This is a genomic window from Microbacterium sp. NPDC089696 (genome assembly GCF_044749125.1).
GTDB lineage: Bacteria > Actinomycetota > Actinomycetes > Actinomycetales > Microbacteriaceae > Microbacterium.
In genome coordinates this window covers 1-54,740 of record NZ_JBIVHF010000002.1, presented here as the reverse complement: position 1 = coordinate 54,740, position 54,740 = coordinate 1, and the positions used below count along the sequence as shown (strand labels likewise).

58 protein-coding genes, 1 tRNA gene and 1 riboswitch (1 of these 60 running past the window's edge) are annotated in these 54,740 nt (G+C 70.9%); of the genes, 46 read left to right on the top strand and 13 right to left on the bottom strand.

Annotated features, from left to right (window positions below):
- Positions 1-12 (bottom strand) — tRNA-Leu (locus ACIPY8_RS10590) (it extends 70 nt beyond the left edge of the window).
- A 120-nt stretch (positions 13-132) separates the two neighbouring features.
- On the opposite strand from ACIPY8_RS10590, the gene ACIPY8_RS10585 reads away from it, so the two are divergent.
- Genes ACIPY8_RS10585 through ACIPY8_RS10555 form a run of 7 tightly spaced genes read left to right on the top strand, consistent with a single transcriptional unit; the run spans position 133 to position 4,538 of the window.
- Positions 133-1,278: a CpaF family protein gene (locus tag ACIPY8_RS10585; protein ID WP_400817827.1), complete on the top strand. Its 1,146-nt coding sequence runs from the start codon at positions 133-135 to the stop codon at positions 1,276-1,278.
- The gene (locus tag ACIPY8_RS10580) at positions 1,275-2,132 is read left to right on the top strand and encodes a type II secretion system F family protein (RefSeq protein WP_400817825.1); all 858 of its coding nucleotides are present in this window, start codon (positions 1,275-1,277) and stop codon (positions 2,130-2,132) included. The genes ACIPY8_RS10585 and ACIPY8_RS10580 overlap by 4 nt, the downstream gene beginning before the upstream one ends.
- On the top strand, positions 2,129-3,067 hold the full coding sequence (locus ACIPY8_RS10575) for a type II secretion system F family protein (RefSeq protein WP_400817824.1): 939 nt from the start codon (positions 2,129-2,131) through the stop codon (positions 3,065-3,067). The genes ACIPY8_RS10580 and ACIPY8_RS10575 overlap by 4 nt, the downstream gene beginning before the upstream one ends.
- Before the next feature lie 22 nt (positions 3,068-3,089).
- Complete coding sequence (locus ACIPY8_RS10570; RefSeq protein ID WP_400817822.1) at positions 3,090-3,287, top strand: hypothetical protein; 198 nt, start codon at positions 3,090-3,092, stop codon at positions 3,285-3,287.
- A gap of 3 nt (positions 3,288-3,290) precedes the next feature.
- Positions 3,291-3,692: a TadE/TadG family type IV pilus assembly protein gene (locus ACIPY8_RS10565; RefSeq protein WP_400817820.1), complete on the top strand. Its 402-nt coding sequence runs from the start codon at positions 3,291-3,293 to the stop codon at positions 3,690-3,692.
- A complete protein-coding gene (locus ACIPY8_RS10560; RefSeq protein ID WP_400817818.1) occupies positions 3,661-4,116 on the top strand; it encodes a TadE family protein in 456 nt (151 codons plus the stop codon). Before ACIPY8_RS10565 ends, ACIPY8_RS10560 begins: the two co-directional genes overlap by 32 nt.
- Positions 4,117-4,124: 8 nt before the next feature.
- The gene (locus tag ACIPY8_RS10555) at positions 4,125-4,538 is read left to right on the top strand and encodes a hypothetical protein (protein ID WP_400817816.1); all 414 of its coding nucleotides are present in this window, start codon (positions 4,125-4,127) and stop codon (positions 4,536-4,538) included.
- 41 nt (positions 4,539-4,579) lie between these two features.
- On the opposite strand, the gene ACIPY8_RS10550 is transcribed toward ACIPY8_RS10555, so the two are convergent.
- The 4 genes from ACIPY8_RS10550 to ACIPY8_RS10535 are packed head-to-tail and all read right to left on the bottom strand — an operon-like array spanning position 4,580 to position 7,247.
- The gene (locus ACIPY8_RS10550; protein WP_400817814.1) at positions 4,580-4,705 is read right to left on the bottom strand and encodes a hypothetical protein; all 126 of its coding nucleotides are present in this window, start codon (positions 4,703-4,705) and stop codon (positions 4,580-4,582) included.
- Between the two features lie 52 nt (positions 4,706-4,757).
- Positions 4,758-5,420 (bottom strand): hypothetical protein, encoded by a 663-nt coding sequence (locus ACIPY8_RS10545; protein ID WP_400817812.1) that lies wholly within the window; start codon positions 5,418-5,420, stop codon positions 4,758-4,760.
- 31 nt (positions 5,421-5,451) lie between these two features.
- Complete coding sequence (locus tag ACIPY8_RS10540) at positions 5,452-6,003, bottom strand: NUDIX hydrolase (RefSeq protein ID WP_400817810.1); 552 nt, start codon at positions 6,001-6,003, stop codon at positions 5,452-5,454.
- Positions 6,000-7,247 carry an MFS transporter gene (locus tag ACIPY8_RS10535; RefSeq protein WP_400820315.1) on the bottom strand — a complete coding sequence of 416 codons (1,248 nt, stop codon included), beginning with the start codon at positions 7,245-7,247 and terminating at the stop codon, positions 6,000-6,002. Before ACIPY8_RS10535 ends, ACIPY8_RS10540 begins: the two co-directional genes overlap by 4 nt.
- Before the next feature lie 108 nt (positions 7,248-7,355).
- Here ACIPY8_RS10535 and prfB point away from each other — a divergent pair, with 108 nt between their 5' ends.
- Complete coding sequence (gene prfB / locus ACIPY8_RS10530) at positions 7,356-8,465, top strand: peptide chain release factor 2 (protein WP_400817808.1); 1,110 nt, start codon at positions 7,356-7,358, stop codon at positions 8,463-8,465.
- 63 nt (positions 8,466-8,528) lie between these two features.
- On the opposite strand, the gene ACIPY8_RS10525 is transcribed toward prfB, so the two are convergent.
- Positions 8,529-9,725: a septum formation family protein gene (locus ACIPY8_RS10525; protein ID WP_400817806.1), complete on the bottom strand. Its 1,197-nt coding sequence runs from the start codon at positions 9,723-9,725 to the stop codon at positions 8,529-8,531.
- Between the two features lie 22 nt (positions 9,726-9,747).
- Positions 9,748-11,067 (bottom strand): DUF2510 domain-containing protein, encoded by a 1,320-nt coding sequence (locus tag ACIPY8_RS10520; RefSeq protein ID WP_400817804.1) that lies wholly within the window; start codon positions 11,065-11,067, stop codon positions 9,748-9,750.
- Between the two features lie 140 nt (positions 11,068-11,207).
- Here ACIPY8_RS10520 and ftsE point away from each other — a divergent pair, with 140 nt between their 5' ends.
- The 3 genes from ftsE to smpB all read left to right on the top strand — a co-directional run bounded on the left by ftsE (position 11,208) and on the right by smpB (position 13,739).
- The gene (ftsE, locus tag ACIPY8_RS10515; protein WP_400817802.1) at positions 11,208-12,266 is read left to right on the top strand and encodes a cell division ATP-binding protein FtsE; all 1,059 of its coding nucleotides are present in this window, start codon (positions 11,208-11,210) and stop codon (positions 12,264-12,266) included.
- Complete coding sequence (gene ftsX, locus ACIPY8_RS10510) at positions 12,263-13,177, top strand: permease-like cell division protein FtsX (protein ID WP_400817800.1); 915 nt, start codon at positions 12,263-12,265, stop codon at positions 13,175-13,177. The genes ftsE and ftsX overlap by 4 nt, the downstream gene beginning before the upstream one ends.
- A gap of 85 nt (positions 13,178-13,262) precedes the next feature.
- Complete coding sequence (gene smpB / locus ACIPY8_RS10505; RefSeq protein ID WP_400817798.1) at positions 13,263-13,739, top strand: SsrA-binding protein SmpB; 477 nt, start codon at positions 13,263-13,265, stop codon at positions 13,737-13,739.
- Positions 13,740-13,745: 6 nt separating this feature from the next.
- Here the strand turns inward: smpB and ACIPY8_RS10500 are convergent, their stop codons facing one another.
- On the bottom strand, positions 13,746-15,608 hold the full coding sequence (locus ACIPY8_RS10500) for a prolyl oligopeptidase family serine peptidase (protein WP_400817796.1): 1,863 nt from the start codon (positions 15,606-15,608) through the stop codon (positions 13,746-13,748).
- A 45-nt stretch (positions 15,609-15,653) separates the two neighbouring features.
- A complete protein-coding gene (gene lexA, locus ACIPY8_RS10495) occupies positions 15,654-16,340 on the bottom strand; it encodes a transcriptional repressor LexA (RefSeq protein ID WP_400817794.1) in 687 nt (228 codons plus the stop codon).
- Between the two features lie 279 nt (positions 16,341-16,619).
- Between lexA and ACIPY8_RS10490 the strand changes: the two genes are divergently transcribed.
- The 4 genes from ACIPY8_RS10490 (at position 16,620) to hisH (ending at position 19,455) form a co-directional block, all read left to right on the top strand.
- Positions 16,620-16,982, top strand: a complete 363-nt coding sequence (locus tag ACIPY8_RS10490; protein WP_400817792.1) for a LysM peptidoglycan-binding domain-containing protein — start codon at positions 16,620-16,622, stop codon at positions 16,980-16,982.
- Positions 16,983-17,108: 126 nt separating this feature from the next.
- Positions 17,109-18,203 carry a histidinol-phosphate transaminase gene (locus tag ACIPY8_RS10485; protein WP_400817790.1) on the top strand — a complete coding sequence of 365 codons (1,095 nt, stop codon included), beginning with the start codon at positions 17,109-17,111 and terminating at the stop codon, positions 18,201-18,203.
- On the top strand, positions 18,200-18,817 hold the full coding sequence (gene hisB, locus ACIPY8_RS10480; protein ID WP_400817789.1) for an imidazoleglycerol-phosphate dehydratase HisB: 618 nt from the start codon (positions 18,200-18,202) through the stop codon (positions 18,815-18,817). The genes ACIPY8_RS10485 and hisB overlap by 4 nt, the downstream gene beginning before the upstream one ends.
- Positions 18,814-19,455 (top strand): imidazole glycerol phosphate synthase subunit HisH, encoded by a 642-nt coding sequence (gene hisH, locus ACIPY8_RS10475; RefSeq protein ID WP_400817788.1) that lies wholly within the window; start codon positions 18,814-18,816, stop codon positions 19,453-19,455. Before hisB ends, hisH begins: the two co-directional genes overlap by 4 nt.
- Positions 19,456-19,476: 21 nt before the next feature.
- On the opposite strand, the gene ACIPY8_RS10470 is transcribed toward hisH, so the two are convergent.
- Complete coding sequence (locus ACIPY8_RS10470; RefSeq protein ID WP_400817786.1) at positions 19,477-21,171, bottom strand: AAA family ATPase; 1,695 nt, start codon at positions 21,169-21,171, stop codon at positions 19,477-19,479.
- Between the two features lie 155 nt (positions 21,172-21,326).
- On the opposite strand from ACIPY8_RS10470, the gene priA reads away from it, so the two are divergent.
- The 3 genes from priA (at position 21,327) to ACIPY8_RS10455 (ending at position 23,391) form a co-directional block, all read left to right on the top strand.
- Positions 21,327-22,073 (top strand): bifunctional 1-(5-phosphoribosyl)-5-((5-phosphoribosylamino)methylideneamino)imidazole-4-carboxamide isomerase/phosphoribosylanthranilate isomerase PriA, encoded by a 747-nt coding sequence (gene priA / locus ACIPY8_RS10465; protein ID WP_400817784.1) that lies wholly within the window; start codon positions 21,327-21,329, stop codon positions 22,071-22,073.
- Positions 22,057-22,869, top strand: coding sequence for an SseB family protein (locus ACIPY8_RS10460; protein ID WP_400817782.1), 813 nt, complete (start codon positions 22,057-22,059; stop codon positions 22,867-22,869). Before priA ends, ACIPY8_RS10460 begins: the two co-directional genes overlap by 17 nt.
- 120 nt (positions 22,870-22,989) lie before the next feature.
- Positions 22,990-23,391 (top strand): hypothetical protein, encoded by a 402-nt coding sequence (locus tag ACIPY8_RS10455; protein WP_400817781.1) that lies wholly within the window; start codon positions 22,990-22,992, stop codon positions 23,389-23,391.
- A 41-nt stretch (positions 23,392-23,432) separates the two neighbouring features.
- Here ACIPY8_RS10455 and ACIPY8_RS10450 read toward each other — a convergent pair whose 3' ends face one another.
- Complete coding sequence (locus ACIPY8_RS10450) at positions 23,433-23,831, bottom strand: DUF1844 domain-containing protein (protein ID WP_400817779.1); 399 nt, start codon at positions 23,829-23,831, stop codon at positions 23,433-23,435.
- Between the two features lie 231 nt (positions 23,832-24,062).
- On the opposite strand from ACIPY8_RS10450, the gene infC reads away from it, so the two are divergent.
- From infC to argH, 24 genes are all read left to right on the top strand, one after another.
- Complete coding sequence (infC, locus tag ACIPY8_RS10445; RefSeq protein ID WP_400820314.1) at positions 24,063-24,701, top strand: translation initiation factor IF-3; 639 nt, start codon at positions 24,063-24,065, stop codon at positions 24,699-24,701.
- A gap of 73 nt (positions 24,702-24,774) precedes the next feature.
- On the top strand, positions 24,775-24,969 hold the full coding sequence (rpmI, locus tag ACIPY8_RS10440) for a 50S ribosomal protein L35 (protein ID WP_060927878.1): 195 nt from the start codon (positions 24,775-24,777) through the stop codon (positions 24,967-24,969).
- Between the two features lie 33 nt (positions 24,970-25,002).
- Entirely contained in the window at positions 25,003-25,389 is a 387-nt protein-coding gene (gene rplT / locus ACIPY8_RS10435; RefSeq protein ID WP_045252681.1) for a 50S ribosomal protein L20, read from the top strand.
- Between the two features lie 103 nt (positions 25,390-25,492).
- Entirely contained in the window at positions 25,493-26,305 is an 813-nt protein-coding gene (locus ACIPY8_RS10430) for a TrmH family RNA methyltransferase (protein ID WP_400817776.1), read from the top strand.
- A gap of 77 nt (positions 26,306-26,382) precedes the next feature.
- Complete coding sequence (locus ACIPY8_RS10425; RefSeq protein ID WP_400817774.1) at positions 26,383-27,051, top strand: response regulator transcription factor; 669 nt, start codon at positions 26,383-26,385, stop codon at positions 27,049-27,051.
- A gap of 7 nt (positions 27,052-27,058) precedes the next feature.
- Positions 27,059-28,435: an ATP-binding protein gene (locus ACIPY8_RS10420; RefSeq protein WP_400817772.1), complete on the top strand. Its 1,377-nt coding sequence runs from the start codon at positions 27,059-27,061 to the stop codon at positions 28,433-28,435.
- A complete protein-coding gene (locus ACIPY8_RS10415) occupies positions 28,432-29,409 on the top strand; it encodes a TAXI family TRAP transporter solute-binding subunit (protein ID WP_400817770.1) in 978 nt (325 codons plus the stop codon). Before ACIPY8_RS10420 ends, ACIPY8_RS10415 begins: the two co-directional genes overlap by 4 nt.
- A gap of 364 nt (positions 29,410-29,773) precedes the next feature.
- Positions 29,774-30,523 carry an amino acid ABC transporter ATP-binding protein gene (locus tag ACIPY8_RS10410; RefSeq protein ID WP_400817768.1) on the top strand — a complete coding sequence of 250 codons (750 nt, stop codon included), beginning with the start codon at positions 29,774-29,776 and terminating at the stop codon, positions 30,521-30,523.
- A 66-nt stretch (positions 30,524-30,589) separates the two neighbouring features.
- Complete coding sequence (locus ACIPY8_RS10405) at positions 30,590-31,498, top strand: glutamate ABC transporter substrate-binding protein (RefSeq protein ID WP_400817766.1); 909 nt, start codon at positions 30,590-30,592, stop codon at positions 31,496-31,498.
- Positions 31,499-31,569: 71 nt separating this feature from the next.
- Positions 31,570-32,217, top strand: a complete 648-nt coding sequence (locus tag ACIPY8_RS10400) for an amino acid ABC transporter permease (protein ID WP_400817764.1) — start codon at positions 31,570-31,572, stop codon at positions 32,215-32,217.
- A complete protein-coding gene (locus ACIPY8_RS10395) occupies positions 32,214-33,149 on the top strand; it encodes an amino acid ABC transporter permease (RefSeq protein ID WP_400817762.1) in 936 nt (311 codons plus the stop codon). Before ACIPY8_RS10400 ends, ACIPY8_RS10395 begins: the two co-directional genes overlap by 4 nt.
- Before the next feature lie 51 nt (positions 33,150-33,200).
- Complete coding sequence (pheS, locus tag ACIPY8_RS10390; protein ID WP_400817760.1) at positions 33,201-34,241, top strand: phenylalanine--tRNA ligase subunit alpha; 1,041 nt, start codon at positions 33,201-33,203, stop codon at positions 34,239-34,241.
- Positions 34,241-36,745, top strand: coding sequence for a phenylalanine--tRNA ligase subunit beta (gene pheT / locus ACIPY8_RS10385; RefSeq protein WP_400817759.1), 2,505 nt, complete (start codon positions 34,241-34,243; stop codon positions 36,743-36,745). The genes pheS and pheT overlap by 1 nt, the downstream gene beginning before the upstream one ends.
- Before the next feature lie 66 nt (positions 36,746-36,811).
- A complete protein-coding gene (locus ACIPY8_RS10380; protein ID WP_400817757.1) occupies positions 36,812-37,045 on the top strand; it encodes a hypothetical protein in 234 nt (77 codons plus the stop codon).
- A complete protein-coding gene (locus ACIPY8_RS10375; RefSeq protein ID WP_400817755.1) occupies positions 36,957-37,370 on the top strand; it encodes a type II toxin-antitoxin system PemK/MazF family toxin in 414 nt (137 codons plus the stop codon). The genes ACIPY8_RS10380 and ACIPY8_RS10375 overlap by 89 nt, the downstream gene beginning before the upstream one ends.
- 68 nt (positions 37,371-37,438) lie before the next feature.
- On the top strand, positions 37,439-38,404 hold the full coding sequence (locus ACIPY8_RS10370; protein ID WP_400817753.1) for an NAD-dependent epimerase/dehydratase family protein: 966 nt from the start codon (positions 37,439-37,441) through the stop codon (positions 38,402-38,404).
- 49 nt (positions 38,405-38,453) lie between these two features.
- Positions 38,454-38,547, top strand: a riboswitch (TPP riboswitch).
- The gene (gene thiM, locus ACIPY8_RS10365; protein WP_400817751.1) at positions 38,538-39,386 is read left to right on the top strand and encodes a hydroxyethylthiazole kinase; all 849 of its coding nucleotides are present in this window, start codon (positions 38,538-38,540) and stop codon (positions 39,384-39,386) included. Its footprint overlaps the riboswitch before it by 10 nt.
- Positions 39,383-41,554, top strand: coding sequence for a bifunctional hydroxymethylpyrimidine kinase/phosphomethylpyrimidine kinase (gene thiD, locus ACIPY8_RS10360; protein WP_400817749.1), 2,172 nt, complete (start codon positions 39,383-39,385; stop codon positions 41,552-41,554). The genes thiM and thiD overlap by 4 nt, the downstream gene beginning before the upstream one ends.
- Positions 41,555-41,796: 242 nt before the next feature.
- Positions 41,797-42,855 (top strand): N-acetyl-gamma-glutamyl-phosphate reductase, encoded by a 1,059-nt coding sequence (gene argC / locus ACIPY8_RS10355; protein ID WP_400817747.1) that lies wholly within the window; start codon positions 41,797-41,799, stop codon positions 42,853-42,855.
- Positions 42,852-44,009, top strand: coding sequence for a bifunctional glutamate N-acetyltransferase/amino-acid acetyltransferase ArgJ (argJ, locus tag ACIPY8_RS10350; protein ID WP_400817745.1), 1,158 nt, complete (start codon positions 42,852-42,854; stop codon positions 44,007-44,009). Before argC ends, argJ begins: the two co-directional genes overlap by 4 nt.
- Positions 44,006-44,923, top strand: coding sequence for an acetylglutamate kinase (gene argB, locus ACIPY8_RS10345; protein ID WP_400817743.1), 918 nt, complete (start codon positions 44,006-44,008; stop codon positions 44,921-44,923). The genes argJ and argB overlap by 4 nt, the downstream gene beginning before the upstream one ends.
- Entirely contained in the window at positions 44,920-46,131 is a 1,212-nt protein-coding gene (locus ACIPY8_RS10340; protein WP_400817741.1) for an acetylornithine transaminase, read from the top strand. The genes argB and ACIPY8_RS10340 overlap by 4 nt, the downstream gene beginning before the upstream one ends.
- Positions 46,128-47,057, top strand: a complete 930-nt coding sequence (gene argF, locus ACIPY8_RS10335; protein WP_400817739.1) for an ornithine carbamoyltransferase — start codon at positions 46,128-46,130, stop codon at positions 47,055-47,057. Before ACIPY8_RS10340 ends, argF begins: the two co-directional genes overlap by 4 nt.
- Positions 47,057-48,487: an argininosuccinate lyase gene (gene argH, locus ACIPY8_RS10330; protein WP_400817737.1), complete on the top strand. Its 1,431-nt coding sequence runs from the start codon at positions 47,057-47,059 to the stop codon at positions 48,485-48,487. The genes argF and argH overlap by 1 nt, the downstream gene beginning before the upstream one ends.
- Positions 48,488-48,604: 117 nt before the next feature.
- On the opposite strand, the gene ACIPY8_RS10325 is transcribed toward argH, so the two are convergent.
- Positions 48,605-49,195 (bottom strand): DUF1349 domain-containing protein, encoded by a 591-nt coding sequence (locus ACIPY8_RS10325; RefSeq protein WP_400817735.1) that lies wholly within the window; start codon positions 49,193-49,195, stop codon positions 48,605-48,607.
- Positions 49,196-49,254: 59 nt separating this feature from the next.
- Between ACIPY8_RS10325 and ACIPY8_RS10320 the strand changes: the two genes are divergently transcribed.
- From ACIPY8_RS10320 to ACIPY8_RS10305, 4 genes are all read left to right on the top strand, one after another.
- Positions 49,255-49,899 (top strand): SatD family protein, encoded by a 645-nt coding sequence (locus tag ACIPY8_RS10320; RefSeq protein ID WP_400817734.1) that lies wholly within the window; start codon positions 49,255-49,257, stop codon positions 49,897-49,899.
- A complete protein-coding gene (locus ACIPY8_RS10315) occupies positions 49,896-50,738 on the top strand; it encodes a hypothetical protein (protein WP_400817732.1) in 843 nt (280 codons plus the stop codon). Before ACIPY8_RS10320 ends, ACIPY8_RS10315 begins: the two co-directional genes overlap by 4 nt.
- A gap of 71 nt (positions 50,739-50,809) precedes the next feature.
- The gene (gene tyrS, locus ACIPY8_RS10310) at positions 50,810-52,111 is read left to right on the top strand and encodes a tyrosine--tRNA ligase (protein WP_400817730.1); all 1,302 of its coding nucleotides are present in this window, start codon (positions 50,810-50,812) and stop codon (positions 52,109-52,111) included.
- Between the two features lie 100 nt (positions 52,112-52,211).
- On the top strand, positions 52,212-53,009 hold the full coding sequence (locus tag ACIPY8_RS10305; RefSeq protein ID WP_400817728.1) for a DUF4184 family protein: 798 nt from the start codon (positions 52,212-52,214) through the stop codon (positions 53,007-53,009).
- Here ACIPY8_RS10305 and ACIPY8_RS10300 read toward each other — a convergent pair.
- Positions 52,994-54,313, bottom strand: a complete 1,320-nt coding sequence (locus ACIPY8_RS10300) for a CoA transferase (RefSeq protein WP_400817726.1) — start codon at positions 54,311-54,313, stop codon at positions 52,994-52,996. The two genes, ACIPY8_RS10305 and ACIPY8_RS10300, sit on opposite strands and share 16 nt — an antisense overlap.
- Positions 54,314-54,740 lie beyond the last annotated feature (427 nt).

Below are 54,740 nucleotides of genomic sequence, written 5' to 3'. Positions count from 1 at the left end.
CACCACTCCCGCGCGGTGGGATAAGTCTACTGACCGGGGCATCCCGCGATGCTGGGGATCCGCCCCGCAGTCGCATGAGGACAGTGTGGATAACTCGTCGGGGTCGAGCCGGATTCTTGCGAGGATGCCCGGGTGACTCAGCCCTCCCTCGTCATCGCCGAGCGCGTGCGGCGACGTCTGCGCGCCGAGGGGATCGAGCCCGCCGTCGACGTGCAGGCCGCACGTGCCATCGCCCAGGCGGAGGTGCGGCGCTTCAACGACACCGCGCTGGCCCGCGGCGAGGAGCTGGCCGACGACGAGGCGCGGTGTGTGAGCGATGTGCTCGCCTCCGTGCACGGCTTCGGTGCGCTGCAGCCGCTCCTCGACGACCCCGACATCGAGGAGATCTGGTTCAACGGCCCGGGGAGCGTGCATGTGGCGAGGGGAGGCGTCGCCGAGCGGATCGACCTGCGGCTCACCGAGGTGCAGCTGCGCGATCTCGTCGAGCGGATGCTCCAGTCCACCGGCAGACGGGTGGATATCGGCCAGCCGTTCGTCGATGCCTCGTTGCCCGACGGCTCTCGTCTGCACGTCGCGATCGCCGACGTCGTGCGCGGCGGCTGGGCCGTGAACATCCGCAAGTTCCTCACCCGGCACAGGAGCCTCGACGCGCTCGTCGCACAGGGTGCGCTGCCGGCCGCGCTCGCCGCCGAGCTGACGGCGGGGCTGCGGGCGGGGCGCAGCGTGATCGTCTCGGGCGCGACGCACGCCGGCAAGACCACCATGCTGGGCGCCCTGCTCGAGAGCGCTGCTGCGGAGCAGCGGATCATCACGGTCGAGGAGACCTTCGAGCTCGCGCTGCAGGGCCCCGACGTCGTCGCGCTGCAGGGACGCCAGGCGAGCCTGGAGGGAGCCGGAGAGATCACGCTGCGCCGGCTCGTGAAAGAGGCGCTGCGCATGCGGCCGGATCGGCTCGTGGTCGGAGAGGTGCGGGACGCCGAGGCGCTCGACCTCGTGCTCGCCCTCAACACCGGCGTGCCGGGCGCCGCCACGGTGCACGCGAACTCGGCCGAGGAGGCGCTCGAGAAGCTCGCCCTCCTCCCGCTGCTCGCCGGCCGCAACATCGACCGCGCGTTCATCGCACCGGCGATCGCCGGATCGGTCGACCTCGTGGTCCACTGCGTCCGCTCCGGCGACGGCGTGCGGCGGGTGCAGGAGGTCGTCGCTCCGACCGGCGCGATCGTGGACGGTCGCATCGAGGTGCGCTCGGTCTTCCGTCGTGACGGGGCCGGCGCATGACCGCGCTGCTCGGTGCGACGCTCGCCGCCGGCATCCTGCTGACGATCTCACCCTGGATGTGGCCCGGCGGCGGCAGCACGGACCGTGCGGTGCGTCGCGGCCTGCTGGCGAGGATGCTGGAAGAGGCGGGGTACGCTGCCGCGGCGCCGCGCATCCTCGTCGTCGTGATCGTCGGCCTCGCGCTCACCGCGGCCTCGGTCGTGTGGCTTCTCGTCGGGATCCCGGTGCTCGCCGTCCTCGCATCGGGCGCCGCGGGCAGCATGCCGATCCTGTTCCTGAGGTCCCGGCGCCTGCGTCTGCGCAAGGTGAGACGCCAGCTGTGGCCCGACGTCTGCGACCTGCTCATCGCCGCGATCCGCGTGGGTCTCTCGCTCCCCGACGCGGTCGCATCACTCGCGGAGTCCGCGCCGCTCATGATGAGGCCGGCGTTCGTCGTGTTCGCTCGCGACCTGCGTGCGACCGGTCGTTTCGAGACCAGCCTCGATCGCCTCAAGACGACGCTCGCCGACCCGATCGCCGACCGCATGATCGAGACGCTGCGCATGGCGCGTCAGGTGGGCGGCACGGAACTCGGCGCGGTGCTGCGAGCGCTGTCGTCGTCGGTGCGAGCGGATGCCGCGCTGCGCGGCGAGGTCGAGGCGCGACAGTCCTGGATCCGCGGGGCGGCCGTGCTCGGCGCCGTCGCGCCGTGGGTGGTCCTCGGCCTGCTCGTGATGCGGCCGGAGGGGGCCGCGGCCTACGGGACGGCCGAGGGCGTCGCCGTGATCTGCATCGGAGCGGCGGTGTCGGTCGTCGCGTACCGGATCATGATCCGGATCGGTCGGCTCCCGGAGCCCGAGCGGTGGTTCGGGTGAACGGGTTCACGGCGGCGGCGGTCGCGGTGCTCTGCGGGGGAGCGCTCGCCGCGGGACTGCTCCTGATGCTCGCGGCGCTTCCCCGGTGGTCGGCCACGCCGCTCTCCGTGCGCATAGCTCCCTACGTGCGCGATGCGGTCCCCGACGATGCGCTCCCCTCCTCGGCGCTCCCTCGCGTCGGCCCCCTGCCCGCGGCGGAGCGTTCGTCGCGAGCGCGGGTGCTCGCGTTCGTCGAGCGGACGCTGGGCGACGGCGATGCGCTGCGGCGACGGCTCGCACAGGCCGGTGTCGACCGGGAGCCCACGAGCTTCCGCAGCAGGCAGCTCGGCTGGACGGTCGTCGGCATCGCGGCCGGTGCGCTCGCGCTCATCGCGGTCGCGGTGGTCGGACGGATGTCTGTCCCGGCGTTGCTGCTGCCGATCCTCGCCGGCGCCGGCGTGGCGATCGGGTACGACATGCAGCTCACGGCACGGGTGACGAGCCGGCGCCGACGACTCACCGACGAGCTGCCCACGACGCTGGAGTTCCTGTCGCTGTGCCTGTCGGCGGGGGAGGGACTCCTCGATTCGCTGCGCCGGGTCGCGCAGGTCGGCACGGGGGAGCTGACCACCGAGTTGCGCGGCGTGGTGCTCGCGGCCGGCACGGGATCACCGCTCGGTGAGGCGCTGCGCGAGATGTCGGCGCGACTGGAGCTCCCGGGGCTCACCCGCGCGGTCGATCAGGTGATCGCCGCGCTCGAACACGGTGCGCCGCTCGCCGGCGTGCTCCAGGCTCAGGCGGGGGATGCGCGCGAGGACGCCAAGCGCGTGCTGATCGAGCAGGCGGGGCGCAAGGAGATCCTCATGCTGCTGCCGCTCGTCTTCCTGATCCTGCCGCTCTCCGTGCTCTTCGCGATCTACCCGGGCCTGTTCATCCTGCGACTCGGCATCGGCTGAGCGCACCAACCGAGAGGACGACATGAACACACTGCGACGCTGGCGGCGGACGACCGCCGAGAGCCTTCGGAACCTGCGTGACGACGACACGGGCGACGTGCCGGGCTGGGTTCTGGTGACGTTGATGACCGCGGGGCTCGTGGTGCTCATCTGGGCGGTCGCCGGGCCGGCGCTCAGCGCCCTGTTCGAGCAGGCGATCCAGCGCGTGTCGGGGCTCTGACGCGTGACGCTCCGGGGCTTCCTGCACGATGAGCGCGGGTCGAGCCCGGTCGAGTTCGTGCTCGTCGGCACGATGCTCACCGCGCTCACGCTCGGCGTGCTGCAGCTCGCGCTCGTCGTCTATGTGCGGAACGTCGTGCACGACGCAGCGGTCGAGGGGGCGTACCACGCGGCGCTGGCGGACGCCGCCCCGGCGGCCGGCGTCGAGCGCGCGGGCGAGGTGATCACGCGGGCGGTCGGCGCCGCCTACGCGGACGACATCACGGTCGGGCGCTCGCACGACGCAGGAAAGGACACCGTCGTGGTGAGGATCCGCACGACGATGCCGATCATCGGCCTGATCGGCATCCCCGCGGGACTGGAGGTGGAGGCTCATGCACCCGCGGAGTCGTTCGACGTCGAGTGAGGACGGCTCGGCGGCGTTGGAGTTCATCGCGGTCGGCGTGCTCCTGCTCGTGCCGCTCGTGTACCTGATCGTGGCGCTCGGCTCGATCCAGGAGCAGTCGCTCGGGGTGGAGGCCGCGGCACGCCATCTGGCGCGTGCGCTGTCGCTCGCACCGGATGCCGAGGCGGGGTCGGCTCGCGGGCAGCGGGTGCTCGACGCTGTCGCCGAGGAGTACGGCATCGATCCGGGGGAGCTGGACGTCGACATGTCCTGTGCACCCGTGTCCTCGCCGTGCCCGGCCGCGGGGACGACCGTCACGGTGGTCGTGAGCACGCGGGTGCGGCTTCCGCTCGTGCCGGCCGTGCTCGGCCTCGACCGCGCGGCCTCGGTGCCGGTCGAGGGGATCGCGGTGCAGAAGGTCTCGCGGGTGTGGGGCGAGTCATGAGGGGCGCGGTGACGGAGGGGGCTGACGACGAGGGGAGCGTGCTCCTCCTCGCCCTCGGCTACGCGGTGCTCGCGATCGCCCTCGTGCTGGTGTGCGTGTGCGCGACCGACCTGTACATCGCGCAGAAGCGCCTCGACGCGCTCGCCGACTCCGCCGCGCTCGCCGGAGCGGACGGCTTCGTCGTCGAGGTCGAGGGCGATGTCGTGCGCGCCGAGCTCACGGATGCGGCGGTGACCGCGGAGGCGGTGGCCCTGCTGCTCGCGAGGCCCGGGGAGGCGACGCTCGTGTCGGCATCCGCTCCCGACGGAGTCTCAGCGCGGGTGACGGTCACGACGGACTGGCAGCCGCCGCTCGTGTCACTGTTCGTCCCCGACGGCGTGCGTCTGGAGGCCACCGCGACGAGTCGGACGGCGCTGCGGTAGCGGGCGCCGGCGACGGCTCACGGGAACAGGTGCCCGAGCACCTACCAGTCGCCGGACCCGAACGCCGCTGCGACGAAGGGGACGACAGCGGGATCGATGTCCGGGGCGAGGCGCGTCCACAGGGCCCGTGCGGCCACGAGGTCGCGATCGCGGACGAACGTGCCCATCTCGTAGATCGCGGTGTTGTACGCGACCCATGCCGCGTGGACAGGTGGTCCGTCAGCGGCGGAACCCGGAGCGGATCCTCGCCCACAGCGGATCGCCCTCGGAGAGCGCCGACACGAGGCGCAGCACGCCGCCGAGCTGCCCGCATCCCGAGATCAGCGCGAGCAGGCCGACGGCTCCGACAGCGGCGGTCACCGAGGTCCATTCCGCCACGATGTCCCGGATCATCAGCGAGACACCGGCGATCCCGAGCAGCAGGGCGAGACTCGCGGTCGTGATCCGTGCGAACACGCGCGGCTCGAAGTTCACGCTCCGCGCCTGTATCCAGCCGGCGGGTCGGCGCTGCCGACCGCCGTGCGTGTACGGCGAACGCAGCCGCGACGACGCCGCGCGCAGTATCCGTCGCCCCGATCGCGACAGGGCGACCAGGACGGCGACGCCTGCTGCTGCGAGGGCCGCGGCGACGACGATGATCACCACGTCCAGCACGCCGGGGACCCCGCCCAGCATGGCGATCGTGCCGATCATCCCCAGGGCGACGAACAGTCCGAGTCCGGCGAGGAGGAAGGCGAGGAGCCCGAGGCCCCACCGCGACCAGCGCTCGTAGTCCGAGCGCAGCAGGGCTGCGCCGCGGTCCGCGTCGACGGGACGCGAGTCCGGCGCGCCCGTCGCGTCGATGTACTCACGGGACGCGGGGAGCACGAACGCGAAGGGCATGAGACCAGGCTACGGGCGACCGAGCCCGGGGTCAGGGCGACAGCCGCGACAGCACGGTCCGGACGCGTCGGTGGAACTGCGGCGGCACGTCGACGGGGAGGTCGTCGAGCGGCCACCAGCGCACGTCCTCGGACTCGGCGCTGACGACAGGCGCCGTGTCGCCGGCGACGACCAGCGCGACGCCGATATCCAGATGCGAGGCACAGCGTCCGAAGGCCGCGGAGAGGGCGTGGCGGTCGAGGTCGTAGGCGTATGGCTCCTCGATCGAACCCGGGGCGACCCCGGTCTCCTCGGCGAGCTCGCGCAGCGCGGCCTCCGCGACGGAGGCGTCCCCCGGCTCGAGGTGCCCGCCGGGCTGCACCCAGAACCGGCCCTTGCCGTGGAACACGAGCAGGATGCGCGTCAGCGACGGATCGAACACGAAAGCGGATGCCGTGGCATGGTGGGGGCCGTCGTCGCGGGCGACCGGACCGTCGTCATCCCCGAAGAACGATGCGAAATCCGTCCGGACGGCGGCGTCGTCCTCCGACGAGACGGGGAACCCCGCCACGAGCCGCCGCACGTCGGCGCCGAGCGCGCTCATCCGGCATCCTCCACGGGTCCCGCGCCCTTCGCGCGAGGCACGAAGCGCGGGATCCAGCGCAGGAACCCGCCCGCCCCGACGAGGCCGATCACGCCGATCACGGCCGCCGCGCTCGGCAGCGATGCCACGGCCGTGATGCCCGAGACGAGCAGCGGGGCGATCGCGCCCCCGGCATCCGTCAGCGTCCGCCATGAGCCGAGGAACGCCGCCGGCTCACGCGCGGGCGCGACGTCGGCGCCGAGCGTGAGCAGGATGCCGCTCGACAGGCCGTTCCCGACACCGAGCACGGCCGCGAACATGCCGAACCACAGCACCGCGGCATCCCCGTCGTGCGTGAACGACAGCGCGAGGAACCCCGCGCCCATCAGCACCATGGCGGGCATCGCGGCCCACAGCCGCCCGAAGCGATCCATGACCTGTCCGCTCGCGTAGAAGAGGGCGAAGTCGATCGCGCCCGAGATGCCGACCACGAGAGCGATGGTCGAGGCGTCGAGTCCGAGCGACAGTCCCCACAGCGGAAGCACGACCTGGCGGGCGGAGCGGACGGCCGACAGGGAGGCGGCGGCGAGACCGAGCCGCCCGAGCACCGAACGCTGCTGCCACATGGTGCGGAGGACACCCGTGCGCGGTGCCGTGGGGATCGACCCGCTCACGGCCTCGCCGGTGTCCGCGGACAGTGGAGCGGTCCGCACGGGCGTCGTGGGCGGGATCGTCTTCTCGGGATCGGGGCCGAACAGCACCAGCACGACCATGACGATCAGGCACCCGAGGAAGAACCAGATCGCGGCGGCCTCGGAGCCGAACAGCTGCAGGAGGCCGGCGGCGACGAACGGCCCGATGAAGATGCCGAGCCGGAAGCTGCCGCCCAGCAGGGAGAGGGCCCTGGCACGGAACGCGATCGGCACGCGGGTCGTCATGAACGCATGCCGAGCGAGGCCGAACGCGGCCGCGCAGAAACCCAGGAGGAACACGGATGCCGCGAGCACGGCCAGCGACGGTGCGAACACCATCCCCACGCCGGCGCCGATCGCGATCGCTCCCGCGATGACCATCGTGAACCGTTCGCCGATGCGCGCGACCGCCCATCCGGCGGGCAGGTTGCCGCACAGCTGACCGACCACGAGCGCGGAGGCGACGAGGGCCGCGAACGCGACGTCCGCGCCCATCGACGCGGCGATCACGGGGATCAGCGGGATGACCGCGCCCTCGCCGAGCGAGAACAGCACGGTGGGGAGGTACACCATGGGCCCGAAACGTCTCAGAACCGTGGATGCGCCGCTCACTCCCTTCACGCTACTCCCGTTCGCGGCGCGTCCCCGCCCGCGCAGGCGGCACGTTAGGCTGGGTGGGCCATGCTCGAACTCGATCTCTCCGCCGACATCCAGGCCCTCCGCGTCACCTACGGTGACATCCGCGAGGTCGTCGATGTCGATGCGCTCCGCTCCGACATCGCCCGACTCAGTGAAGAGGCCGGCGCCCCCGACCTCTGGGACGACACCGAGCGCGCCCAGAAGGTGACCAGCGCCCTCAGCCACGCCCAGTCCGCTCTCGCCCGCGTCGAGGGCATCGGCCGCCGGCTCGACGACCTCGAGGTGCTCGTCGATCTCGCGAACGAGATGGGCGACGAGGACTCGGCCGTCGAGGCGCGCACCGAGCTCGCCGCGCTGACCGAGCTCATCAACCAGCTCGAGGTGCAGACGCTGCTCGACGGCGAGTACGACGAGCGCAGTGCGATCATCACGATCCGCTCCGGCGCCGGCGGCGACGACGCCACCGACTTCGCCGAGATGCTCATGCGCATGTACCTGCGCTGGGCCGAGCAGCACAAGTACCCCGTGAAGGTCATGGACACCTCGTACGCGGAGGGCGCAGGCATCAAGTCCGCGACGTTCGAGGTCGAGGCGCCCTACGCGTTCGGCACGCTGTCGGTCGAGGCCGGCACCCACCGCCTCGCGCGCATCAGCCCGTTCGGCTCGGCCGACAAGCGGCAGACGTCGTTCGCGGCCGTCGAGGTCATCCCGCTCATGGAGGAGGCGACCGAGGTCGACATCCCCGAGGGCGACATCCGTGTCGACGTGTTCCGCTCCTCGGGCCCCGGCGGCCAGTCGGTGAACACGACGGACTCCGCCGTGCGCATCACGCACCTCCCGACCGGCATCGTCGTGTCGATGCAGAACGAGAAGTCGCAGATCCAGAACCGCGCCGTCGCGATGCGCGTGCTCCAGAACCGTTTGCTGCTGCTGCAGCGCGAGGAGGAAGCGGCGAAGAAGAAGGAGCTCGCGGGCAACATCACCGCGAGCTGGGGCGACCAGATGCGCTCGTACTTCCTCTACGGTCAGCAGCTCGTGAAGGATCTCCGCACGGGGCACGAGTCCGGAAACCCGGCCGCCGTGTTCGACGGCGACCTGGACGGGTTCATCTCGGCCGGCATCCGGTGGCGCAAGCGCAAGGACGAGGACTGATCCTCAGAGATCGGCGCCGGCCCGTCGAGCGAGGCTCAGCGGACCGGCATCCGTCCTGTCGGTTCAGCGACCGGCGCCCTTGAGCGTGCCGGTGACGTCGTCGTAGCTGTAGGCGACGCAGAGCACCTCGCGGTCGTCCCAGCGCCACGTGCGCTGCGTCGGCACCGACCAGTAGAAGTCGAGCTCCGACTCGGCGTAGCTGTAGCCGACGAACGTCTCGAACTCGCTGAGGCAGCGCTCCTCGGCGATCCGGTTGAGCTCGTCGTCTCCGGGGAAGTCCCCGTCCTCGACGTCGAACGTGAGATACACCTCGTCGGTGTGGGGCTCGTCGCACGGGACGACAGGCACCTCGTAGAGGTCTTCCTCCCACTCGACGTACGGCATGCACTGACCGACCTCGAGGTCCGACCACGCCACGGTCTCGGCGTTGCTCGGAACCGTGGTGCCTCCGTCGCTCGGGCTCGTCGACGGTGGAGCGACCGGCGTCCCTCCGGTCTCGGGCGTCGTGCTCCCCGTCGATCCGAAGGAGATGAGCACGACGGCGACGGCGAGGAACGCGCCGAGCACGCTCAGGCCCATCCCGGCGATGCCCGGCCACTTCGGCGCGCGCAGGAACAGGGACACGACGCCGAGGAGGAAGCCGAGACCGAGCAGCGCCCAGCCGACGCCCGCGATCGCGGGGACGCACGAGAGCACGGTGCCGAGGACGGCGAGGCCGAGAGCGATCACGCCCAGGACCGGGAAGGGGCGCGGCGCCGACGGTGCGACGACGGGTGCTCCCCAGCCCGGGTGCGCGGCACCGGGGGAGACCCCGGCGGCTCCCCAGCCCGGCTGCGGCACGGGAGGTACGGCACCCGGCGCGACTCCCGCCGCATGCGGTGCGACTCCCGCCGCATGCGGTGCGACTCCCGCCGCATGCGGTGCGACTCCCGCGGATGCGTATCCCGCGGCGGTGGCCTCGGCGACCGGCGTCGGGGCCTGGTCCGCGGCGCCGGTTCCCGGCAGCACCCACGGCGGGGTGAACGCCGCGTCGGCGGTGTCGGCGGTCGGTGCGTCGATCGGGTCCGACTCCGGAGCCTCCGACGTGCGCTCGGCGAGCGCGGGGTCGGGAACGGCACCGTCGAGCGGGATCGTCTCCGCGTCCTCAGGCGTCGCCGTCGCAGGTGCGGGCGCGGCGAGCGTGTGCTGGGTCCAGCCGGAGCCGTCCCACCAGCGCCGCCGTCCGGAGCCGTCGTCGTACCAACCGGCAGGGATCGTCATGCCGTGTCCTCGTCCTTCGTGCTCAGCCGGCGGTCGCGGTGACCGAGATGCGGGCGACTTCCTGCAGGAGCTCGTCGGTCACGATGACGGTGTACGAGGCGCTCTGGGCGACGTCGAAGGTGACCGTGCCGTTGACCGACTCGCCCGCCGCGAGCTCCTCGCTGCCGAACTGACCGTCGGCGAAGAAGTCGTACGTCCCGTCGGTGCCCTCGGCCGTCTCGATGCCGAAGTAGATCGGGTTGACGTAACTGGTGCCGTCGACGCCCGTCCAGGTCACGTCGAGGATCACGAAGCCGCCGTTCGTCGCGGGGATGCTCGAGCCGTCGGACGTCGCCCACGTGGCGGAGTTCACGGTGACCTCGCCCGACCCGGAGAGCTGGGTGACCGTCACGGCCTCGCCCATCGTGCCCTCCACGGCCTCGGGGGAGCCGAGGCCGCCGTCGGTGCCGTCGTCCGTGCCGCTGTCGCTCTCACTCGACGGGGGAGCGGTCGGGTAGTCGCGCACCACTCCCGCGAGGGTGACGAACGTGAAGACGAAGATCATCACGACGCCGATGATCGTGCCGACCACCGACACGATGAGGCCCGTGATGCCCGGCCACTTCCTGCCCTTGAGGAACAGCGAGATCAGCGAGGTGATGAAGCCGGCCGCGAGGAGCACGAAGCCGAACACGTTCGCGATCGGGATGAACGCGAGGATCGTGCCGAGCGCGGCGAGACCGAGACCGACGAGTCCGAGCACCGAGAGGCGCGGCGGAGTGGAGGACACGGAGGCGTACCCTCCCTGGTATCCGCCGACCGGATAGCCCGGAGCGGCTGCCTGGTAGCCGCCGCCGGGGTAGGACGGTGTGGCACCGGGATAGGCCGGCGCCTGCGGCGCTGCTCCGGGATAGGTCGGCGCCTGCGCGGCTGCTCCCGGGTAGGTGGGCGCCGGGGTGCCGTACGGCGGCACGGCGGCGTCGAGGGGCGTCGTCGGGCCGGTGGCACCGGGCGCAGACCAGGTCGGCGCGGCCTCGGGCGGCGTGACCGGGTCGACCTCGGTCTCGGGGAGCGCGGTCTCGGGGAGCGCGGACTCGGCCGCCGAGCCTTCGCCGGCGCTCGCGGCGTTGGCATCCGGAGCCCCGGCGTCTTCCGCCGGAGTGTCGCTGGACGGCGCGGCGGACCAGGACGTCTCGACGGCGGCGGCCGAGGCGATCGTCGCCTCGGTCTCCTCGGCGGCGGGCGTCGCCTCGGCGGGAGCGGCGGGCTCGGCGGCCGGAGCGAAGTGCTCGGTCCACTGAGTGCCGTCCCACCATCGCTGCCGACCGGATCCGTCGTCGTACCAGCCTGCAGGCGTCGTCATGATGTCCCCTCGGAAGTCCTTCGTCCGCGCTGACCGCGCGGATCGACACCTCCATGTATAGCAGTGCCCTCCGACGCGGAGGAGGCCTGCGGGGTGTCGCTCGCGGGCAGACGAATCCGCGCGCTTAGGCTCGAACCGCCATGATTCGGTTCGAGAACGTCACGAAACGCTATCGCGGGACTTCCAGGCCCGCTCTGTCCGGCGTCGACTTCGAGGTGCAGCGCGGGGAGTTCGTCTTCCTCGTGGGTGCGTCGGGGTCGGGGAAGTCGTCATGCCTGCGACTCATCCTCCGCGAGGACGTGCCCACGACAGGTCGCATCGCCGTGCTCGGACGCGACCTGCGCTCGCTCGCGAACCGCAAGGTGCCGTACTTCCGTCGGCACATCGGCTCGGTGTTCCAGGACTTCCGGCTGCTGCCGTCGAAGACCGTCTACCAGAACGTGGCGTTCACGCTCCAGGTCACCGGTTCGTCGCGCGGCTTCATCCAGCAGGCCGTGCCCGAGGCGCTGGCCCTCGTCGGCCTCGACGGCAAGCAGAAGCGGATGCCGCACGAGCTGTCCGGCGGTGAGCAGCAGCGCGTCGCGATCGCTCGCGCGCTCGTCAACCGCCCGCAGGTGCTGCTGGCGGACGAGCCGACCGGAAACCTGGACCCCGCGACCTCCGTCGACATCATGCAGCTCCTCGCGCGCATCAACGCGGGTGGCACGACCGTGCTCATGGCCACGCACGAGGCGGCGTTCGTCGACCAGATGCAGCGGCGCGTGATCGAGCTCCGCGACGGCGAGATGGTGCGCGACGAGGTGCACGGCGGCTACGGCGACACGTCGAACATCCCGCGGCTCGTTCCCGAGGAGGTCCGCGGCGCCGCCGCCGCGGCCGCCCTCACCGCGGTCCAGGAGGTCCAGCGGCAGACCGCCGACCTCTCCGTCGTGCGCGCGGCGCTCGCGGAGGAGCTGCACGTGCAGCGCAAGGCTGCGGCATCCGCCCCCGACGCCGTGCCCACCGCATCCGAGACCCCGGAGGCGCAGGCAGCGCCCATCGAACCGCAGATCGACGAGCAGGCTGTCGAGACGGCCGCGGCCGTGGGGCCGCGCACGCACCCCATCGTGCTGCCGCAGGTCGACGTGGCGGAGCTGGGGGTGGCCGACCGGCTCGGCCTGTCGGACGACGGCGCCGAGGAGGTGGGCCCTACCTCATGAGAATCGGACTCATCCTCACGGAGGCCCTCGGCGGCCTCCGACGCAACATCTCGATGGTGATCTCCGTCGTGCTCGTGACCTTCGTGTCGCTGACCTTCGTCGGCGCCGCGATCCTCATGCAGTCCCAGATCGGCACCATGCGCGGGTACTGGACCGAGCGCGCCCAGGTCGCCGTGTACATGTGCTCGACGATCTCCGAATCGCAGACCTGCGTCGACGGCGGCGCCACCGAGGATCAGGTGGACGCCGTGCGGGCCCAGCTGGACGGGGAGGCGCTCGCTCCGCTCATCCGCGAGGTGACCTTCGACACCAAGGAGGACACGTACGCCAAGCTCGTCGCGCAGCTCGGGGAGGAGCAGGCGAGTGTGATCACGCCCGACCAGGCGTTCGAGGTCTTCTTCGTGACCATGAAGGACCCGGGGCAGTCGCAGGTGATCTCGGAGGCGTTCAACGGCGTCGCCGGCGTGGAGCAGGTGCAGGATCAGCTGCAGTACCTCGAGCCGCTGTTCTCGGCGCTCACGGTCGCGACGTACATCGCCGTCGGCATCGCGGTGCTGATGCTGATCGCCGCGATCCTGTTGATCGGCACGACGATCCGGTTGTCGGCGTACGCCCGGCGCAAGGAGATCGGCATCATGCGCCTCGTCGGAGCGTCGAACCGCTTCATCCAGACGCCGTTCGTGCTGGAGGGCGTGTTCGCCGCATTCCTGGGATCCGTCCTCGCGAGCGCCGCCGTCGTCGCGGGCGTGCACTTCGGCGTCAACGGCTACCTTCGAGGGCGCGTGCCGTTCATCACGACGTGGATCACGATGCAGGACGCGGCACTCGTCGTCCCCGTGCTGATCGGCATCGGCGTGGTGCTCGCCGCGCTGTCCGCCGGGTTCGCGATCCGCCGCTGGCTTCGCACCTGACCGCGTCCGCGGTATAGACTGACAGGCTGCCGTGCGCCCGCCATCGGGCTCCGCACGTCGTCACGGCACGGATCAGGAGAGAATCATGCCCAGGGAACGCGGGGAGAAGGTCATCGCGACCAATCGTCGCGCACGTCACGACTACAACATCGAGAAGTCGTACGAGGCGGGGATGGTGCTCACCGGCACCGAGGTGAAGTCGCTGCGTCAGGGACGCGCCAACCTCAGCGACGGCTACGCCTTCGTGAAGGGGAACGAGGTCTTCCTCGACGCCGTGCACATCCCGGAGTACTCGCAGGGGCACTGGACGAACCACTCGGCGAAGCGCATCCGCAAGCTGCTGCTGCACCGCGAGGAGATCGCGAAGCTCGCGCACGCCGTCTCGGCCGGGGGCTACACGCTGATCCCGCTCAGGCTCTACTTCTCGGACGGGCGCGCGAAGGTCGAGATCGCCCTCGCGAAGGGCAAGCGCGAGTACGACAAGCGCCAGACCCTGCGCGAGCGTCAGGACACGCGCGAGGCCGAACGGGCCATGCGGCTCCGCAACCGCGTCGGGGAGTGACCGCGCTCAGTCCGCGGGCGTGAAGCCGAACACGCGGCCGAGGAAGGCCAGTTCACGCTCGAGCGCGTCGACGATCGTCTCCGCCGCCCGGAAGCCGTGGCCCTCGTCGGGGTACAGCACGTACTCGTGATCGACGCCTCGTGCCTGCAGGGCGTCTCGGATCGCCTCGGACTGCTCGGGCGGCACGACGCGGTCGACGCCGCCCTGCATCAGCAGCACGGGCACGTCGATCCGGTCGGCGTGCGTGAGCGGGGAGCGGTCGACGTACAGCTGCTCGGCGTCCGGGAGCGGCCCCACGAGCCCCTCGATGTAGTGCGCCTCGAAGTCGTGGGAGTGCTCGACGAGCATCCGCAGGTCGGCCACGCCGTAGCGGCTGATCCCGGCGGCGAAGGTCCCGCCTCGCACGAGGGCGGACAGGACGGTCCAGCCGCCGGCTGACCCGCCGCGGATCGCGATGCGCGCGGGGTCCGCCAGTCCGGCGTCGGCCAGCCCCCGGGCGGCGGCGATCACGTCGTCCACGTCGGCGACGCCCCATCGGCCGTCGAGGCGTTCGCGGTAGGCGCGCCCGTATCCCGTCGAGCCGCCGTAGTTGACGTCGAGCACGCCGATGCCCCGGCTCGTATAGAACGCGATCGCCGCCGAAGACGCGCCCGTGACGTGGGCCGTCGGGCCGCCGTGCACGAGCACGACATACGGCGGGAGCTCGTTGTCGGGGGCCGCCTGCTCGGGGTTGCGCGGGTCATACGCGAAGGCGTGCACCGGCCCGTGCGGCCCGTCGACGAGCAGAGCGGATGCCGTGGGCATCCACGCCGGATCGGAGGGCGCCCCTCCCGCGATGCGCTCCACATCTCCGGAGTCGACGTCGACGGCCCAGACACCGGGGGCGGTCGTCGAGCTGCTGCCGGACAGGAGGACGCGGGAGCCGGAGGCATCGTCGACGCTCACGTGGCCGTCGGCGAGGAGGTCGAGAGGACGAGCGCTGCCGTCGCGGGAGACGACCACCACGTCGTCGCGGCCGTTCGTGCGGACCGCTACGACACGGCCGTCGTCGAGCGGCTGGAACCAGCGGTTGCCGAGCACCCAGAGCCCGTAGCCGGTGTCGGCATCCACCTCGGGCGTCGCGGTGCGTGGCGTGCCCGCTGCGCCGTCCCCGTCCAACCGGAGTCGGTGCAGCGCCCAGCGGCCGGAGGGATCGTCGGCGTACACGAGCTCGTCGTCGCCGAGCCACTCGGGCTGCAGGGCCGCGCGGGTCGGAACGACGATGCGACGGTCGCGGCCCGCGATCACGAGCGAGGCCTCCTGCCACGGCATCCGTGGCGCGTGCCACTCGACCCATGCGATCCGTGAGCCGTCCGGGGAGAGCGCCGGATGCGCGTAGAAGCCCTCGCTCTCGACGACCACCGTGAGCGCATGCCCATCGTCGGCGGCCGAGCCGTCGAGGGGGATCTCGACGATGCCGCGACGATGGGGGTCGACGGTGAGGTCCTCCCGCACGGCGAACAGGCGTCCGTGCTGCAGCCGCAGCCCGCCGTAGGCAGGACCGCCCGGGGTGAGAGGCACGGGATCGCCGCCGCGCGGCATCCTGCGCACGCGCTGATCCTTCCCGTCGACGAAGTACAGGGTGCCCTCGCGGTCGGCGGTCCAGGCGCCGCCGCCGTACTCGTGCACGCGTGAGCGCGCGCTCCAGGGAGCGGGGAGGACGAGGTCGCCCGTGGAGCTGCGCACCGCGACGCGACCGCCTTCGGCCGGAACGGACTCGCCCCACCACACCTCGTCGCCCACGAAGCGCGCGCCGTCGATGCGCGGCGATGCCGCGGCGATCGCCGCGGAGGAGAACGGGGAGGACCAGGAGCCGTACGGTGCGCTCATGCTTCGAGCCTAGGCGCGGACGCCCCCGGATACTCGGCGCGGGGGTCAGACGGCCCGGAGGACGGCGACGACCTTGCCGAGGATCACGGCCTCGTCGCCGAGGATCGGCTCGAATGCCGAGTTGCGGGGCAGCAGCCAGGTGTGTCCGTCACGGCGCCGCAGCACCTTGACCGTGGCCTCGCCGTCGAGCATCGCGGCGACGATCTCGCCGTTCTCGGCGGTGCCCTGGGAGCGGACGACGACCCAGTCGCCGTCGCAGATCGCGGCGTCGATCATCGACTCGCCGGAGACCTTGAGCATGAACAGGTCGCCCTTGCCCACGAGCTGGCGCGGCAGGGGGAAGATCTCCTCGACCTGCTGGTCGGCCGTGATCGGGACGCCCGCGGCGATGCGGCCGACCAGAGGGACGAGCGCGGCGTCGCCGACAGGGGTCGCCACGTCGGCGGGGTTCTCGGTGCCGGTGCCGGGGAGGTCGATCAGGACCTCCATCGCCCTGGTCTTGCCCGGGTCGCGACGAAGGTAGCCGCTGAGCTCGAGCTGGCCGAGCTGGTGCGTCACGCTCGACAGCGACTTGAGACCGACCGCGTCGCCGATCTCGCGCATGCTCGGCGGATAGCCGTAGCGGCTGATCGAGGTCTGGATGACCTCGAGGATGGCCATCTGCTTGGGGCTGAGGCTCTTCCGGCGGCGAGTGCGCGGCGCCTCGGACTCGGGGGCGGAGTTCTCGCTCATGGTGCTCCTCGGAGGTGCGGTTTCCGGCGTCCCGATTCGAATGTCGGAGGTCCGTGGTGGGGTGTTCGTATCGAAACCGTATCCGAGAAGCACGCCGATAGGGAATATCTGTTCGAGCGTGTCGCTTGATTCGGAGAGCGGATTTCGAAGAAGTCTTGACAGATGTTCGAATTCGAAGATACCTTCGGAACGTAGCTTCGCATTCCCGGCTCCCGGCCGAGTCGCGGATGCGAACGCTACGCCACCTTCACCGCCCCGCGGTCACCAGAGGAGCACGAGATGAGCACCATCACCTTCAGCAGCGCAGCAGTCGTCCCGGCACGTCCGGCGACTCGCCTCCGGCTGACGGCGCGTGGTCGTCGTGTCGTGCTCGCGATCGCGGCCGTTCCTCTCGCGGCGGGCATCGCGTTCGCGGCCCTGAGCGGCGGCAGCGCCATCGCCTCGAACGAGCACGTCGCGACGGCGTCCTTCGAGACGGTCACGGTGATGCCGGGCGACACGCTCTGGTCGATCGCCGAGGCGGTCGCTCCCGGCGCCGACCCGCGCGAGGTCATCGGCGACATCACGCGCCTCAACGCGCTGCAGGGCGGTGCTCTGCAGATCGGCCAGGAGATCGCGATCCCCGCGGGCTACACGGACTGAGGCGTGACCAGCGCCTCGATCGAGATCAGAGGCGCCGATCCGGATCACAGGGCGCTGACAGTCGGGTGGACACGGATCGTTCATGCAGCGTCACCGGATGACGAGCGGCGTCGAGCTCGCTCTACCATGGGAAGGGTGACTGCTTCGCTCGCCGACCTTCCGCTCCGTGACGATCTCCGAGGGCTCACTCCCTACGGTGCGCCTCAGGCCCCACTGCCCATCGCGCTGAACGTCAACGAGAACACGCATCCCGTGCCCGACGCCGTCGCGAGCGACATCCTCGACGACATCGCCGTGGCTCTGCGCGATGTGAACCGCTACCCGGACCGTGAGTTCACGACCCTGCGAGAAGGATTCGCCGAGTACCTCGGTCACGGCCTGGACCCCGCGCAGATCTGGGCGGGCAACGGGTCCAACGAGGTGCTGCAGCACATCCTGCAGGCGTTCGGAGGCCCGAGTCGCACGGCCTTCAGCTTCGCGCCCACGTACTCGATGTACCCGTTGATCGCGAAAGGCACCGGCGCGACCTGGGTCGCCGGAACGCGACAGCCCGACTACACGATCACCGCAGAAGAGGCGGCCGCGCAGGTCGCCGAGGTAGACCCCGACGTCATCCTGCTCTGCGCGCCCAACAACCCGACGGGAACGCCTCTCGGACTCGACGTGGTCGAGGCGGTCTACGAGGCGTCCCGCGGCATCGTCGTCGTCGACGAGGCGTATCAGGAGTTCGCGCCCCGTGACGCCGCCTCCGCACTGACCCTGCTCGACGGGCGCCCCCGTCTCGCGGTGTCGCGCACCATGAGCAAGGCGTTCGCGTTCGCCGGCGCCCGCGTCGGCTACCTCGCCGCAGACCCGGCGTTCATCGACGCGCTGCGTCTCGTGCGCCTGCCGTACCACCTGAGCGCGCTCACCCAGGCGGCGGCGATCGCCGCGCTGCGCAACGCCGACGTGATGCTCGGCATGGTCGAGGAGATCGTCGAACAGCGCGACCGCATCTCGGCCACGCTCGAGGCCCTCGGCTACATGCCGCACGAGTCGTGGTCGAACTTCGTCCTGTTCGGCGGCGTCTCGGATCCGCGGCGGGTCTGGCAGGAGCTGTACGACCGCGGCGTGCTGATCCGCGACGTGGGCCTGCCGGGACACCTCCGCGTGACCGCCGGCACCGAAGCCGAGACCACCGCGTTCCTGGACGCCCTCGCCTCGATAGGATCGGCATCATGAGCAGCACCGCCCAGACCCCGCGCACCGCGACCCGCGTGCGCTCCACGTCGGAGTCCACCGTCGAGCTCGAGCTGAACCTGGACGGCACCGGTGCGAGCCGTATCGACACGTCCGTGCCCTTCTTCGACCACATGCTCACGGCGTTCGCGAAGCACTCGTTGACCGATCTCACCGTCCGCGCGTCCGGTGACACCGACATCGACGCTCACCACACGGTCGAGGACATCTCCATCGTGCTCGGCCAGGCTATCCGCGAGGCACTCGGTGACAAGTCCGGGATCGCCCGCTACGGAGACGCCCTGGTGCCCTTGGACGAGGCGCTCGCGCAGGCCGTGGTCGACATCTCCGGTCGGCCCTACCTCGTGCACACGGGTGAGCCCGCGGGGTTCGAGCACCACCTGATCGGCGGTCACTTCACCGGGTCGCTCGTGCGGCACACGTTCGAGGCGCTCGCGTTCAACGCCGGTCTCACGGTGCACGTCCGCGTGCTGGATGGACGCGACCCGCATCACATCGCGGAGGCGGAGTACAAGGCTTTCGCCCGCGCATTCCGCCAGGCAAAGGCGCTCGACCCGCTCGTGGACGGCATCCCGTCGACCAAGGGTGCGCTGTGACCCGGACGCCCCGCGTCGCCGTTTTCGACTACGAGTCCGGCAACGTCCACTCCGCGGTCAAGGCGCTCGTCGCCGCAGGAGCGGATGCGGTGCTCACGCGCGACCGCGCCGAGGCGCTCGACGCCGACGGACTGCTCGTCCCCGGGGTGGGAGCCTTCCAGGCGGTGCGCGACGCCCTGCACGCTCATGGCGGCGACGAGATCATCGATCGCCGTCTGGCGGGCGGTCGTCCGGTGCTCGGCATCTGCGTCGGCATGCAGGTGCTCTTCGCGCACGGAGTCGAGCGCGGGCACGACACCGAAGGCCTGGGCGAGTGGCCGGGAGCGGTCACCGAGCTGAACGCCCCCGTGCTCCCGCACATGGGGTGGAACACGGTCGCGCCCGGCGCGGACTCGGTGCTGTTCCGCGGCATCGAGGAGGAGCGCTTCTATTTCGTGCACTCCTACGCCGCTCAGAAATGGGAGCTCGACGTGATCCCGCCGTTCCCGCAGCCGGTGCTGACCTGGGCGACGCACGGCGACCCGTTCCTCGCCGCCGTCGAGAACGGTCCGCTGTCTGCGACGCAGTTCCACCCCGAGAAGTCCGGCGAGGCCGGCATCCAGCTGCTCCGCAACTGGATCGGCAGCCTCGGCGACTGACCCCGAGTCCGGTTCCGGCGCTCAGAAACCGCGAGCGACCGCGGCGGCGGCCGACAGCCACGCCTCCTGCGTCGGAGAGGCGAGCGCGCGCAGCCGCAGGTGCCCGTCGACCATCTCCCGGTCATAGGGGATCCGCACGACTTCGCGGGCGAGCGGCTCGTATCCTGCCACGACCTCGGCGACCTCCACGGACGACGCCTTGGGATCGGCCTGGCTCACGACGACGACCGCCTGCCGGGCGAGGTGCGCTGACCGCTCGTCCCGGTCCTCCAGGGCTTCCAGGAGGAGGGCGCCCGCCTCGGCGTGGTCGTCGCGCGTCGTGGTCGCGACCACGAGCTGGTCCGCACGGTCGATCATCCGCAGCCACATCGGATCGGACTCGTCGTTGCCCGAGTCGATGATGATGAGTCGATAGAACTTCGCGGCGACGGCGTGGATCGCATCGACGTCGGCCGGGCTCAGACGATTCTCGTGTGCGAGGCGGATGGGCTTGGACCGCAGCACATCGTACTTCTCCTGCGGCTGGTGGTGCACGAAGTGCGCGAGGTCCGCGGACTGGCCCTGAGCGCCTAGCAGGCGCTGCGTCTGGGGGAGGAGCTCCAGCAGCGTCCGGTCGTGCGCGCCGGTCTCGGTCCGCCAGCCGAGCGTTCCCCGCGTCTGATTGTTGTCCCAGGCCAGCACGCCTGCTCCGCCGTACTGCGCGAACACCGCCGACAGCAGCACCGTCGCCGGGGTCTTCCCCGCGCCGCCCTTGCCGTTCACGACCGCGACCGTGCGGGGTCCCGGCCAGTGACGGCTGACGGCGTGCTCATCGTCGCGCGACGCGCGTTCGCTCGCGTTGGGGCCGAGGGAGAAGCCGATCCGGTTGAGGAATCCGCGTCCGCCGCGACGCGCGGGGTCCTCCCGCGGGTCCTGTTGGAGGAAGGAGCGCCGCTCGACGCCCGCTTCGCGCTGCTCCCGACGTGTGGCGACCGCGTGGTCGGGGCCCGGTCCGGCGGGTGTGGCCGGCGCATGGGGTGCGGCGGGCTGCGGAGGGACGGTCGGAGACGGCCCGGCCGGTGCGGATGCGGCCGGTGCGGATGCGGCCGGGGGTGCGGGTGAGAGGGGGACGCTCTGGACGAGCCCGGGCGCAGAGGGTGCCTGTGCAGAGGGTGCCTGTGCAGAGGGTGCCGGTGCGGGCGGCGTCGGCGTGGGCGCCGGAGCGGTCGGGGCGGCAGGGACCGTCGGAACACCGGGGATGGCGGCCGTGGTAGGCACCGTGGCCGGGGCGTCGGGGGATGCCGCCTGCCCGGGGTGCCCGAGCGGAGCGCTCTGCGCCGGAGGAACGGGGCGATGTGCGGCGGCGGCCGCCGCGGCGGCAGCACGTGTCGTGGGCGCGGCCGGTGCGCCCTCAGGAAGCGTGGGCACCACGGGGGCGGACGACGGCATCGGAGCCGGTGGCGTCGACGTCGGAGCGGAGGACGCCGGAGTCGTCGCTCCGCTGGTGGGCACGGGAGGCGCGGGGTTCACGGGTGCGGAGGGCTGTGCGGGCGGAGTAGGCGGTGCGGAGGGCTGTGCGGGCTGCGCGGGTCGGACGGCGTATCCGGGCATCGTGGGCCAGTCGTCGTCATCCTCGGGGCTCAGCGGCACGTGCTCCACGAGATCCGGCGTCTCGGGCGGGGTCGTGTTGCCCCGCCGCAGGGGGCCTCCGCCGTAGGCTTCGCCGTCGCGCGTCATGGACCTTCTCCTCGTCGACCGGATACACGTGTCATCGAGGCTACCGCGTGGCGTCCGTCCCGCGGCGTCACGCTCATTTGGAGCGGGCGGATGCGGCGGCTAGTGTCGATTCTCGTGCCGACGAATCGGCGCACCCGATCTCACCTGAGGACGTCATGAACGACTTCGCGCAGTCCCCCTCCCTCACTCTGCTCCCCGCGGTCGACGTCGCCGGCGGCAAGGCCGTCCGGCTGACGCAGGGTGAGGCCGGCACCGAGACCAACTACGGCGATCCTCTCGACGCGGCAGGGGAGTGGGCGTCGCAGGGCGCCCGGTGGATCCATCTCGTCGACCTCGACGCGGCGTTCGGGCGCGGCAGCAACGCCCCGATCCTGCGCAAGGTCATCAAGCAGTTCAAGAACGTGAACATCGAGCTGTCCGGCGGCATCCGCGACGATGCGACCCTCGAGGCGGCTCTCGAGAGCGGCGCGGCGCGCATCAACCTCGGCACCGCCGCGCTCGAGAACCCCGAGTGGGCCGCCGATGTGATCGGACGTTACGGCGAGGCGATCGCCGTCGGCCTCGATGTGCGCGGGACCACGCTCGCGGCCCGCGGGTGGACCAAGGAGGGCGGCGACCTCTGGGAGGTCCTCGAGCGTCTCGAGGACGCCGGCTGCAGCCGCTACGTCGTGACGGACGTCACGAAGGACGGCACGTTGAAGGGACCGAACCTCGAGCTCCTGCGCGAGATCACGTCCCGCACGCCCAAGCCCGTCGTGGCGTCGGGCGGCATCTCCAACCTCGACGACATCGCGGCGCTCCGCGACCTCGTTCCGCTCGGCGTCGAGGGTGCGATCGTCGGCAAGGCCCTCTATGCGGGGGCGTTCACGCTGGCTGAGGCACTGGATGTCGCCGGAGACTGACGCGCACTCGTGCGGCCCCGAGTCGCATGACCACTCCGCGCACTCCGGCGGCGACTCCGCGGGAGTCCCGTGGGAAGGGCGCAGTTTCGAGTCGAATCCGCACGCCGCGGATGACGGCTCCGCCGATCCGGCGCTCCTCGCGGCGCTGCTGCGCTTCCGCGCCGGTGAGGGGTCGCAGGTCGAGGTCGTCGACGCCTTCCGGTCCGCGCGCGTCCTGATCCCCCTGATCGCCGAGAAGGGCGAGGAGGGCGTGGCGCCGAACGGGCTCGCGGTCGACAAGACCCAGGAGCTGTCGATCGTCACGGTCGCGGCTCCGGACGGGCGTCGTGTGCAGCCGGTGTTCTCGTCGGTCGAGACGATGCGGCGCTGGGACCCCCTGGCGAGGCCCATCCCGGTCGAGGCCGTGCGTGTCGCGCTGTCGGCCTCCGCGGAGGACACCGACCTGATCGTGCTCGACCCCACGTCCGAGACCGAGTTCGTCATCCGCCGTCCCGCGGTGTGGGCGATCGCCCAGGCGCAGTCGTGGGAGCCGAGCTTCCTGTCGCCCGAGGTCGTCCGTGCGCTGCAGGAGAGCGTCGCGCACGAGCTCGCGGTGATCGACGTCGCGGTGGCGTCCGGCGACCCCGACGCGCGGCTGCGCGGACCCGAGCTGATCGTGATCCTCGAGCTCGTCGACGGACTCGAGCGCGAAGTGCTCGACGCCGTGCTCGCGCGCCTCGCGCAGCGCTGGGCCGCCGACGACCGGATCGCCGTGCTCGCCGACTCTCTCACCGTGAAGCTCCGCCGCTCCGCCTGATCACGCGACCACGTGCAGGACCGATGTGCGTCTGCCGGATGATTCGGCGGAGAACTCCCGGGCACGCGTGCCCGGGCCCTGCAGGTGAGCGTCGGCGTGGGGCCGCGCTAGGCTCGCGGCATGAGACGCATGGGCGCGGTGGGGGTGCTCGTCGCCATGGCTGCACTGCTCGCCGGCTGCGCGTTCCCGCCGGGCGCATGCACCGCCATCGGGTGGAGCAACGGGATCACGATCGACTCCTCGGCCTACGACGGCGACGTGTTCCTGCAGGTGTGCACGGACGCAGGGTGCTCAGCGGCGCCAGGAGCCGAGCCGACCCCGAGCTCCGACGCCTCGGTGCCGCAGCAGGGTGAGCCCGGATCCTTCGGCTTCGGATTCGACGCGCCGGAGGAGATCACGGTTCGCGTCTACGACGTCGCCGGCTTCCTGCTGTCCGAGACGGAGGAGACGATCGAGTGGACGCACTCGACTGATCCGTGCGGCGGGCCGTCGACGTCGCGACCGGTGGTGTTGCGAGGCTGAGGCGTGTCGCCTCGCTGTGCGCGTCCGACGACCACGGACCGTCAGTTGACGGGGCCGGTCCACTTCTCGCCCGGGCCCTTGCCGATCGGGTCGGGGATGGTCGACGTCTCGCGGAAGGCGAGCTGCAGCGACCGGAGGCCGTCGCGGAGCGACCGGGCGTGCATGTCGCTGATCTCCGGGGCGCCGGCGGTGATGAGTCCCGCGAGGGCGTTGATGAGCTTGCGCGCCTCGTCGAGATCGATCTGCGCCTGCGCCTGCGGGTCGTCGGCGAGGCCGAGCTTGACGGCGGCGGCGCTCATGAGGTGCACCGCGGCCGTGGTGATGACCTCGACGGCGGGGACGTCCGCGATGTCGCGGGTGGCCGACGATGCGGCCTCCTCCTGCCGAGCCCAGCGCTCCTCGCGCTCGTGTGCGGTCTCGTCCGGTGCCTGGTTCGTCACGTGCCTTGCCTTCTGTTAGACTGTGTCGGGCTCCGGAGCGTCATGCTCCGGCACGAAAGAGGATTCACTTCCCACCCGCGCTTGCCGTTCCAGGCTACCGGGTCTTGCACTCCACCGGATCGCGTCGTCAGACGGATCCGGCAGACAGGGTGCGGAGCCGGCATCTGACTGCCGGCGGGTGGGGGACGATTCCGAATTCGCCCGAGATGCAGACAGCATCCCGGTGGCCGAATCCCATCGTCTAAGGAGTTCCGCATCAGCGATCCCCGCACCAATGAGCGCATCCGCGTCCCCGAGGTCCGCCTCGTCGGCCCCGCGGGTGAGCAGATCGGCGTCGTCCGCATCGAGGCGGCGCTGCGCCTTGCGCAGGAAGCCGACCTCGATCTCGTCGAGGTGGCCCCCAACTCGAAGCCTCCCGTGGTCAAGATCATGGACTACGGGAAGTTCAAGTACGAGGCCAACCAGAAGGAGAAGGAAGCTCGCCGCAACCAGGCGAACACCGTCCTCAAGGAGGTGCGCTTCCGTCTGAAGATCGAGGCGCACGACTACACGACGAAGCTCAAGCGTGCCGAGGGCTTCCTGAAGGCCGGCGACAAGGTCAAGGCCATGATCCTGTTCCGCGGTCGCGAGCAGTCGCGTCCCGAGCAGGGCGTGCGTCTGCTCCGCAAGTTCGCGGAGGATGTCGCCGAGCTCGGCACCGTCGAGTCGAACCCGACCATCGACGGTCGCAACATGGTCATGATCGTGGCTCCGCTCAAGAGCAAGTCCGAGGCCAAGCAGGAGCAGAACGCGGTCCGCGACGCCAAGAAGCAGGCTGCGCGCGACGCCAAGCACGAGTCGGATGCCCCGGCCGCAGCCGCGGCGGAGTGACGACCGCCCCTCATACTCCCGCACCGCGGGTTGACACCGTCGCCTGAGAAGGCGCATTACGAAGGAAGAGAAGATGCCGAAGCAGAAGACCCACTCGGGTGCTAAGAAGCGCTTCAAGATCACCGGCAGCGGCAAGCTGAAGAAGCAGCAGGCCGGGATGCGCCACAACCTCGAGCACAAGTCGAGCCGTCGCACCCGTCGTCTGAACCAGGACCAGGTGCTCTCGAAGGCCGACTTCAAGGTCGCCAAGAAGCTTCTCGGCCGCTGACGCGCCCGAACGCACGAATAGGAACACAGGAAAATGGCAAGAGTCAAGCGGGCAGTAAACGCCCACAAGAAGCGCCGCGTCATCCTCGAGCGCGCATCCGGCTACCGCGGGCAGCGTTCGCGCCTCTACCGCAAGGCCAAGGAGCAGGTCATCCACTCCCTGGTCTACTCGTACCGGGACCGCCGCAAGCGCAAGGGTGACTTCCGTCGCCTCTGGATCCAGCGCATCAACGCCGCTGCACGCCAGAACGGCATCACGTACAACCGCTTCATCCAGGGCCTCGGCCTCGCGGGTGTCACGGTCGACCGTCGCATGCTCGCCGACCTCGCGGTCAACGACGCGGCCACGTTCACGACGCTCGTCGAGACGGCCAAGAAGGCCCTGCCTTCCGACGTCAACGCGCCGAAGTCGGCTGCGTAAGCAGCACGTCACCACAGAGGACGCTCTCCTTCGGGAGGGCGTCCTCTGTCGTTCTCCTGCTGTTATCCGCGGCACAGGGTCTCTCGTTCCCTAGACTGGGACCGTGCTGGAGAACCCCCGGTCCCCCCGAGTCCGTGCCGTCGCGAAGCTGACCAAGCGCAGCGCGCGCAGCGAGACGGGCCTGTACCTGCTCGAAGGCCCTCAGGCCGTGCGCGAGGCGCTCACCTACAGTCCTGAGGCGATCGTCGAGCTGTTCGCCACGCCCGGGGGCTGGGACAAGCATCCCGACATCCGGGCGAAGGCGACGGACGCGGGCGTCGACGTCGAGCACGTCACCGAGTACGTCCTCAACGCCATGGCCGACACCGTCACGCCTCAGGGGCTGGTCGCCGTGGTGCGCCAGACCCCCACCGCGGTGAAGGACGTCTTCGACGCCGCGCCGCGCCTCGTCGCGATCTGCGAGGAGATCCGCGATCCGGGCAACCTCGGAACGATCATCCGCGCGGCCGACGCCGCCGGGGCCGACGCCGTCGTGCTCACCGGCAACACCGTCGATCCGTACAACCCGAAGGTCGTCCGGGCCACGACCGGCTCCCTGTTCCACCTCCCGGTGTCGGTCGGCGCCGACCTCGCCGACGTGGTGGAGCGCGCGCACGCCGCGGGGCTCCGCGTCCTCGCCGCCGATGTGAAGGGCGACGACCTGCTCGAGGCCCGCGCCGAGGGGATGCTCGCAGAACCCACCGCATGGCTGTTCGGCAACGAGGCCCGCGGCCTCGAAGACGAGGCGTTGGAGCGTGCCGACACCGTGCTGAAGCTGCCGATCTTCGGCCGGGCCGAGTCGCTCAACCTCGCGACGGCCGCGAGCGTGTGCCTGTACGAGAGCGCCTTCGCGCAGCGCGCCGCGGCACTGGCCTGAGGCTCCCGCGGTCCGAGGTCGCATCGCTCGGCTGATAATCTGTCCCCCTGCCCGAGCGGAGAAGGGGACCGGGGTCGATGCGGATTCTGATCGTGGAGGACGACGAGCGCGTCGCCGCCGCCCTCGACGCCTTCCTCGCGCGCTCCGGCTACGCGACCGCCCGCGCCGCCGACGGCGTCACCGCGCTCGCCATGCTCGGCGCCGACACCGAGGTCGTGCTGCTGGACCTCGGCCTCCCCGATGTCGACGGCATCGACCTGTGCCGGCGGATCCGCGGGCGCTCCGAGGTCCCGATCGTGATCGTCACGGCGCGCAACCAGGTCACCGAGCGCATCAAGGGCCTGCGCGCCGGCGCCGACGACTTCGTGGTCAAGCCCTACGACGTCCATGAACTGCTCGCCCGGATCGAGGCCGTGACGCGGCGGTCGCGTCCTGTGCGCCCGGAGACCGAGGCGATCGTGCAGGTCGACGACGGAGCCGTCCAGATCGATCTCGTGGCGCGGCAGGTCGTCGTCGACCGCTCGCCCATCGAGCTCACGCGCAAGGAGTTCGACATCGTCGCGGTGCTCGCCCGCTATCCGGGTGTCGCCGTGCCCAAGGAGCGACTCATCCGCGAGGTCTGGAACACCGACTGGCGGGGCTTCGGACACTCCCTCGAGGTGCATGTCGGGGCGATCCGCAAGAAGGCCGGACAGCGCCGCATCATCGAGACCGTGCGCGGCGTCGGCTACCGGCTGGCGGGGTGAGCCGCGGATGCGCAGGCGCCTCGTCGTCGTCTTCCTCGTGCCCCTGATCGCGATCCTGCTCTCGCTCGGCGGTGCGACGACCTGGAGCGCGACGCGCAGCATCCAGCAGGCGTTCTACACCGAGCAGCTCGGCGATCTCGCGTACTTCGTCACCAGCGCGCGGCAGGCGCTGCGCTCGGGGAGCGCCGCGGTGATCGACGCCGAGGTGCAGCGGTTCCATGAGGTCTACGGCATCGACGTCGTGGTGTTCGACCTGTCGGGCGGCACGTGGGCGGCCGGCGACGCCGAGGGGGACGTGCTCACCGACGACGAGGCCGCGCGGGTGGGGCTCGCGCTGTCCGGACGCCGCGCCGAAGCCCCGGAGCCCGTGTTCCCGTGGAGCGTCGCCGACTCCTCGCTGGTGGAGCCGGTGTTCGACGACGGCGACGTCATCGGCGCGGTCATGGTGTCCGAGGACACGTCCGCGCCCCGGGCCGAGATCATCCAGCAGATCGTGGTGCTGTCGATCGTCGCCCTCCTGTCGGTGGGAGTCGGCATCCTGCTCGTGCGCCAGCTCGCGCGCTGGGTGCTCGCCCCCGTGCGCCGACTCGACGAGGCCATGGTGGCGATCGAGCGCGGCGAGATGGACGCGCGCGTCGCGGAGGACACCGGGCCCCCGGAGCTGCGGCGGATGACCAGGGTCTTCAACGGGATGGCCGACGAGATCGAACGGGTGATGACGAGGCAGCAGGAGTTCGCCCTGAACGCCTCGCACGAGCTCCGCAACCCGCTCAACGCCCTGCTGCTGCGCGTCGAGCACCTGGCGACGGGACTCGACGAGGACTGGCGCGACGACGTGGAGGAGACGCGCGAGGAGGGACGACGGATGACGCGCATCCTCGAGACGCTGCTCGGTCTCGCACGCGGCGGCCGCCTCGACACGACGATCTCGGCCGTCGACCTCGCCACCCTCGCCGGTCGTCGGGTCGACGCCTGGCGCGACGTGGCCGCGCAGCGCGGGATCCTCATGCGCACCACCGCGCGCGACGCGGTCCTGAGCGTGACCGACCGCACGATCGTCGAGAGCGCGCTCGACGCGGTGATCGACAACGCCGTGAAGTACTCGCCGCCGGGCTCGGTCGTCGAGGTCTCGGCGCGGCGTGACGGCGAGGTGTGTCGGCTCTCGGTGCGCGACAACGGACCGGGTCTCACGGTCGAGCAGGCGGCGTACGCGACCGACCGGTTCTGGCGCAGCGACGACGACGGCGGGACGCCGGGCTCCGGACTGGGGCTCGCGATCGCGACCGATCTGCTCGCCACGGTCGACGCGGCGCTCGTCGTCGACGCCCCCGGCGACGGCGGACTGCTCGTCACGCTCGTGCTCCCGGCGGGGACGACCGCATGACCCGCGGTATCCGGCGTCCGACGGCGCGCAGAGTCCTCGCGGCGACGCTCGTGCTCGTCGCCGTCGCCTTCGCGACCGGGTGCGGCGCGCGCTCCGGCGAGTGGGAGGCGGGGCCGGTCGCGATCGCCGGGGGAGGTGCCGACGGCGTGTACTTCGCCTACGGCACGCGCCTCGCGGAGGAGCTCTCGACCCGGTACGACCTCGAGGTGGACGCGGAGCAGACCGCGGGGTCGGTCGACAATCTCCTGCGGGTGACGTCGGGGGAGGCGCTTCTCGGCTTCGCGCAGGGCGACGCCGCCGCGGACGCCGTCGCAGGGGTCGGAGCCTTCGCGGAGCCGCTGCCCGTGCAGGCCGTCGCGCGACTCTACGACGAGTACCTGCACGTCGTGGTGCGGGAGGACTCGGACATCGACGAGCTCGCCGACCTCGCCGGACGCGCGGTGTCGCTCGGCGCGGAGAACTCCGGGGTCAATGTGATCGCCTCGCGCGTGCTCGACGCCGCCGACGTGGACGTCGCGTCGATCGACGATCCGCAGCTCGCGCTCGCCGACTCCATCCAGGCGCTCCAGGACTCGAGGATCGACGGCTTCTTCTGGGTCGGCGGCATCCCGACGCCGGGCATCGCCGACCTCGCGCGCAGCACCCCGGTGCGACTCCTGCCGATCGAGCAGGGATGGGTCGCCGACGTCAACGAGCGCTACTCGCACGCCTACCGACAGGCGGACCTGCCGGTGGGTCTCTACGGGATCGAGGAGTCCGAGCCGACCCTCGCCGTCCCGAACTACCTCGTCACCGCGGCCGACACCCCCGACGGCGTGGTGCGGGACGTGCTCGTGGGACTCTTCGACGCGCGCACGTCGATCGCGCACGATGTGCCGGTCGCCTCGTTCCTCGACCGGACGCAGGCCATCTTCACGGGACCGGTCCCGCTGCACCCCGGAGCCGTCGAGTACTTCCGCGGTCAACGCGACTGAGGCGCCGGCCGCCATCTCAAGAAACGCTCAAGAAGTTCTCCTGAGGAGGGGGCACTCTGACAATCTGGGGTCGATCGCGCACGATTCGACGGAGAATTCAGATGCCAGTACGCCCTCGCCCTTCCTGTAGGCGCGGGCTTCGGCATCCCTTCGGATCGGCCCGCGATCGCATCCGATCGGAGGCTTGCCGCTCCGTTCCCCGTGGGGGAGGAACGCAGCGGCAGGGACGCCCCCACGGTCTGCGGGGGCGGACCGTGGGGCACTCCGGTGCTCGGGCGGAGACGGCTCGATCACGGGATTACGAACGTGTAAATCTCGACGAACCCGCCTGGAGCCGCGCCATCGACGTGGCTAGTTTGGAGAAATGATGACCTCTGATAAGCCGCTCGTCGTCGTCGACAACGTGCAGAAGCACTACGGCGACTTCCAGGCGCTCACCGATATCAACCTCACGGTCAACGCCGGTGAGGTCGTGGTCGTGATCGGCCCCTCGGGCTCGGGCAAGTCGACGCTCTGCCGCACGATCAACCGCCTCGAGACCATCACGAGCGGATCGATCAGCATCGACGGCAAGGCGCTCCCCGCCGAGGGCAAGGGCCTCGCGACCCTCCGCGCCGAGGTCGGCATGGTGTTCCAGTCGTTCAACCTGTTCGCGCACCTCACGATCCTCGAGAACGTGACGCTCGGCCCCATCAAGGTCCGCGGCCTCAAGAAGGCGGACGCCGAGAAGGAGGCTATGGCACTCCTCGAGCGCGTCGGCGTCGCGAAGCAGGCCTCGAAGCTCCCGGCGCAGCTCTCCGGCGGTCAGCAGCAGCGCGTCGCGATCGCCCGTGCGCTCGCGATGCACCCGAAGGTCATGCTCTTCGACGAGCCGACCAGCGCGCTCGACCCCGAGATGATCAACGAGGTCCTCGACGTCATGGTCGAGCTCGCGCAGGAGGGCATGACGATGATCGTCGTCACGCACGAGATGGGCTTCGCCCGCAAGGCCGCCGACCGGGTCGTCTTCATGGCCGACGGCCAGATCGTCGAAGAGGCGAAGCCCGAGGAGTTCTTCACGAACCCGAAGAGCGACCGGGCCAAGGACTTCCTCTCGAAGCTCCTGACCCACTGACCCGCGCACCACGCGGACCCGCACACTTCACAGACCCTGCACACACAGCACACGAAGGAGACGCACATGCGACGCACACGGACACTGGCAGGCCTCGGGATCGCGGCCGCGGCACTGCTCGCCCTGACCGCCTGCAACAGCGGCAGCCCCTCGAACCCCGGCGGAGGCACCGGCGGCGATGAGGGCGGAGAGGACTCGACCTGGTTCGAGGTCGCGACGGACGTCGACCTCGAGGGCAGCCCCACGTTCGACGCCATCAAGGAGCGCGACAAGGTCGTCGTCGGCGTCAAGGAGGACCAGCCCGGTCTCGGATACCTCGACGTGACGACCAACGAGCGCACCGGCTTCGACGTCGACATCGCCCGCTGGATCGCCGCCTCGCTCGGCTACGACGAGGACAAGATCGAGTTCAAGCCGATCGCCTCGGCGAACCGCGAGCAGGCGATCACGAACGGCGACATCGACTACTACGTCGGCACCTACTCGATCACGGACAAGCGCAAGGAGCAGATCGCCTTCGCCGGTCCGTACTTCATCACCGGCCAGGGTCTGCTCGTCGCCGCCGACAACGAGGACATCAAGAGCGAGGCCGACCTCGGCCCCGACACGACGGTGTGCTCGGCGACCGGCTCCACGCCGATCCAGAACATCCGCACCAACTACCCCGACGTCCCGACCAAGGAGTTCGACCTGTACTCCGCCTGCGTCGAGGCGCTGCTCTCGGGCGAGGTCCAGGCCGTCACGACCGACCAGGCGATCCTGATCGGCTACGCGGCGCAGGACCCCGACAACCTCAAGGTCGTCGGCGAGCCGTTCACCGAGGAGCGCTACGGCGTGGGCCTCGCGAAGGACGACGCCGCGCTGCAGGAGTTCATCAACACGATGTTCACCGACGGTGGAGACATCTGGCAGGCGATCTTCGACAAGAACCTCGGTTCTTCCGGCATCGAGGTCACTCAGCCGGCCGTCGACTGATCGACTGAACGACTCGAGGGGGCGGTCCGCTGCGGCCGCCCCCTCCTCAGAACTCAGAAGGGGAGGACGGCGTGGACGTCATCTTCGGAAACACCGACCTGTGGGGAAGGGCGCTGGGCAACACCCTGCTGATCTTCTTCGGCGGCGGTGTCCTCGCACTCGTCCTCGGGATCATCGTGGGCGCCATGCGCGTCTCGCCGGTCCCGATCGCGCGCGGCGTCGGCACGGTGTACGTGAACCTCATCCGGAACACCCCGCTCACGCTCGTCTTCTTCTTCTTCGTCTTCGGCTACCCGCAGCTCGGTCTGCCGAAGCTCAGCACGACCATCCTCGGCATCCTCGCGATCGGCATCTACACCGCGACCTATGTCGCCGAGGTGCTCCGCGCCGGCATCAACACGGTGCCGGTCGGGCAGGCCGAGGCGGCTCGCGCGATCGGGCTCCCGTTCGGCCAGGTGATGGGCCTCGTGGTGCTGCCGCAGGCGTTCCGCTCGGTCGTCCCGCCCATGATGAGCGTGTTCATCGCCCTGCTCAAGAACACGACGGTCGCCGCCGGCTTCTCGGTGCTCGAACTGGGAGCGATCCGTTCCTACCTCAGCGAGCGGGGCGAGAACGCGCTCGTCGTCCTCCTCTGGGTGGCCGCGATCTTCGTCGCCCTCGTCCTGCTGCTCAGCTGGCTCCAGCGGTATCTCGAGAACAAGTGGAGGATCGCGCGATGACTTCCGTCCTGTACGACGTCCCCGGTCCCAAGGCGATCCTGCGGAACCGCCTCCTCGGCGTGGCGACCGTCGTCGTCATCCTCGCCCTGCTCGGCTTCATCCTCTGGCGCTTCGCGGTCAGCGGGCAGTTCGACGCCTCCCGCTGGTACGTCTTCACGTTCAGCGCCGTGTGGACGCAGATCTTCGGCGCCCTCGGCCGCACGCTCGCGGCGTTCGCCCTCGCCGGCGTCCTCAGCCTGGTGGTCGGCTTCGTCCTCGCGATCGGACGTCTGTCGGATCACGCGTGGATCCGCATCCCCGTCACCGTCATCACCGAGGTCTTCCGCGCGGTGCCCGTGCTCGTCCTCATGATGCTGCTGTACTACGGTCTGCCCACGGTGGGCGTGAAGATGGAGCCGTACTGGGCCGTGGTGCTCGCGCTCATGGTCTACAACGGGTCCGTGCTCGCCGAGGTGCTCCGCGCCGGCGTCGAGTCGCTCCCTCGCGGACAGAAGGAGGCCGGCTACGCGATCGGCCTGCGCAAGAGCGGCGTCATGCGCCTCATCCTCCTGCCGCAGGCGATCCGCGCGATGCTGCCCGTGATCGTCGCGCAGCTCGTCGTGACGCTCAAGGACACCGCTCTCGGGTTCATCATCACGTACCCCGAGCTTCTGTACTTCGCGAAGCAGCTGACCTCGCAGCAGGGACGACCCGTGCTGCAGTCGGCGTTCGTGATCGGCGGCATCTACATCATCATGTGCCTGATCCTGTCGGGCGTCGCCCGCTGGCTCGAGATCCGCACGCGACGCTCGCCCAAGCTCCGGGGAGGCGCAGGCGCGCCCGGCGGACCGGCGGGCGGACGCGACCCCCGTCAGCACCAGGACGGCACCAACACCGAGCTCATCGCGCTCCAAGGCGGGGACAGTGGGCTCGACGGTTCGGTGGGGCGCTGACGACGACTCGGCGTCTGAGCGCGTCACCGTGCGCCGGTAGACTCGACTCTCGTGTCTGAGTCTCTCGAAATCACCCCGGATGCGGTCGAAGCCGCGGTCGCGGCGGCGCTCGACGCCATCGCCGCCGCCGCCGACACCGCCGAGCTGAAAGCCGCCCGCGCGGCGCACGTCGCGGAGGGATCGCCGTTGGCCGTCCTGAACGCCTCGATGCGTCAGGTCGCACCCGAGAACAAGGCGGCGTTCGGCAAGCTCGTCGGCCAGGGACGAGGACGCGTCACGCAGGCCCTCGCGGCCAAGGAGTCCGAGCTCGCCGCGGCGGAGGTCGCCGCGCGACTCGAGTCCGAGCGGGTCGACATCACGGCCGTGCCCTCGCGCACGCGCGTCGGCGCGCGGCATCCGCTCACCCTGCTCAGCGAGCAGATCTCCGACATCTTCGTCGGCATGGGGTGGGAGATCGCCGAGGGGCCGGAGCTCGAGCACGAGTGGTTCAACTTCGACGCCCTGAACTTCGACGTCGACCACCCGGCCCGTCAGGAGCAGGACACGTTCTACGTCGACCCCGCATCCCGTCACCTCGTGATGCGCACGCACACGAGCCCGGTGCAGGTGCGCTCGATGCTCGACCGCGAGGTGCCGATCTACGTGCTGTGCCCCGGTCGCGTGTACCGCACCGACGAGTTCGACGCGACGCACCTCCCGGTGTTCACGCAATTCGAGGGCCTCGTGATCGACAAGGGCATCTCGATGGCCCACCTGAAGGGCACGCTCGACCACGTCGCGCGCCAGCTCTTCGGGCCGGAGGCGAAGACGCGCTTCCGCACGAACTTCTTCCCGTTCACCGAGCCCTCCGCCGAGCTCGACCTGTGGCACCCGACCTTCAAGGGCGGCGCGCGCTGGATCGAGTGGGGCGGATGCGGCATGGTGAACCCGAACGTGCTGCGCGCGGCGGGGATCGACCCCGACGTGTACAGCGGCTTCGCGTTCGGGATGGGCGTCGAGCGGGCCCTGATGTTCCGCAGCGACGTGCAGGACATGCGCGACATGGCCGAGGGCGATGTCCGCTTCAGCGAGCAGTACGGGATGGTGGTGTGATGCGCGTCCCGCTCTCGTGGCTGCGTGAATACGTCGATGTGGCAGCCGATGCGACGCCCGAGGACGTCCTCGCGGCGATGGTGTCGGTCGGATTCGAGGAGGAGGACGTCCACCGCTTCGAGCTCCAGGGCCCGATCGTCGTCGGACAGGTCGTCTCGCTCGAGCCCGAGCCGCAGTCGAACGGCAAGACCATCAATTGGTGCCAGGTCGACGTGGGCGAGGCTCACGGCGGCGTGCGCGGCATCGTCTGCGGCGCGCACAACTTCGTCGCCGGTGACAAGGTCGTCGTGACGCTGCCCGGTGCCGTGCTGCCGGGGCCCTTCCCGATCGCGGCGCGCAAGACCTACGGCCACGTGTCCGACGGCATGATCGCCTCGGCGCGCGAGCTCGGACTCGGCGACGAGCACAACGGCATCGTCGTGCTGTCCGACCTCGGACTCGACGCGCCGGTCGGCACCGACGCGATCGCGCTGCTCGGCCTCGACGACGTCGCGGTCGACGTGAACGTCACGCCCGACCGCGGCTACGCCTTCTCGGTGCGCGGCATCGCCCGCGAGTACTCGCATGCGACGGGCGCGGCGTTCCGCGACCCCGCCGAGCGCGACTTCGCCGAACTGCAGCCGGGCTCCGGCCACACCGCGATCGTCGACGACGCCGCTCCCGTGCGCGGCAACGTCGGCGCGAGCGAGTTCGTCACGCGCGTCGTGCGCGGCGTCGACCCCTCGCGCCCCACCCCGCCGTGGATGATCGCGCGCCTGTCGCTCGCCGGCATGCGCTCGCTCGGCGTGCTGATCGACATCACGAACTACGTCATGCTCGAGATCGGGCAGCCGCTGCACGGCTACGACCTCGACAAGCTCGCCGGAGGCATCACGGTGCGCCGCGCGACGCCGGGCGAGAAGATGACGACTCTCGACGGGCAGGAGCGGAAGCTCCACGTCGAGGACCTCCTGATCACCGACGAGTCCGGTCCGATCGGCCTCGCCGGCGTCATGGGCGGCGGCACGACCGAGATGAGCGAGACGACGTCGAACGTGCTCATCGAGGCCGCGACCTTCGATCCGATCACGATCGCCCGCACCGCCCGCCGGCACAAGCTGCCCAGCGAGGCGTCCAAGCGCTTCGAGCGCGGCGTCGACCCGCTCGTGCCGTTCGTCGCGGCCCGCCGCGCGGCCGATCTCATGGTCGAGCTCGCCGGCGGAACACTCACCGACGAGGGCGGCGCGCTGTTCGCCGAGGTGTTCGTGGGCGAGATCGAGCTCCCCGCCGGGTTCGTGCAGGGCCTGATCGGCGTCGACTACACGGATGCCGAGATCAGGGATGCGCTCACCACGATCGGCGCCGAGGTCACCGACTCCGACGCCGGCTGGACCGTTATCCCGCCGACCTGGCGACCGGACCTCACCGACAAGTGGTCGCTCGCCGAGGAGGTCGCCCGCATCCACGGGCTCGACCGCATCCCGTCGGTGCTGCCCACGCCGCCGTCCGGCCGCGGCCTGACGCTGCTGCAGCAGGGCCGTCGCCGCGTCGCGAACGCTCTCGCCGCCGCGGGGCTCGTCGAGACGCCGTCGTTCCCGTTCACGACCGACGCGCAGAACGACCTGCACGGCTCGGCCTCGGGGGAGCACCTGCCGAGCATCCGTCTCGCGAACGCGCTCGACGGCGCCGCCCCCTTCCTCCGTCGCTCTCTCATCCCGGGTCTTCTGCAGATCGCGCACCGCAACATCTCGCGCGGCCTGACCGACCTCGCCCTGTTCGAGACCGGCGTCGTGTTCCTGCCGGAACCCGGCGTCGAGTACGGCACGACCGAGGTCCCGCCCCTGGGCGTGCGTCCCTCCGACGAGACGCTCGCCGAGCTGAACGCCTCGATCCCGCCGCAGCACCGCCACGTGGCCGTGCTCCTGACGGGCAACGTCGTCGCGCGTCAGCCCGGCCGTGCCGCGGAGGCCGCGGGCCTCGGTGAGGCGCTCGACGCCGTGCGCGTGATCGGCGAGGCCGCCGGCGTCACGATCGACGTCGCCCAGGCGCAGCGCGCCGCTCTGCACCCCGGACGCACGGGCGTGCTCATGGTCGGCGACGTCGAGGTCGGCTACGTCGGCGAGCTGCACCCGGATGTGGCGGCCGACGCCGACCTCCCCGGACGCGCCACGGTGGTCGAGATCGACCTCGACGGCATCCTGGCCCTCGCCGGGGCGAAGTCGATCGCCGCCTCGCTGTCGACGTTCCCCGCCGCGACGCAGGACGTGTCGCTCGTCGTGGGCGCCGACGTGCCCGCCGGAGACGTGAGCGCGGCGCTCGCCGAGGGCGCGGGTGCGCTGCTCGAGTCGGTGCGCCTGGTGGACGACTACCGCGGCGACGGTGTGGCCGCGGGGTCGAAGAGCCTCACGTTCGCGCTGCGCTTCCGCGCCGACGACCGCACTCTCACGGCCGCGGAGGCCACCGAGGCCAAGCTCGCCGGTGTCGCGGTCGCGGCCGAGCGCTTCGGCGCCGTCATCCGCGACTGACCTGGGCGTTCCGACGATACGCCTACTGCATACCGATATGGGATGCAGTAGGCGTATCCTCGGTGCATGAGCACTCAGATCGCCGTACGCCTGCCTGACACGACCGTGTCCGCCCTCGACGCTCTCGTCGCCTCCGGCGTCGTGCCGAGCCGCACCGCGCTCGTGACGATCGCCATCCAACGGGAACTGCGACGACGGGCCGCGGAGAGCGATGCCGAGATCCTCGAGCGGCGCGGTGCCGAAGACGATCTCGACGGGGTCGTCGACTGGGGTGCCGGCTCTTTCGAGATCGAACGCTGACGTGAGGGAGATCTGTCTCGCTCGGCTCGACAAGACCCGTCCGGTCGTGGTCCTCACACGCGAAGCCGCGAGAGCGGCGATGACCAAGGTCACCGTCGCGCCGATCACCTCGACCGTCAAGGGGCTGAGCAGCGAGGTGCCGGTCGGACCCCTCGACGGGTTCGATCGCCCCAGCGCGATCTCGGTCGACAACACCGTGACCATCCCGATCACGGCTCTGGGGCGAACGATCGGATACCTCTCCGAGCGGCAGGAAGCCGAACTCGCGCGGGCCGTCATCCTCGCTTTCGACCTCGACGCCCTCGTCCTGACTGATCAGGATTGAGCCGTATCCACCTCCGCTGGGAGCAGAAGAGGCTTCCTTCTGCGGCCGGATGCTGGTGACATGGGGTCATGACGGATGTGCTGATCCTCGGGGGAACGGGCTGGCTCTCGGGCCGCATCGCGCAGCGCTGGCTGCTCTCCGGTTCGACGGTCACGTGCCTCGCCCGCGGCGGACGTCCCGCTCCCGACGGTGCGACGCTGGTGATCGGCGACCGGGACGCCGCCGACGTGTTCGACATCGTCGCCGCGCGTGACTGGGACCATGTGGTCGACGTCTCGTCGCGAGCGGATCACGTACGGGCGGCCGTCGGGACGCTCGGCGATCGCGCCGCGCGATGGACCTATGTGTCGTCGATGTCGGTGTACGCCGACGACGCGACGGTGAACGCCGATGAGACGGCACCGCTGCTCGACGCCGCCGAGCCGGGTACGGAGTACGACTACGGCGCGGAGAAGGTCGCCGCCGAAGAGGCAGTGCGAACGCTCGGCGACCGCGCCCTGATCGTGCGACCGGGGCTGATCGTCGGCGACGGCGACCCCAGCGACAGGTTCGGCTACTGGGCCGCGGCGTTCCTCCGCGACGGCGACGGCACGGTGCTCCTCCCTGAGGCGGGCGATCGGCTCACCCAGGTGATCGACGTCGACGACCTCGCCGACTTCGTCGTCGCCACCACGGCGACGGGTACGGTCAACGCGATCGGCGACCGGCATCCGCTCGGAGAGGTCATCGAGCGGGTGCGCACGGTCGCCGCGCATCGGGGCGACACACGCGCCGCGGGCGACGAGTGGCTCCGCGCGCACGATGTCGAGTACTGGATGGGCGAGCGGTCGCTGCCGCTGTGGCTGCCCGCGGAGATGACCGGATTCATGAGCCGGTCGAACGACCGGTACCGAGCCGCCGGCGGAGAGCTCAGGGATCTGGACGCGACGATCGCGCGCGTCGTCGCCGACGAGAACGAGCGCGGCGTCGATCGCCCCCGCCGTGCCGGCCTCACGCGCGACGACGAGCTCGAGCTGCTCGGTCTGCTCGACTGACACGCCCGTCGCGCCCTCGGGGACGCCCGACGCACATCGCTAGACTGCGAGCAGTGACACGGGGTGCCGCATCCGCGGCTGAGAACAGACCCGTCGAACCTGATCTAGTTCGTACTAGCGAAGGGATGTCGCAATGAGCGATCGTCTGCGTCCGCATACCACCTCGACCCTGGCGGGCTCCGCCGCGGAGCTGCTGTCCGCTCTGCGCGAGGCTCCGCCCCTGACCCACTGCATCACGAACACGGTCGTCACCGGGTTCACCGCCAACGTGCTGCTCGCTCTCGGCGCGGCACCGGCGATGGTCGACATCGTCGGCGAATCCGGGATGTTCGCCGGCATCGCCTCCGGACTGCTGGTCAACCTCGGGACACCGACGCCCGAGCAGTGCGCCGCGAGCCTCGAGGCGGTCGCCGCCGCGCGCGACGCAGGAACGCCCTGGGTGCTCGACCCGGTCGCGATCGGTGCGCTGCCGATCCGCACCGCACTCGCGCACGAGCTGTTCGCGGCCGGTCCGACCGCGGTGCGCGGCAACGCCTCCGAGATCCTCGCCCTCGCGGGGGAGAGCGGGGGAGGCCGCGGCGTGGATGCCACCGACACGACGGATGCCGCGGGGGAGGCCGCGCTCGGGCTGGCTCGACGCTCCGGCGCCGTCATCGCGGTGTCCGGAGCCGTCGACCTCCTCACGGACGGAGAGCGGATGCTGCGGATCGCCAACGGCCACGAACTCCTGACGCGCGTGACGGGCGGCGGGTGCGCCCTGGGAGCGGTGATGGCGGCGTTCCTCGAGGCGGCGCGGGGGACGGGGGCCGACGCGCTCACGGCCGTCGGTGCGGCGAGCCTCGTGTACACGGTGGCGGCCGAGCGGGCCGCCACGGTGTCGTCCGGTCCCGGCAGTTTCGCGGTCGCGCTGCTCGACGCGCTCGCCGCGGTCGAACCCGGCGACCTCGGTGGTGCCGCGCGGGTCGAGGAGGTCGCGCCGTGATCGCCGATCTGTCTCTCTACCTCGTGACCGACCGGGCCCTGTGCGGCGACCGCGGCGTGGTCGAGACCGTGCGTCGGGCCGTCGACGGGGGAGTGCGGATCGTGCAGCTCCGCGACAAGCACGCGACGGACGCCGAGGTCACCGCGCAGCTCGTCGAACTCTCGGAGGCGATCGACGGACGCGCGCTGCTCCTCGTGAACGACCGGCTCGACGCCGCGCTCGCCGCACGATCGCTCGGTGCCCGGGTCGACGGCGTGCATCTCGGTCAGGGAGACGCGTCGGTGCTGCGGGCGCGCGCGGAGCTCGATCCGGATGCGGTGATCGGACTCACCGCGAACACGCGTGCGCACCTCGACGCCGTCCTCGCCCTGCCGCCGGGCACCGTCGACTATCTCGGCGTCGGCGTGATCCGCCCCACCCGCACCAAGCCGGATCATCCGCCTGCTCTGGGGGTGACCGGGTTCCGGGCGTTCGCGGCGGCGAGCCCGGTGCCCTGCGTCGCGATCGGGGGCGTGGGCATCGACGACGTCGCCGCGCTGCGCCGGGGCGGCGCCGCGGGGGTCGCGGTGGTCTCCGCACTGTGCGCGGCTCCGGACCCCGCCCCCGCCGCAGGGGCGATCCTCGCGGAGTGGCGACGTGCCGGCATCCCCCGGGTCTTGAGCATCGCCGGGAGCGACCCCTCCGGGGGAGCGGGCATCCAGGCCGACCTCAAGTCGATCGCGGCGAACGGGGGATACGGCATGGCCGCGGTGACGGCGCTCACGGCGCAGAACACGCAGGGGGTGCGCGACGTGCACGTGCCGCCGGCGGACTTCCTGCGGACGCAGCTCGACGCGATCTCCGAGGACATCGTCGTCGACGCCGTGAAGATCGGGATGCTGGCCGATGCCGAGGTCATCCGGGAGGTGGCGGGCTGGCTCGACGAGGTGCGGCCGCCGATCGTGGTCCTCGACCCGGTGATGGTGGCGACGAGCGGCGATCGACTGCTCGATGCGGCCGCGGAGTCCGCACTGCAGGGGCTGCTCGAGCGCGCCGATGTCGTGACGCCGAACCTGGCCGAGCTCGCGGCGCTGTCGGGCACGACGATCGACGGCTGGCCGGAGGCGCTCGCCGCCGCGCGGGAGCTGTCGCAGCGGGTCGGCGCCGCCGTGCTGGTCAAGGGCGGTCACCTGCCCGGCGACTCCGTGCCCGACGCGCTCGTCGACGCCCGACGCGGAGCGCTGCGGGAGTTCCCCGGGTCGCGCATCGACACCCGGAACACGCACGGCACCGGATGCTCGTTGTCGGCCGCCCTCGCGACCCTCCTGGCTCGCGGACAGGACCCGGTCGCCGCCGTCTCCTCGGCGCGCGACTGGCTGCGGGAGTCGCTGCGCACGAGTGACGCTCTGCTCGTCGGTCGCGGCACCGGTCCCGTCCACCACTTCTCGACGCTGTGGGCGACGGCGGGGCTCGGCCGCCCGTCGGACGACGACATCCGTCGCGACTGGTGGGAGCGCATCGAGGGGATCCGCATCGGCATCGACGACCTGCCGTTCATCCGCGGTCTCGCCGCAGGGACCCTCGACCGCGAGCCGTTCCTGCACTACCTGCAGCAGGACGCCCTGTACCTGCGGGAGTACGCCCGGGTCCTCGCCGAGGCGTCCCGGTTGGCGCCGACCTCCGCCGAGCAGGCGTTCTGGGCGGACTCGGCGCGGGGCGCGATCGTCGGCGAGCTCGACCTGCACGCCTCGTGGCTCGCTCCCGAGCGCAACGGCGATGACGAGATCTTCGCGGCCGAGCCGGCGCCGGCCACCACCGCGTACCTCGACCACCTGCGCTCGGTGGCGTTCGGCGGCGACTACGCCGAGCTCGTCGCCGCCGTGCTGCCCTGCTTCTGGTTGTACTCCGATCTCGGGCGCCGCCTGCATGCGGGGGAGCTCGGGATCGAGGCGCTCGACCCCGAGCATCCGTACGCGTCGTGGCTGTCGACGTACGCCGATCCGGCGTTCGAAGCGGCGACGGAGCAGGCCGTCGCGTATGCGACCGCGGCGGCCCGGGCGGCGGATACCGCGGGGAGGGCTCGGATGCTCCGCGCCTTCGAGGTGTCGAGCGCCCACGAGTCGGCGTTCTTCGCCGCGCCGCTCTCCCCGAGGCTTCTCACGCGAGAGCCCGCTCTCGATGCGGTGTGACGTCGGCGATTTGCGCGCGCCGCGACGTGCGCGCTATCGTCGCGGCATGCCTTCGGCCGTCTCCGCCACCCTGACGCTCGCTCCGAGCGTCATCGCTGTGCGCCGACGCCGCGGCGGCCGCCGACTCTAGGCGACCCCGCGCTCCTGCCTGCCTGCCCGGCGGTCGAGTGCCGGTGTCGCCGCCCCGGCCCCCGACACTGCACCCCCGCATCCGCGAAGGGTCCGACCGTTAAGGTAGAAGCATGACGTATTCCGTCGCCGTCTCCGGCGCATCCGGCTATGCGGGCGGCGAGATCCTACGCCTCCTCGCCGCGCATCCCGACATCGAGATCCGCACCGTCACGGCGCACTCGAACGCCGGGCAGCCGCTCGTCCAGCACCAGCCGCACCTGCGTTCGCTCGCGCATCTCACGCTGCAGGACACCACTCCCGAGATCCTCGCGGGGCACGACATCGTGTTCCTCGCCCTGCCGCACGGCCAGTCGGGGCAATACACCGATGCCCTGGGCGAGACGCCGCTCGTGATCGACGCCGGCGCCGACCACCGGCTCACCGCCCCCGAGGCCTGGGACGCGTTCTACAGCGGGGCCTTCCACGAGCCGTGGGCGTACGGCGTCCCCGAGCTCCTCGTCGGCGGTGCCAAGCAGCGTGAGGCGCTGCGGGCCGCGACCCGCATCGCCGCGCCCGGCTGCAACGCCTCGACCGTGAGCCTGAGCCTCGCACCCGGTGTCGCCGCCGGGGTGATCGACCCGTCCGACATCGTCTCCGTTCTCGCCGTCGGGCCGTCCGGCGCGGGCAAGAGCCTCAAGACGAACCTGCTCGGCAGCGAGATCCTCGGAACCGCCAACCCGTACGCGGTCGGCGGCACGCACCGGCACATCCCCGAGATCCGGCAGGCGCTCGCCGCGGCATCGGGTCGACCCGCGACCGATCAGGGGATCCGCATCTCGTTCACGCCCGTGATCGTGCCGATGGCGCGGGGCATCCTCGCGACCTCGACGGCCCCGATCGCCGACGGTGTGAGCGACGCCGAGGTCCGTGCCGCGTGGGAGTCCGCCTACGGCGACGAGACCTTCGTGCGGCTCCTGCCCGCGGGGGAGTTCCCGCGGACCGCCGATGTCCTGGGCGCGAACACCGCGCTCATGGGCCTCGCGATCGACCGGGCCGCGAATCGTGTGACGGTCGTGACCGCGGTCGACAACCTCGTCAAGGGCACCGCCGGCGCTGCCGTCCAATCCATGAACCTCGCGCTCGGCCTCCCCGAGACCCGCGCCCTCTCAGTGAACGGAGTCGCACCGTGAGCGTCACCGCCCCCGCAGGATTCGAGGCCGCCGGGGTGTCGGCCGGTCTCAAGACCACCGGCAAGCCCGACGTCGCCGTCGTCGTCAACCGCGGCCCCCGCAAGGTCGGCGCCGCCGTGTTCACGAGCAACCGTGCCAAGGCCAACCCGATCATCTGGTCGCAGCAGGCCGTCGCCGATCGCGTCGTCGAGGCCGTCGTGCTGAACTCGGGCGGGGCGAACTGCTTCACGGGGAGCTTCGGGTTCCAGACCACGCATCAGACCGCCGAGCGCGCCGCAGGACTGCTCGGCATCAGTGCCGGGGATGTGCTCGTGTGCTCCACCGGTCTCATCGGCGTCGGCGACGAGGTGTTCCGCGGCAAGGTCCTCGCCGGCACGGAACAGGCGATCGCCGAGCTGTCGCCCGAGGGGGGACAGGCCGCCGCCGAGGCCATCATGACCACCGACAGCGTCTCGAAGACCGCCGTCGTGAGTCGCGACGGCTGGACGATCGGAGGCATGGCCAAGGGAGCGGGCATGCTCGCACCCGGGCTCGCGACCATGCTCGTCGTCATCACGACGGACGCCGTGCTCGAGCCCCTGGAGGCGGATGCCGCGCTCCGCGCCGCGACCGGCACCACGTTCGACCGGTTGGACTCGGACGGCTGCATGTCGACCAACGACCAGGTGACCCTGCTCGCGAACGGCGCCTCCGGCATCGCCCCGTCGCTCGAGGACTTCTCCGCCGCACTGCGCGAGCTCTCCCAGGAGCTCGCCGTCAAGCTCCAGGGCGACGCCGAGGGCGCGAGCCACGACATCACGATCGAGGTCATGCACGCGGCATCCGAGTCCGACGCCGTCGAGGTCGGCCGATCCGTGGCGCGCAACAACCTCTTCAAGGCCGCGATCTTCGGCAACGACCCGAACTGGGGGCGTGTGCTCGCCGCGATCGGCACCACCGCGGCGCAGTTCGACCCGTACGACGTCGACGTCTGGATGAACGGCGTCCGCGTGTGCAGCGAAGGGGGCCCCGACCGTCCGCGCGAGGAGGTCGACCTGACGCCGCGCGCCACGCACCTCGTGATCGACCTCAAGGTCGGCGACGCCACGGCCACGATCCTCACGAACGACCTCACCCACGACTACGTGCACGAGAACAGCGCCTACGCCTCATGACCGACATCCAGGACACCACGCCCGACGTCGCCGCCGTGAAGGCCTCGACGCTCATCGAGTCGCTCCCCTGGCTCAAGAGGTTCCGCGATCAGATCGTCGTGGTCAAGTACGGCGGCAACGCGATGGTCTCGGACGAGCTGCAGGAGGCGTTCGCCCAGGACATCGCCTACCTCCGCTACGTGGGCGTGCAGCCCGTGGTCGTGCACGGCGGCGGTCCGCAGATCTCGAACATGCTCGATCGCCTCGAGATCCCGAGCGAGTTCAAGGGCGGCTACCGCGTCACGAACACCGAGGCGATCAGCGTCGTCCGCATGGTGCTCACCGGCCAGGTGAACCCGCAGCTCGTCTCGAAGATCAACTCGCACGGTCCGATCGCGACCGGCCTCAGCGGGGAGGACGCCGGACTCTTCGGCGGACGCCGCCGCGGCGTGGTCATCGACGGCGAGGAGATCGACCTCGGCCGGGTGGGGGATGTCGTGGAGGTCGACCCCACGCCCGTGCTCGACCATCTCGCGGCCGGTCGGGTGCCGGTCGTGTCGAGCATCGCGCCCGACCTCGACCACCCCGGACAGTCGCTCAACGTGAACGCGGATGCCGCGGCTGCGGCGCTCGCCGTCGCCCTCAAGGCCCGCAAGCTCGTGATCCTCACGGACGTGCCCGGTCTGTACGCCGACTGGCCCAACCGCGACTCCCTCGTGTCGCACCTCACGTCGGACGCTCTCGTCGAGATGCTCCCGACGCTCGAATCCGGCATGATCCCCAAGATGCGGGCCTGCCTGGATGCGGTCGAGGGCGGCGTCGACGCCGCCGCGATCATCGACGGGCGGGTGCCGCACTCGGTCCTCGTCGAACTCTTCACCAGCAAGGGAATCGGAACGGAAGTAGTCGTGGGAAGCGCAGGGACGAAAGCATGAGCACGTGGCAGGACGACGCAGCGACCGATCTGGTGCTCAACGCGGGGCCGCGCCTCGCGATGCTCACCCGCGGTGAGGGCTCCTACCTGTGGGACTCCGAGGGGCGACGCCACCTCGACTTCCTCGCCGGCATCGCCGTGACCTCGCTCGGTCACGCGCACCCGGTGTTCGTCGACGCGGTGTCGACGCAGGCCGCGACGCTCGCGCATGTGTCCAACTACTTCGCGACGCCCTCGCAGCTCGCGCTCGCCGCGCGCCTCAAGCGCCTCGCGGGCGCCGGCGTCGACGGCCGGGTGTTCTTCTCGAACTCCGGTGCCGAGGCGAACGAGGCGGCGTTCAAGCTGGCCCGTCTGCACGGGGGCACCGAGAAGCCGCGCATCCTCGCGCTCGAGAACGGCTTCCACGGACGCACCATGGGATCGCTCGCGCTCACCGCGAAGGCCGCGATGCGCGCGCCGTTCGAGCCGATGCCGGGCGGGGTCGAGCACATCCCGGCCACGATCGAGGCTCTCGAAGCCGCGATGGACGACCGCGTCGCCGCGGTGATCGTCGAGCCCATCCAGGGCGAGGCCGGCGTGGTGGAGCTGCCCCACGGCTACCTCGCCGCCGCGCGGTCGCTCACCCTCGCGCACGGAGCGCTGCTCATCGTCGACGAGATCCAGACGGGCGCGGGCCGCACCGGCGCCTGGTTCGGATTCAGCCACGAGGGCATCACCCCGGATGCGATCACTCTCGCGAAGGGCATCGGCGGAGGCTTCCCGATCGGCGCCCTCGTCACCTACGGCGCGGCCAGCGCACTGTTCACGCCCGGCTCGCACGGCTCGACGTTCGGGGGCAACCCGCTCGCGACCGCGGTGGCCGACGCAGTGCTCGCGGAGATCGAACGCGCCGACCTCGTCGGCAACGCAGCTCGGCGTGGCGAGGAACTGCGGGACATCATTCTCGGCATCGACTCGCCGCTCGTCGACGGCGTGCGCGGACGCGGCCTGCTGATCGGCGTGGCCCTGACCGCTCCCGTCGCGAACGAGGTCGTCGCCGCAGCTCAGGAGCGCGGCCTGATCGTGAACGCCGCCAATCCCGAGACGGTGCGCATCGCGCCGGCCCTCACGATCGGGGATGCCGAGCTCGCCGAGTTCCGCGACCTGTTCACCGCCGCGCTCGCCGACGTCTCGGCATCCCTCACCGACTCCGGAAAGGCCCACGTATGACCCGCCACCTCCTTCGGGACGACGACCTGACCCCCGCGGAGCAGGCGGAGATCCTCGACCTCGCGATCGAGCTCAAGAAGGACCGCTGGGCGAACAAGGCACTCGCGGGTCCGCAGACGGTCGCAGTGATCTTCGACAAGTCGTCGACGCGCACACGTGTCTCGTTCGCCGTCGGCATCGCCGACCTCGGCGGCTCACCGCTCATCATCTCGACCGCGAACAGCCAGCTCGGTGGCAAGGAGACCCCCTCCGACACCGCCCGCGTGCTCGAGCGCCAGGTCGCGGCGATCGTGTGGCGCACGTACGCGCAGTCCGGGCTCGAGGAGATGGCCGCGGGAACGCGCGTGCCCGTCGTCAATGCGCTGTCGGACGACTTCCACCCGTGCCAGCTGCTCGCCGACCTGCTGACGATCCGCGAGCACAAGGGCGACCTGAAGGGCCTGACCCTGACGTTCTTCGGCGACGGCCAGAGCAACATGGCGCACTCGTACGCGCTCGCCGGCGTCACGGCCGGAATGCACGTGCGCATCGCCTCGCCCGCCGACTACGCGCCGCGCGCCGACGTCGTCGAGGCGGCCGACCGCCGCGCCGCGGAGACCGGGGGATCCATCACGCTGCTCACCGACCCCGTCGAGGCCGCCGCGGGCGCCGACGTCGTGGTCACCGACACGTGGGTGTCGATGGGCAAGGAGGAGGAGAAGCTCGCGCGCATCCGCGACCTCGGCGGATACAAGGTGACGCCCGAGACCATGACGATCGCGGACTCCGAGGCGATCTTCATCCACTGCCTCCCCGCCGACCGCGGCTACGAGGTCGACTCCGAGGTCATCGACGGACCGCAGAGCGTCGTCTGGGACGAGGCGGAGAACCGTCTGCATGCTCAGAAGGCTCTGCTGGTGTGGCTGCTCGGCAAGAAGGACGCATGATGACCGGTTCGAAGAACGACCGCACCAACGAGGGCGCGCTGTGGGGCGCCCGGTTCGCGAGCGGACCCTCGCCCGAGCTCGTGGAGCTCAGCCGGTCGACGCACTTCGACTGGATCCTCGCGCCTTACGACATCGCCGGCTCGCACGCGCACGCGACCGCGCTCGAAGCGGCCGGGTACCTGGAAGCCGACGAGGCCTCGAAGATGCACGAGGGACTGGATGCCGTGGCGCGCAAGGTCGCCGACGGCTCGATCCGCCCCGTGCCCTCCGACGAGGACGTGCACGGTGCTCTCGAGCAGGCGCTGATCGCCGAGCTCGGTCCCGAGCTGGGCGGACGCCTGCGCGCCGGCCGGAGCCGCAACGACCAGATCGCGACGCTCGTGCGCATGTACCTCATCGACCATGCGCGAGTGATCGCCCGCGACCTGCTGCGGGTGATCGACGCGCTCGTCGCGCAGGCCGAGGCCCACCCCGACGCGATCCTCCCCGGCCGCACGCACCTGCAGCACGCGCAGCCCGTGCTGCTCGCCCACCACCTGCAGGCCCACGGCTGGCCGCTGGTCCGCGAACTCGAGCGTCTGGTCGACTGGCGCCGCCGCGCCGGCGTCTCGCCGTACGGCGGGGGGGCGCTGGCCGGATCGACCCTCGGCCTGGACCCGGCACTGGTCGCGACCGAGCTCGGACTCGACCGTCCGGCCGAGAACTCCCTCGACGGCACGGCGGCACGAGACGTCGTCGCAGAGTTCGCGTTCATCGCGGCGATGACGGGCGTCGACCTCTCGCGGCTGAGCGAAGAGATCATCCTCTGGAACACCCGCGAGTTCGGGTTCGTCACCCTGCACGACAGCTACTCGACCGGGTCGAGCATCATGCCGCAGAAGAAGAACCCCGACATCGCCGAGCTCGCCCGCGGCAAGTCCGGCCGCCTGATCGGCAACCTCTCGGGTCTGCTCGCGACCCTCAAGGGGCTCCCTCTCGCCTACAACCGCGACCTGCAGGAGGACAAGGAGCCCGTCTTCGACTCGGTGCAGACGCTCGAGGTCGTGCTGCCGGCGTTCGCGGGCATGATCGCGACGCTGCGCTTCGACACCGACCGGATGGCGGCGCTGGCTCCCGAGGGTTTCTCGCTCGCGACCGACGTGGCCGAGTGGCTCGTCAAGCGCCGGGTGCCGTTCCGCGACGCCCACGAGATCTCTGGTGCGCTGGTCCGCGCCTGCGAGGAGCAGGGGATCGGCCTGGAGGACGCCTCCGACGAACTGCTGCTGTCGGTGTCGCCGCACCTCACCCCGGAGGTCCGTGAGGTCCTCACGATCGAGGGTTCCGTGGCCTCGCGCACAGGGGCGGGCGGCACGGCTCCCGAGCGGGTCGCCGAGCAGCGGATCGAGCTCGTCACCAGAGCCCAGGCCGCCGCGCACGCTCTCGGTCTCTGACGCGCATCCGGAAGCCGACGCGCATCCGGTTTTCGGACGAGCGCACGTCTCCCGGAAGATTCGACGAGTATCGTCCGGGAAACGTGCATCCGTCCGGGATTGCTTCGTGCGACCTGCTCAGTGCAGGGCGGCGTCGGCGGGCGATCGGGTCCAGTGGGTGAACGTCACGGTCAGCCCCGCACGCGTGGGTGCGGCGAGGAACGGGCCGGCGGATGCCGCGCGCTCCCCGTCGAACGGCGCGACGCGCACCAGGCGCCAGGGGCCGTCCTCCGCGCGGGCGCGCACGACCACGGCGTCGATCCATCGGCTCACGCGCACCGTGACATCGGCATCGCGCCACTCGTCCACGTGACCGACCGACCAATCGGAGCGGATGTCCGTGACGACGGCGCCGAGACCGAGGTGACCGTCGGCGTACTCGACACCCGCCTTGACCCAGTGCTCGTCGTCCGCGCGGAGGAAGATGCCGGCCTGGTCGAACTGCCCGCTCCACGGCGCACGGAACGACACCTCCATGGCGTCGCCGACGGCGAGCGGAGAGAGCAGCGCGTGCTCCGTGTCGTGCACGAACCCGTAGGCGGTGTGCCGCCAGGCGTCGCTGCCCTCCGCAGCGGTGGCCTCGAGGGTGCCGGCGTCCGTCGTCGACACGGCGTCGGGGGAGCGGGTCCACGTTCCGCGCGACCAGGGGACGTTCTCACTGTCAGGCATAATCGGAGTTTATAACCGATTACGGCATAAAGCCAGGATATGCATGTTATGGTTATGCCATGGTCATCGCCGTGGTCGCCGACATCGTGGGCTCGCGCAAGCTCGACGACCGCTCGTCCGCGCAGCGCACGCTCGACGAGACGATCGCGCAGGTCGAGAAGGATCTGCCCCTCGCGCAGCATCCGCTCACTCCCACGGTCGGCGACGAGCAGCAGGGCGTCTACAACGGACTCGAGGATGCGCTCGTGTCGCTCCTGATGATCCAGCTGCGGCTGCCCGACGGCATCGCGTTCCGCTTCGGCATCGGGATCGGCGCGGTGAGCGCGGTCGAGTCGGTGCACGGCGAGCTCGCGGACGGGCCCGGCTGGTACGCGGCGCGGGCCGCGATCGAGGCCGTGCACGCCAAGGAGGGACGCGCCGTGCCGGGAGCGCGGACCTGGATTGTCGGAGCCCCGGGGCAGGATGAGGTCATGCCCCGCACGATCGCCGCGTTCAACGCCTACCTCCTCGTCCGCGACGAGCTGGTCGGGGCGATGTCCGAGCGCGAGCGCCGTCTCACTTACGGTCGTCTGATCGGCCGGTCGCAACAGGAGCTCGCCGCCGACGAGGGCATCTCCCAGCCGAGCGTGTCGAAGTCGCTGCGCAGCGCGGGGAGCGCGGCCCTGCTCGACGGGGTCGCCGCTCTGCGAGGAGGAGCAGCATGATCGTCGCAGGATTCGTGCTGCTCACGGTCGGCGCCGCCGACCTCGTGCGGCAGTTCGCCCCGCGGCGGTGGATCGGCTACCTCGCGGTGGCCATCGTCCTGCTGCTCCTCGGCAGTGTGAGCGACGCGCTGCTGCCGATGCTGGCGGCACTCGTCATCGGCGCCGTGTGGGTGTGGTGTATGCCGTCCGAGCGTCGGGCCCCGCTGGGGTTCTGGCCCGCGGTGCTGCTGGGTCTGCTCGGCATCGGCGCCGTCGTGGGACTCCCCGCACGCGTCGACACCGGGCTGATCGGAGCGGTGTGGGAGCTGCGATCGCCGTTCGGAGACGTGCCTTTCGATCTCGCGATGCTGGCGCTCGGGGCGGGGGTGTTCCTGCTCGAGTCCTCCAACCTCGTCGTCCGCGCGGCGCTCGACGGCGAGCACACGTGGCGTCCGATCGACATCACCCGTGCCGCATCCTCGGCCGAGTCGGCGCCCCCGTCGGCGGCGACGGCCGATGCGGAGGCCGGCGAGGCATCCGCGTCCGACACGGCGGCGACCGACGCCGATCCGCTCGGCCTCGCCGCGGCCCCCGCGACGACTCGGGATCCGCGCGCCGGGTTCAAGGGCGGCCGTCTGATCGGTCCCCTCGAGCGCATCCTGGTCCTCCTCCTCACCCTCGCGGCCGCGTATCCGATCCTCGCCGCGATGCTGGCCGCGAAGGGCATCGTCCGCTTCCCCGAGATCTCCCGCGACGGCGAGACCGGAGCCCGGGCGGAGTACTTCCTCGTCGGGAGTCTCGTGAGCTGGGTCATCGCCCTCGGTGCCGCCTTCCTCGTGTGGTGGGCCGCGCACAGCTGACCGTATGCGGGACGCCCGTCATTCCGTGACGGCGCGAATCGCGGGGCCCTCGCGCTGATAGCCTGGAGCGCGTGTCGAATTCCGCTCTGACGACCGCGAGCCCTGCGATCGACCCCACGTTCGAGAACGTGTGGGACGAACTCCTGTGGCGCGGCCTCGTCCACGTGTCCACTGACCAGGAGGCGCTGCGCGCCCTTCTCGCCGGGGACCCGATCACGTATTACTGCGGCTTCGACCCGACGGCGCCGAGCCTGCACCTCGGGAACCTCGTGCAGCTCCTGACGATGCGTCGCCTCCAGCTCGCCGGACACAGGCCCCTGGGCCTGGTCGGTGGATCCACCGGCCTCATCGGCGACCCTCGGCCCACCGCCGAGCGCACGCTCAACACCCGGGAGACCGTCGAGGAGTGGGTCGGTCGGCTGCGGGCGCAGGTCGAGCGCTACCTGAGCTTCGACGGCGACAACGCCGCGCGCATGGTCAACAACCTCGACTGGACCGCGCCGCTCTCGGCGATCGACTTCCTGCGGGAGGTCGGCAAGTACTTCCGGGTGGGGACGATGCTGAAGAAGGACGCCGTCGCCGCGCGTCTGAACTCGGACGAGGGCATCAGCTACACCGAGTTCAGCTACCAGATCCTCCAGGGGATGGACTACCTCGAGCTCTACCGGCAGTACGACTGCGTGCTGCAGACCGGAGGCTCCGATCAGTGGGGCAACCTCACCAGCGGCACGGATCTCATCCGTCGCTCCGAGGGGGTGTCCGCGCACGCGATCGGCACGCCGCTGATCACGAACAGCGACGGCACCAAGTTCGGCAAGAGCGAGGGCAACGCGATCTGGCTGGATGCCGAGATGTGCAGCCCCTACCGGATGTACCAGTTCTGGCTGAGCACGGCGGATGCCGACGTGGTCGATCGCCTCAAGGTGTTCACGTTCCTCACCCGCGCGCAGATCGAGGAGTACGCCGCGCTGGTCGAGGCGGAGCCGTTCCGTCGCGCCGCGCAGAAACGGCTCGCGCTCGAGGTCGTCACGACGGTGCACGGCTCCGCGGCTGCGGCCGCGGTGATCGCCGCCTCGGACGCCCTGTTCGGACAGGGCGACCTGACCGCGCTCGACGCCGCGACCCTGCGCACGGCGCTCGAAGAGCTGCCGAATGCCACGGTCGCGGCCGGGTCGGCCGTGGTGGAGGCGCTCGTCTCGACCGGTCTCGTGTCGAGCCTCTCCGAGGCGCGGCGTGCGATCGCCCAGGGTGGCGTGTCGCTCGACGGCGCCCGTGTGGACGATGACGCAGCCGTCGTGCAGGGGTCGCTTCCGGGCGGGGTGTCGGTGCTCCGGCGCGGCAAGAAGACCCTCGCGGGACTCTTCGTCTCCTGACCCGCTCCTACTGCGTACAGCGCCCGACGGCGGCGACCAGGTTCTCTCCGGGTCGCCGCCGTTAGGCTTCCTGCGACCGTCGTCCGACAGGAGACCCTCGATGCCATTCACCCCGAGCCACGCCGTGGTCGCCCTGCCGTTCATCCGGACGCCGCTCGTGCCCGCCGCGATCGCGATCGGAGCGATGACGCCGGATCTGCCGCTGTTCGTGCGGCGCGTCGGGATCGACTACGGCTTCACGCACACCGCGACGAACGTGCTGTGGACGGGGCTCCTCGCGTTCGCGCTGTTCCTGCTGTGGCGTGTGCTGCTTCGGCCTGCGGTGCCCGAGCTCGTGCCGTCGGCCGTCGCGCGTCGACTTCCCGCGGACTGGTCCGAGACCGGGATCGCCGCCGCGTCGAAGGCTGTCGGAGTCGGGACATCGCAGCGGCTGTACCCGGTGATGCTCGCGGTGTCACTGATCCTCGGCGTGCTGTCGCACATCCTCTGGGATCAGTTCACTCACGAGGGACGCTGGGGTGTCGAGACGTTCCCGGCACTCGACGAGATGTGGGGTCCGCTCACGGGTTTCAAGTGGCTGCAGCACGGATCCAGTGCGTTCGGCCTGATCGTGATCGGAGTCTGGGCTCTGCTCCGCCTGCGACGCACGGCACCCCGCGCCGACATCGTCCAGGCGGTGCCCGCCGGCGTTCGACTTGCGTGGTGGATCTCCCTGCCGGTCATCCTCGTGACGGCGTGCGTGATCGGCGTCGTCGCCTACGGCCCGTTCACGGAGGAGTTCACGGTGCAGCATCTCGCGTATCGGATGCTTCCCCCGGCATGCGCGCTGTGGGGTGCGCTCACGGTCGTGCTCTGCCTGGCGGTCCCGTTGTTCCGGCGGGCTCACCAGCGCGCGTGATCCGATCCCCAGGCATGGGGCGCTGCGAACTCGAGTCCGGGCAGGGCCGGCCGCGTCGTGGTGATCACGCGGCCGTCGACGATGAACTGCGTCGAGTGATCCGAGCCCGCGCCATCGGCTTCAGGAGGTGCGGGCTCGGGCGTCCGCGGCATCCCGAGCAGTTCCGCGGCGACCCGGCGGAGCGAGGTGCGCACGATCGACGATCTGCCCTCGTCGCCACCACGCCGCACGAGCGCGGTGACCGCGGCGGCGAGGAGATACCCTGCGCTGTGATCGAGGGCCTGCGCGGGCAGGACGCCGGGACGGATGCCGTCGGGCGACTCGATCCAAGAGATCCCCGAGGCCGCCTGCACCAGGCTGTCGAATCCCGCCGAATCGGGATGCTCGATGCCCCAGGCGCTGAGCTGAGCGACGATGAGGCGTGGATTCCGAGCGAGCAGAGCCTCGGGGGAGAGGCCGAGCCGCGCCAGGGCCGACGGCCGGTATCCGAGCACGACGACGTCGGCGCCGTCGGCCAGCTCGCGCATGGCCGGGGACCGCGCGTCGAGTGGGGCGGTCCGCTTCCCGTGCCCGGTGTCGAGATGCTGCCACTCCGGCTCGGGGAGCGTCGGCGGATCGATGCGCAGCACGTCGGCGCCGAGCAGTGCCAGCGTCCTCGTCGCCACGGGTCCCGCGATCACGCGAGTGAGGTCGAGCACCCGGATGCCGGCGAGTGGAGCGCGACCGTCGTTGCGGATGACGGTGGGCTCGGGGAGATCGACCATCGAGCCGTACGGGAGGCGCACGTCGAGCAGTGGGCGCTCGCGGAGGTCGGCGTCGGTGCCCGGGTTCTCTCGATCGACCGCGACGGCGAGACCGCCGGCGCCCACGATCCTGGCGACAGCGAATGCCGTCGACAGCGTGGACACGGCGGTGGCGACGGCATCGGCATCCGCATCCTCGAGGAGTCCGAGTGCACGCCGGAGCGCGGCGGCGTGGTGCGGGTAGTTTCCGTGCGTGCGGATCCATCCGTCAGTAGTGCGCCAAAAACCGGAGTAGCGCGACCAGACCGCTGGAGCGGCGCCGCCGAGCGTGAGCAGGCGATCGCTCCGATAGGACGCCGCGATGCGATCCCCGCGCAGCGCGAGGGGATCGAGGCCCGCGGCGATGGCGGCGGCGGCGACGCTTGCCGCCGCGAGGTCTCCCGTCGCCAGACGCGAGGGGAGCGGGACCTGCGGCAGGACCGAGGGATCGGGGACGGCGTGCGCGGGGAAGCCGAGCTCGCGCAAGACGCGGGACAGGACGTCGAACGCGGCTGCACTCATGGCGTGATCGTATCCCGAGCGCCCAGCTCGGTCGGAAAACCCCTCTGACCCGGGACGATCCCGCGCCGCGAGCCATCGACACGCCCGGGCTGCGTGCCCCGATTTGCCAGAACCCCGGAATCCACGTAACTTATTACTTGTTCGCCCCACAGGGAAGCGGAGAAGCCCTGAGCTTCACCCCCCTCAAGCGGAGAACCACTCCCGATCCTCTCACTTGTGAGATCAGACGCCTGCGTCTAGGATGGGAGATCCACCCCTTCTGCGGCTGTCATCAGCTGCGCAGCGGATCTCAGATTCGCTCCGCGCGCCGATTTGACAAGCGAGACAGGGTGGGTAAGATTGAGAAGTTGCCCTTCGGGCCTGACTGTGATGGTTGGGTCGGGGGAGCGTCCGATCCTTGAGAACTCAACAGCGTGCACTTGTCAAA

Excerpts from the sequence above, each read along its gene's own strand:
- ACIPY8_RS10525 (WP_400817806.1), bottom strand. The coding sequence starts at position 9,725 with ATGACGATCCCTGCCGGTTGGTACGACGACGGCTCCGGACGGCGGCGC.
- ACIPY8_RS10545 (WP_400817812.1), bottom strand. The coding sequence starts at position 5,420 with ATGCCCTTCGCGTTCGTGCTCCCCGCGTCCCGTGAGTACATCGACGCG.
- ACIPY8_RS10560 (WP_400817818.1), top strand. The coding sequence starts at position 3,661 with ATGCACCCGCGGAGTCGTTCGACGTCGAGTGAGGACGGCTCGGCGGCG.
- ACIPY8_RS10305 (WP_400817728.1), top strand. The coding sequence starts at position 52,212 with ATGCCATTCACCCCGAGCCACGCCGTGGTCGCCCTGCCGTTCATCCGG.
- ACIPY8_RS10455 (WP_400817781.1), top strand. The coding sequence starts at position 22,990 with ATGAGACGCATGGGCGCGGTGGGGGTGCTCGTCGCCATGGCTGCACTG.
- ACIPY8_RS10420 (WP_400817772.1), top strand. The coding sequence starts at position 27,059 with ATGCGCAGGCGCCTCGTCGTCGTCTTCCTCGTGCCCCTGATCGCGATC.
- ACIPY8_RS10535 (WP_400820315.1), bottom strand. The coding sequence starts at position 7,247 with ATGGTGTACCTCCCCACCGTGCTGTTCTCGCTCGGCGAGGGCGCGGTC.
- argB (WP_400817743.1), top strand. The coding sequence starts at position 44,006 with ATGACCGACATCCAGGACACCACGCCCGACGTCGCCGCCGTGAAGGCC.
- ACIPY8_RS10410 (WP_400817768.1), top strand. The coding sequence starts at position 29,774 with ATGATGACCTCTGATAAGCCGCTCGTCGTCGTCGACAACGTGCAGAAG.
- thiM (WP_400817751.1), top strand. The coding sequence starts at position 38,538 with ATGAGCGATCGTCTGCGTCCGCATACCACCTCGACCCTGGCGGGCTCC.
- rplT (WP_045252681.1), top strand. The coding sequence starts at position 25,003 with ATGGCAAGAGTCAAGCGGGCAGTAAACGCCCACAAGAAGCGCCGCGTC.
- ACIPY8_RS10395 (WP_400817762.1), top strand. The coding sequence starts at position 32,214 with ATGACTTCCGTCCTGTACGACGTCCCCGGTCCCAAGGCGATCCTGCGG.
- ACIPY8_RS10570 (WP_400817822.1), top strand. The coding sequence starts at position 3,090 with ATGAACACACTGCGACGCTGGCGGCGGACGACCGCCGAGAGCCTTCGG.
- ACIPY8_RS10540 (WP_400817810.1), bottom strand. The coding sequence starts at position 6,003 with ATGAGCGCGCTCGGCGCCGACGTGCGGCGGCTCGTGGCGGGGTTCCCC.
- ftsX (WP_400817800.1), top strand. The coding sequence starts at position 12,263 with ATGAGAATCGGACTCATCCTCACGGAGGCCCTCGGCGGCCTCCGACGC.
- ACIPY8_RS10550 (WP_400817814.1), bottom strand. The coding sequence starts at position 4,705 with ATGGGCACGTTCGTCCGCGATCGCGACCTCGTGGCCGCACGGGCCCTG.
- pheT (WP_400817759.1), top strand. The coding sequence starts at position 34,241 with ATGCGCGTCCCGCTCTCGTGGCTGCGTGAATACGTCGATGTGGCAGCC.
- prfB (WP_400817808.1), top strand. The coding sequence starts at position 7,356 with ATGCTCGAACTCGATCTCTCCGCCGACATCCAGGCCCTCCGCGTCACC.
- ACIPY8_RS10315 (WP_400817732.1), top strand. The coding sequence starts at position 49,896 with ATGATCGTCGCAGGATTCGTGCTGCTCACGGTCGGCGCCGCCGACCTC.
- ACIPY8_RS10325 (WP_400817735.1), bottom strand. The coding sequence starts at position 49,195 with ATGCCTGACAGTGAGAACGTCCCCTGGTCGCGCGGAACGTGGACCCGC.
- ACIPY8_RS10340 (WP_400817741.1), top strand. The coding sequence starts at position 44,920 with ATGAGCACGTGGCAGGACGACGCAGCGACCGATCTGGTGCTCAACGCG.
- ACIPY8_RS10425 (WP_400817774.1), top strand. The coding sequence starts at position 26,383 with ATGCGGATTCTGATCGTGGAGGACGACGAGCGCGTCGCCGCCGCCCTC.
- rpmI (WP_060927878.1), top strand. The coding sequence starts at position 24,775 with ATGCCGAAGCAGAAGACCCACTCGGGTGCTAAGAAGCGCTTCAAGATC.
- ACIPY8_RS10320 (WP_400817734.1), top strand. The coding sequence starts at position 49,255 with ATGGTCATCGCCGTGGTCGCCGACATCGTGGGCTCGCGCAAGCTCGAC.
- ftsE (WP_400817802.1), top strand. The coding sequence starts at position 11,208 with ATGATTCGGTTCGAGAACGTCACGAAACGCTATCGCGGGACTTCCAGG.
- ACIPY8_RS10370 (WP_400817753.1), top strand. The coding sequence starts at position 37,439 with ATGACGGATGTGCTGATCCTCGGGGGAACGGGCTGGCTCTCGGGCCGC.
- ACIPY8_RS10485 (WP_400817790.1), top strand. The coding sequence starts at position 17,109 with ATGGGAAGGGTGACTGCTTCGCTCGCCGACCTTCCGCTCCGTGACGAT.
- argF (WP_400817739.1), top strand. The coding sequence starts at position 46,128 with ATGACCCGCCACCTCCTTCGGGACGACGACCTGACCCCCGCGGAGCAG.
- ACIPY8_RS10405 (WP_400817766.1), top strand. The coding sequence starts at position 30,590 with ATGCGACGCACACGGACACTGGCAGGCCTCGGGATCGCGGCCGCGGCA.
- argH (WP_400817737.1), top strand. The coding sequence starts at position 47,057 with ATGACCGGTTCGAAGAACGACCGCACCAACGAGGGCGCGCTGTGGGGC.
- ACIPY8_RS10580 (WP_400817825.1), top strand. The coding sequence starts at position 1,275 with ATGACCGCGCTGCTCGGTGCGACGCTCGCCGCCGGCATCCTGCTGACG.
- smpB (WP_400817798.1), top strand. The coding sequence starts at position 13,263 with ATGCCCAGGGAACGCGGGGAGAAGGTCATCGCGACCAATCGTCGCGCA.
- ACIPY8_RS10470 (WP_400817786.1), bottom strand. The coding sequence starts at position 21,171 with ATGACGCGCGACGGCGAAGCCTACGGCGGAGGCCCCCTGCGGCGGGGC.
- ACIPY8_RS10500 (WP_400817796.1), bottom strand. The coding sequence starts at position 15,608 with ATGAGCGCACCGTACGGCTCCTGGTCCTCCCCGTTCTCCTCCGCGGCG.
- ACIPY8_RS10460 (WP_400817782.1), top strand. The coding sequence starts at position 22,057 with ATGTCGCCGGAGACTGACGCGCACTCGTGCGGCCCCGAGTCGCATGAC.
- priA (WP_400817784.1), top strand. The coding sequence starts at position 21,327 with ATGAACGACTTCGCGCAGTCCCCCTCCCTCACTCTGCTCCCCGCGGTC.
- hisB (WP_400817789.1), top strand. The coding sequence starts at position 18,200 with ATGAGCAGCACCGCCCAGACCCCGCGCACCGCGACCCGCGTGCGCTCC.
- ACIPY8_RS10520 (WP_400817804.1), bottom strand. The coding sequence starts at position 11,067 with ATGACGACGCCTGCAGGCTGGTACGACGACGGATCCGGTCGGCAGCGA.
- ACIPY8_RS10380 (WP_400817757.1), top strand. The coding sequence starts at position 36,812 with ATGAGCACTCAGATCGCCGTACGCCTGCCTGACACGACCGTGTCCGCC.
- ACIPY8_RS10415 (WP_400817770.1), top strand. The coding sequence starts at position 28,432 with ATGACCCGCGGTATCCGGCGTCCGACGGCGCGCAGAGTCCTCGCGGCG.
- ACIPY8_RS10490 (WP_400817792.1), top strand. The coding sequence starts at position 16,620 with ATGAGCACCATCACCTTCAGCAGCGCAGCAGTCGTCCCGGCACGTCCG.
- ACIPY8_RS10375 (WP_400817755.1), top strand. The coding sequence starts at position 36,957 with ATGCCGAGATCCTCGAGCGGCGCGGTGCCGAAGACGATCTCGACGGGG.
- argC (WP_400817747.1), top strand. The coding sequence starts at position 41,797 with ATGACGTATTCCGTCGCCGTCTCCGGCGCATCCGGCTATGCGGGCGGC.
- ACIPY8_RS10300 (WP_400817726.1), bottom strand. The coding sequence starts at position 54,313 with ATGAGTGCAGCCGCGTTCGACGTCCTGTCCCGCGTCTTGCGCGAGCTC.
- lexA (WP_400817794.1), bottom strand. The coding sequence starts at position 16,340 with ATGAGCGAGAACTCCGCCCCCGAGTCCGAGGCGCCGCGCACTCGCCGC.